53 protein-coding genes and 1 other RNA gene (2 of these 54 cut by a window edge) are annotated in these 56,365 nt (G+C 62.3%); 29 read left to right on the plus strand and 25 right to left on the minus strand.

Annotated elements, in window-relative coordinates; translation table 11 throughout:
• Together fmt and def are read right to left on the minus strand one after the other, a co-directional pair.
• Positions 1 to 372: the beginning of a methionyl-tRNA formyltransferase gene (gene fmt, locus AB8A33_RS23995; protein WP_439095038.1), read on the minus strand. It extends 561 nt beyond the left edge of the window; the window shows 372 of its 933 coding nt (coding positions 1–372); its start codon is at positions 370 to 372; its stop codon lies beyond the left edge, outside the window.
• A 39-nt stretch (positions 373 to 411) separates the two neighbouring features.
• Positions 412 to 933 (minus strand): peptide deformylase, encoded by a 522-nt coding sequence (def, locus tag AB8A33_RS24000; protein ID WP_175368577.1) that lies wholly within the window; start codon positions 931 to 933, stop codon positions 412 to 414.
• Between the two features lie 232 nt (positions 934 to 1,165).
• Here def and AB8A33_RS24005 point away from each other — a divergent pair, with 232 nt between their 5' ends.
• A complete protein-coding gene (locus AB8A33_RS24005; RefSeq protein ID WP_439095039.1) occupies positions 1,166 to 2,380 on the plus strand; it encodes a DNA recombination protein RmuC in 1,215 nt (404 codons plus the stop codon).
• Between the two features lie 40 nt (positions 2,381 to 2,420).
• The gene (locus AB8A33_RS24010; RefSeq protein ID WP_439095040.1) at positions 2,421 to 3,788 is read left to right on the plus strand and encodes an AmpG family muropeptide MFS transporter; all 1,368 of its coding nucleotides are present in this window, start codon (positions 2,421 to 2,423) and stop codon (positions 3,786 to 3,788) included.
• 11 nt (positions 3,789 to 3,799) lie between these two features.
• Here the strand turns inward: AB8A33_RS24010 and AB8A33_RS24015 are convergent, their stop codons facing one another.
• The 5 genes from AB8A33_RS24015 to ffs form a co-directional block, all read right to left on the minus strand.
• Positions 3,800 to 4,246, minus strand: a complete 447-nt coding sequence (locus AB8A33_RS24015; RefSeq protein WP_439095041.1) for a hypothetical protein — start codon at positions 4,244 to 4,246, stop codon at positions 3,800 to 3,802.
• Positions 4,247 to 4,262: 16 nt separating this feature from the next.
• A complete protein-coding gene (recR, locus tag AB8A33_RS24020; RefSeq protein ID WP_089262818.1) occupies positions 4,263 to 4,865 on the minus strand; it encodes a recombination mediator RecR in 603 nt (200 codons plus the stop codon).
• A 1-nt stretch (position 4,866) separates the two neighbouring features.
• Positions 4,867 to 5,187 (minus strand): YbaB/EbfC family nucleoid-associated protein, encoded by a 321-nt coding sequence (locus AB8A33_RS24025; RefSeq protein ID WP_089262819.1) that lies wholly within the window; start codon positions 5,185 to 5,187, stop codon positions 4,867 to 4,869.
• A 21-nt stretch (positions 5,188 to 5,208) separates the two neighbouring features.
• A complete protein-coding gene (locus AB8A33_RS24030) occupies positions 5,209 to 7,086 on the minus strand; it encodes a DNA polymerase III subunit gamma/tau (protein ID WP_439095042.1) in 1,878 nt (625 codons plus the stop codon).
• 170 nt (positions 7,087 to 7,256) lie between these two features.
• Positions 7,257 to 7,353: signal recognition particle sRNA small type (gene ffs / locus AB8A33_RS24035), an RNA gene on the minus strand.
• Between the two features lie 180 nt (positions 7,354 to 7,533).
• On the opposite strand from ffs, the gene AB8A33_RS24040 reads away from it, so the two are divergent.
• The 6 genes from AB8A33_RS24040 (at position 7,534) to AB8A33_RS24065 (ending at position 12,543) form a co-directional block, all read left to right on the plus strand.
• Complete coding sequence (locus AB8A33_RS24040; RefSeq protein WP_439095043.1) at positions 7,534 to 7,956, plus strand: HIT domain-containing protein; 423 nt, start codon at positions 7,534 to 7,536, stop codon at positions 7,954 to 7,956.
• A gap of 5 nt (positions 7,957 to 7,961) precedes the next feature.
• Positions 7,962 to 8,900, plus strand: coding sequence for an NAD(+) diphosphatase (gene nudC / locus AB8A33_RS24045; protein ID WP_439095044.1), 939 nt, complete (start codon positions 7,962 to 7,964; stop codon positions 8,898 to 8,900).
• A gap of 32 nt (positions 8,901 to 8,932) precedes the next feature.
• Positions 8,933 to 9,865 carry a sugar kinase gene (locus AB8A33_RS24050; RefSeq protein WP_439095045.1) on the plus strand — a complete coding sequence of 311 codons (933 nt, stop codon included), beginning with the start codon at positions 8,933 to 8,935 and terminating at the stop codon, positions 9,863 to 9,865.
• A 78-nt stretch (positions 9,866 to 9,943) separates the two neighbouring features.
• Positions 9,944 to 10,453: an Lrp/AsnC family transcriptional regulator gene (locus tag AB8A33_RS24055; protein ID WP_089262825.1), complete on the plus strand. Its 510-nt coding sequence runs from the start codon at positions 9,944 to 9,946 to the stop codon at positions 10,451 to 10,453.
• A 145-nt stretch (positions 10,454 to 10,598) separates the two neighbouring features.
• A complete protein-coding gene (locus AB8A33_RS24060; RefSeq protein ID WP_439095046.1) occupies positions 10,599 to 11,636 on the plus strand; it encodes a YeiH family protein in 1,038 nt (345 codons plus the stop codon).
• Between the two features lie 10 nt (positions 11,637 to 11,646).
• Positions 11,647 to 12,543, plus strand: a complete 897-nt coding sequence (locus AB8A33_RS24065; RefSeq protein ID WP_439095047.1) for a LysR substrate-binding domain-containing protein — start codon at positions 11,647 to 11,649, stop codon at positions 12,541 to 12,543.
• A 60-nt stretch (positions 12,544 to 12,603) separates the two neighbouring features.
• Here the strand turns inward: AB8A33_RS24065 and AB8A33_RS24070 are convergent, their stop codons facing one another.
• From AB8A33_RS24070 to hrpB, 3 genes are all read right to left on the minus strand, one after another.
• Positions 12,604 to 14,103, minus strand: a complete 1,500-nt coding sequence (locus AB8A33_RS24070) for a phosphomannomutase/phosphoglucomutase (protein ID WP_439095048.1) — start codon at positions 14,101 to 14,103, stop codon at positions 12,604 to 12,606.
• Positions 14,104 to 14,246: 143 nt separating this feature from the next.
• A complete protein-coding gene (locus AB8A33_RS24075) occupies positions 14,247 to 14,765 on the minus strand; it encodes a TIGR02281 family clan AA aspartic protease (protein WP_439095049.1) in 519 nt (172 codons plus the stop codon).
• A gap of 141 nt (positions 14,766 to 14,906) precedes the next feature.
• The gene (gene hrpB / locus AB8A33_RS24080; protein WP_439095050.1) at positions 14,907 to 17,513 is read right to left on the minus strand and encodes an ATP-dependent helicase HrpB; all 2,607 of its coding nucleotides are present in this window, start codon (positions 17,511 to 17,513) and stop codon (positions 14,907 to 14,909) included.
• A 202-nt stretch (positions 17,514 to 17,715) separates the two neighbouring features.
• Here hrpB and AB8A33_RS24085 point away from each other — a divergent pair, with 202 nt between their 5' ends.
• Positions 17,716 to 18,780: an acyltransferase family protein gene (locus AB8A33_RS24085; protein ID WP_439095051.1), complete on the plus strand. Its 1,065-nt coding sequence runs from the start codon at positions 17,716 to 17,718 to the stop codon at positions 18,778 to 18,780.
• Positions 18,781 to 18,783: 3 nt separating this feature from the next.
• Here AB8A33_RS24085 and AB8A33_RS24090 read toward each other — a convergent pair whose 3' ends face one another.
• A complete protein-coding gene (locus tag AB8A33_RS24090) occupies positions 18,784 to 19,389 on the minus strand; it encodes a hypothetical protein (RefSeq protein ID WP_439095052.1) in 606 nt (201 codons plus the stop codon).
• Between the two features lie 139 nt (positions 19,390 to 19,528).
• Here AB8A33_RS24090 and polA point away from each other — a divergent pair, with 139 nt between their 5' ends.
• The 3 genes from polA (at position 19,529) to AB8A33_RS24105 (ending at position 24,016) form a co-directional block, all read left to right on the plus strand.
• Positions 19,529 to 22,582, plus strand: a complete 3,054-nt coding sequence (gene polA / locus AB8A33_RS24095; protein ID WP_439095053.1) for a DNA polymerase I — start codon at positions 19,529 to 19,531, stop codon at positions 22,580 to 22,582.
• Between the two features lie 46 nt (positions 22,583 to 22,628).
• Positions 22,629 to 23,267 carry a LysE family translocator gene (locus tag AB8A33_RS24100; protein WP_439095054.1) on the plus strand — a complete coding sequence of 213 codons (639 nt, stop codon included), beginning with the start codon at positions 22,629 to 22,631 and terminating at the stop codon, positions 23,265 to 23,267.
• Between the two features lie 113 nt (positions 23,268 to 23,380).
• Positions 23,381 to 24,016 carry a LysE family translocator gene (locus AB8A33_RS24105; protein WP_439095055.1) on the plus strand — a complete coding sequence of 212 codons (636 nt, stop codon included), beginning with the start codon at positions 23,381 to 23,383 and terminating at the stop codon, positions 24,014 to 24,016.
• Positions 24,017 to 24,114: 98 nt separating this feature from the next.
• Here AB8A33_RS24105 and AB8A33_RS24110 read toward each other — a convergent pair whose 3' ends face one another.
• Positions 24,115 to 24,741, minus strand: coding sequence for a glutathione S-transferase family protein (locus AB8A33_RS24110; RefSeq protein ID WP_439095056.1), 627 nt, complete (start codon positions 24,739 to 24,741; stop codon positions 24,115 to 24,117).
• 175 nt (positions 24,742 to 24,916) lie between these two features.
• Here AB8A33_RS24110 and pyrE point away from each other — a divergent pair, with 175 nt between their 5' ends.
• The 3 genes from pyrE (at position 24,917) to AB8A33_RS24125 (ending at position 27,874) form a co-directional block, all read left to right on the plus strand.
• Positions 24,917 to 25,480 carry an orotate phosphoribosyltransferase gene (gene pyrE, locus AB8A33_RS24115; RefSeq protein WP_231078288.1) on the plus strand — a complete coding sequence of 188 codons (564 nt, stop codon included), beginning with the start codon at positions 24,917 to 24,919 and terminating at the stop codon, positions 25,478 to 25,480.
• A gap of 113 nt (positions 25,481 to 25,593) precedes the next feature.
• Positions 25,594 to 26,958, plus strand: a complete 1,365-nt coding sequence (locus tag AB8A33_RS24120) for a sodium:proton antiporter (protein WP_439095057.1) — start codon at positions 25,594 to 25,596, stop codon at positions 26,956 to 26,958.
• Positions 26,959 to 27,115: 157 nt separating this feature from the next.
• On the plus strand, positions 27,116 to 27,874 hold the full coding sequence (locus tag AB8A33_RS24125) for a DUF2865 domain-containing protein (protein WP_439096031.1): 759 nt from the start codon (positions 27,116 to 27,118) through the stop codon (positions 27,872 to 27,874).
• A gap of 1 nt (position 27,875) precedes the next feature.
• Here the strand turns inward: AB8A33_RS24125 and AB8A33_RS24130 are convergent, their stop codons facing one another.
• Positions 27,876 to 28,307, minus strand: a complete 432-nt coding sequence (locus AB8A33_RS24130) for a hypothetical protein (protein WP_089262853.1) — start codon at positions 28,305 to 28,307, stop codon at positions 27,876 to 27,878.
• Positions 28,308 to 28,537: 230 nt separating this feature from the next.
• Between AB8A33_RS24130 and AB8A33_RS24135 the strand changes: the two genes are divergently transcribed.
• Positions 28,538 to 31,069: a glycogen/starch/alpha-glucan phosphorylase gene (locus AB8A33_RS24135; RefSeq protein ID WP_439095058.1), complete on the plus strand. Its 2,532-nt coding sequence runs from the start codon at positions 28,538 to 28,540 to the stop codon at positions 31,067 to 31,069.
• A gap of 7 nt (positions 31,070 to 31,076) precedes the next feature.
• Here the strand turns inward: AB8A33_RS24135 and AB8A33_RS24140 are convergent, their stop codons facing one another.
• Both AB8A33_RS24140 and AB8A33_RS24145 read right to left on the minus strand, forming a co-directional pair.
• Positions 31,077 to 32,474 (minus strand): ATP-binding protein, encoded by a 1,398-nt coding sequence (locus tag AB8A33_RS24140; protein ID WP_439095059.1) that lies wholly within the window; start codon positions 32,472 to 32,474, stop codon positions 31,077 to 31,079.
• Positions 32,471 to 33,136: a response regulator gene (locus AB8A33_RS24145; protein WP_439095060.1), complete on the minus strand. Its 666-nt coding sequence runs from the start codon at positions 33,134 to 33,136 to the stop codon at positions 32,471 to 32,473. The genes AB8A33_RS24140 and AB8A33_RS24145 overlap by 4 nt, the downstream gene beginning before the upstream one ends.
• Before the next feature lie 133 nt (positions 33,137 to 33,269).
• On the opposite strand from AB8A33_RS24145, the gene AB8A33_RS24150 reads away from it, so the two are divergent.
• A complete protein-coding gene (locus tag AB8A33_RS24150; protein ID WP_439095061.1) occupies positions 33,270 to 33,863 on the plus strand; it encodes a hypothetical protein in 594 nt (197 codons plus the stop codon).
• Positions 33,864 to 33,941: 78 nt separating this feature from the next.
• The gene (locus AB8A33_RS24155) at positions 33,942 to 34,415 is read left to right on the plus strand and encodes a hypothetical protein (protein ID WP_439095062.1); all 474 of its coding nucleotides are present in this window, start codon (positions 33,942 to 33,944) and stop codon (positions 34,413 to 34,415) included.
• Between the two features lie 26 nt (positions 34,416 to 34,441).
• Here AB8A33_RS24155 and AB8A33_RS24160 read toward each other — a convergent pair whose 3' ends face one another.
• The 3 genes from AB8A33_RS24160 to AB8A33_RS24170 form a co-directional block, all read right to left on the minus strand.
• Positions 34,442 to 34,876, minus strand: coding sequence for an EamA family transporter (locus AB8A33_RS24160; RefSeq protein WP_439095063.1), 435 nt, complete (start codon positions 34,874 to 34,876; stop codon positions 34,442 to 34,444).
• Positions 34,877 to 35,086: 210 nt separating this feature from the next.
• Entirely contained in the window at positions 35,087 to 36,700 is a 1,614-nt protein-coding gene (locus tag AB8A33_RS24165) for a phosphoenolpyruvate carboxykinase (RefSeq protein WP_439095064.1), read from the minus strand.
• Positions 36,701 to 36,883: 183 nt separating this feature from the next.
• Positions 36,884 to 37,621 (minus strand): HugZ family protein, encoded by a 738-nt coding sequence (locus AB8A33_RS24170; protein ID WP_439096032.1) that lies wholly within the window; start codon positions 37,619 to 37,621, stop codon positions 36,884 to 36,886.
• A 215-nt stretch (positions 37,622 to 37,836) separates the two neighbouring features.
• Between AB8A33_RS24170 and AB8A33_RS24175 the strand changes: the two genes are divergently transcribed.
• The 5 genes from AB8A33_RS24175 to AB8A33_RS24195 all read left to right on the plus strand — a co-directional run bounded on the left by AB8A33_RS24175 (position 37,837) and on the right by AB8A33_RS24195 (position 41,828).
• Positions 37,837 to 38,538, plus strand: coding sequence for a response regulator transcription factor (locus tag AB8A33_RS24175; RefSeq protein ID WP_068733897.1), 702 nt, complete (start codon positions 37,837 to 37,839; stop codon positions 38,536 to 38,538).
• A 134-nt stretch (positions 38,539 to 38,672) separates the two neighbouring features.
• A complete protein-coding gene (locus tag AB8A33_RS24180; protein ID WP_439096034.1) occupies positions 38,673 to 40,475 on the plus strand; it encodes a stimulus-sensing domain-containing protein in 1,803 nt (600 codons plus the stop codon).
• Between the two features lie 56 nt (positions 40,476 to 40,531).
• Positions 40,532 to 40,996 (plus strand): HPr kinase/phosphorylase, encoded by a 465-nt coding sequence (locus AB8A33_RS24185; protein ID WP_439096035.1) that lies wholly within the window; start codon positions 40,532 to 40,534, stop codon positions 40,994 to 40,996.
• Between the two features lie 131 nt (positions 40,997 to 41,127).
• Complete coding sequence (locus AB8A33_RS24190) at positions 41,128 to 41,529, plus strand: PTS sugar transporter subunit IIA (protein WP_068733893.1); 402 nt, start codon at positions 41,128 to 41,130, stop codon at positions 41,527 to 41,529.
• Positions 41,526 to 41,828, plus strand: a complete 303-nt coding sequence (locus AB8A33_RS24195; RefSeq protein ID WP_089262865.1) for an HPr family phosphocarrier protein — start codon at positions 41,526 to 41,528, stop codon at positions 41,826 to 41,828. Before AB8A33_RS24190 ends, AB8A33_RS24195 begins: the two co-directional genes overlap by 4 nt.
• A gap of 33 nt (positions 41,829 to 41,861) precedes the next feature.
• On the opposite strand, the gene AB8A33_RS24200 is transcribed toward AB8A33_RS24195, so the two are convergent.
• The gene (locus AB8A33_RS24200; protein ID WP_439095065.1) at positions 41,862 to 43,493 is read right to left on the minus strand and encodes a glycosyltransferase family 39 protein; all 1,632 of its coding nucleotides are present in this window, start codon (positions 43,491 to 43,493) and stop codon (positions 41,862 to 41,864) included.
• Positions 43,494 to 43,619: 126 nt separating this feature from the next.
• On the opposite strand from AB8A33_RS24200, the gene lepA reads away from it, so the two are divergent.
• The 3 genes from lepA to AB8A33_RS24215 all read left to right on the plus strand — a co-directional run bounded on the left by lepA (position 43,620) and on the right by AB8A33_RS24215 (position 47,367).
• Positions 43,620 to 45,425 carry a translation elongation factor 4 gene (lepA, locus tag AB8A33_RS24205; RefSeq protein WP_439095066.1) on the plus strand — a complete coding sequence of 602 codons (1,806 nt, stop codon included), beginning with the start codon at positions 43,620 to 43,622 and terminating at the stop codon, positions 45,423 to 45,425.
• A gap of 37 nt (positions 45,426 to 45,462) precedes the next feature.
• A complete protein-coding gene (locus AB8A33_RS24210; RefSeq protein ID WP_439095067.1) occupies positions 45,463 to 45,942 on the plus strand; it encodes a DUF1801 domain-containing protein in 480 nt (159 codons plus the stop codon).
• Between the two features lie 204 nt (positions 45,943 to 46,146).
• Positions 46,147 to 47,367, plus strand: coding sequence for an ABC transporter substrate-binding protein (locus AB8A33_RS24215; protein WP_439086665.1), 1,221 nt, complete (start codon positions 46,147 to 46,149; stop codon positions 47,365 to 47,367).
• A gap of 153 nt (positions 47,368 to 47,520) precedes the next feature.
• Here AB8A33_RS24215 and AB8A33_RS24220 read toward each other — a convergent pair whose 3' ends face one another.
• From AB8A33_RS24220 to AB8A33_RS24240, 5 genes are all read right to left on the minus strand, one after another.
• The gene (locus AB8A33_RS24220) at positions 47,521 to 48,705 is read right to left on the minus strand and encodes an amino acid ABC transporter substrate-binding protein (protein WP_439095068.1); all 1,185 of its coding nucleotides are present in this window, start codon (positions 48,703 to 48,705) and stop codon (positions 47,521 to 47,523) included.
• Positions 48,706 to 48,707: 2 nt separating this feature from the next.
• A complete protein-coding gene (locus AB8A33_RS24225; RefSeq protein ID WP_439095069.1) occupies positions 48,708 to 49,355 on the minus strand; it encodes a hydrolase in 648 nt (215 codons plus the stop codon).
• A gap of 30 nt (positions 49,356 to 49,385) precedes the next feature.
• A complete protein-coding gene (locus AB8A33_RS24230) occupies positions 49,386 to 49,781 on the minus strand; it encodes a nuclear transport factor 2 family protein (protein ID WP_439095070.1) in 396 nt (131 codons plus the stop codon).
• A gap of 156 nt (positions 49,782 to 49,937) precedes the next feature.
• The gene (locus tag AB8A33_RS24235) at positions 49,938 to 50,789 is read right to left on the minus strand and encodes a helix-turn-helix transcriptional regulator (RefSeq protein ID WP_439095071.1); all 852 of its coding nucleotides are present in this window, start codon (positions 50,787 to 50,789) and stop codon (positions 49,938 to 49,940) included.
• Between the two features lie 317 nt (positions 50,790 to 51,106).
• Entirely contained in the window at positions 51,107 to 52,093 is a 987-nt protein-coding gene (locus AB8A33_RS24240) for a LysR substrate-binding domain-containing protein (RefSeq protein WP_439095072.1), read from the minus strand.
• A gap of 206 nt (positions 52,094 to 52,299) precedes the next feature.
• On the opposite strand from AB8A33_RS24240, the gene AB8A33_RS24245 reads away from it, so the two are divergent.
• From AB8A33_RS24245 to AB8A33_RS24255, 3 genes are all read left to right on the plus strand, one after another.
• Positions 52,300 to 52,686 (plus strand): cupin, encoded by a 387-nt coding sequence (locus tag AB8A33_RS24245; protein ID WP_068733870.1) that lies wholly within the window; start codon positions 52,300 to 52,302, stop codon positions 52,684 to 52,686.
• Positions 52,687 to 52,776: 90 nt separating this feature from the next.
• Positions 52,777 to 54,000 (plus strand): FAD-dependent oxidoreductase, encoded by a 1,224-nt coding sequence (locus tag AB8A33_RS24250; RefSeq protein ID WP_439095073.1) that lies wholly within the window; start codon positions 52,777 to 52,779, stop codon positions 53,998 to 54,000.
• A gap of 154 nt (positions 54,001 to 54,154) precedes the next feature.
• On the plus strand, positions 54,155 to 55,132 hold the full coding sequence (locus AB8A33_RS24255) for a Bug family tripartite tricarboxylate transporter substrate binding protein (RefSeq protein ID WP_439095074.1): 978 nt from the start codon (positions 54,155 to 54,157) through the stop codon (positions 55,130 to 55,132).
• Positions 55,133 to 55,521: 389 nt separating this feature from the next.
• Here the strand turns inward: AB8A33_RS24255 and AB8A33_RS24260 are convergent, their stop codons facing one another.
• Positions 55,522 to 56,365: the 3' portion of a putative bifunctional diguanylate cyclase/phosphodiesterase gene (locus tag AB8A33_RS24260; protein WP_439095075.1), read on the minus strand. It continues 1,391 nt past the right edge of the window; 844 of the gene's 2,235 nt are visible here — the last part of the coding sequence; its start codon lies off the right edge, out of view; its stop codon occupies positions 55,522 to 55,524.

The raw sequence follows: 56,365 nt of genomic DNA on the forward strand, positions 1-56,365 counted from the left end.
ACGGTTGATCGGTGCGGCACCGCGCCAGCGCGGCAACAGCGAGCCGTGCAGGTTGAAACAGCCGAGCGGCGGTACATCGAGAATGTTCTGCGGCAGGATCATGCCATAGGCGACGACAACCGCGGCCTCGGCCTCATGCGCACGAAACTCCGCTTCCGCCTCCGGTGTCCGCAGCGTCTTCGGCGTGAAGACGGGAATGCCGAGCCGTTCAGCCTCACGCGCCACCGGCGTCGGCTGCAGCTTCATGCCACGGCCGGCGGGCTTTGCTTCGCGGGTATAGACGGCGACGATCTCATGGCCATGAGCCACGAGTTCGAGCAGCGTCGGCACCGCGAAATCCGGCGTGCCCATGAAGATCAAACGAAGCGACATAGGTCGGAGCCGATCTGTTGCAGCGCCGGGCGGAGAAACCTACTCCGCGCGCTTGGCGAGCTTGGTAAACTTCTTCAGCACGCGGTCGCGCTTCAGCTTGGAGAGATAGTCGACGAACAGCACGCCATTGAGATGGTCGATCTCGTGCTGAATGCAGGTCGCAAACAGGCCTGAGGCCTCTTCCTCGATGGTCTTGCCGTCGAGGTCCATATAGCGGATACGCACCGTCGCCGGGCGTTCCACTTCCTCGTAATATTCCGGAATCGACAGGCAGCCCTCTTCATAGACCGAGAGCTCTTCCGAGGCCGAGATGACCTCCGGATTGATGAAGACGCGCGGCTTCTTGCCGTCCTCCTCATCGTCCTTCTTGGCGATGTCCATGGTGATCAGCCGAAGCGGAACCGCGATCTGGATCGCCGCTAGCCCGATCCCGGGTGCGTCATACATCGTCTCGAACATGTCGTCGGCGAGCTTGCGCACCTCTGACGTCACCTTCTCGACAGGTTTAGATATCAGCCGCAACTGTTTGTCCGGCAGGATAATGATTTCACGAATGGCCATGTCGGGCGATTTAATCTGCGGGCCGGTCCGGGTCAATCCGCTGGAAAAGCTGGACTTTGAAGGGCGTTAACTCCCCGCTAGCCATGAAGATTAAGGCAAGGTTAACCATGCCGGTTAAGGCCTCGCTAACCACGTTTCTTAAGGATGGGTTAACCAGGAAAGTTCATTATTCGTTAACCATGAACGTTCCCTCTTCGTTCGCGTCACGCCCCGAATCGGCTACAAGGATGGGATGAACGAGATCCTTTTCATGATCGGCGATATGCCGGTCACCGCCGGCGTGGCATTGATGGGCTTCGGCGCGCTGGCGCTGGCCTTGCTGCTCACCATCGCCATCATCATCGCTCGCTCCGGTAGCCGCGGCGCCGCCATGGCCATGGCCCACGCGATCCGCGCTGACGAACTGGAAGAACGCCTCAGCGAAGTGCTGAGGGCGCAGAACGAGGCCACCGGCCGCGTCGACGCCATGGGCCAGGCGCTGGCGGGTCGTCAGGCCGACATGGCACGCGCGGTATCTGAGCGGCTGGATTCGGTGACCCATCGCGTGGGCCAGTCGATGGAACAGACCACCCGTAACACCATGGAAAGCCTGAGCGCGCTGCATGAGCGACTGGGCATTATCGACAACGCGCACAAGAACCTCACCGACCTCACCTCGCAGGTGACGACCTTGCGTGACGTACTTGCCAACAAGCAGTCGCGTGGCGCTTTCGGTCAGGCTCGCATGGAGAGCATCGTCAGGGACGGCATGCCGAGCGGCGCCTATGCGTTCCAGCACACGCTGTCGTCCGGCAAGCGGCCGGATTGCGTGATCTTCCTGCCGGATCAGCGGCCACTCTGCATCGACGCGAAATTCCCGCTAGAGGCAGTCACGGCGCTGCATGACGCGCGCAGCGACGAGGAAAAGAAACATGCTGCGCAACGACTGCGCGCCGACGTGATGAAACATGTCACCGACATCGCCGAAAAATATCTGGTGGCCGGCGAGACGCAGGATACGGCGCTGATGTTCGTGCCGTCAGAATCCGTCTATGCGGAAATCCATGACGGCTTCGACGACATCATTCAGAAGGCCTATCGCGCCCGTGTGGTGCTGGTATCGCCGTCGCTGCTGATGCTGGCGATCCAGGTGATGCAGCAGATCCTGAAGGACGCGCGCATGCGCGACGCTGCCGACCAGATCCGCACCGAGGTACTGAATCTGGGCGACGACCTCACCCGCCTGCGCGATCGCGTGATGAAGCTGCAGACGCATTTCGGACAGGCCAATGAGGACGTCCGCCAGATCCTGATCTCCGCCGACAAGATCGAGAAGCGCGCCGGACGTATCGAGGAACTTGATTTCAGCAAGAGCGAGCCTGCCACCGAGGTCGCCCCGGTCATTGCCAAGACGGCAGCCCCCGACATGTTCGCGCCGCTGCCGCGCAAGATTCAGGCGGGGGAATAGGCCACAGGCCGCTTCCTTCCGAATCTGCTAACCCTTCCCCATGACCAGTGCGCCTGACTCGTCCGAAGCCGCCCTCACCCTGAAGCCCCGTGCCTCCTGGCGTGAGAGCATGGCGGTATACACGCAGCCGCGGGTGCTGATTGTGCTGCTGCTTGGCCTGTCGTCGGGCCTGCCGCTAGCGCTGTCCGGCTCGACGCTGCTGGTGTGGATGCGCGAATCTGGCGTCGATCTCGGTACCATCGGGTTGTTCGCGCTCGTCGGCACGCCCTACACGCTGAAGTTCCTTTGGGCGCCGCTGGTCGATGCGCTGCATGTGCCCTTCTTCACGCGGCAATTCGGTCGCCGCCGCGGCTGGCTGGTATTTTCACAACTGCTGCTGATCGGCGCGATCCTGCTGCTGGCGCTTACCGACCCCGCCCGCTCGCCACTGTTCGTCGCCCTCGGCGCGCTACTGGTCGCAGCGATGTCGTCGACACAGGACATCGTTGTCGATGCGTTTCGTGTGGAGAGCCTGCCGGAAAGCGAACAGGCGGCCGGCATGGCGTCCTATGTCGCGGCCTATCGCATCGGCATGCTGATCTCGACCGCCGGCGTGCTGTTTCTGGTCAGCGCCTTCGAGAGCACGGGCATCGCGCGCTCCACCGCATGGATGTGGGGCTATGTGGCGATGGCTGCGATGGTGCTGATCGGCACGGTCACGGCGCTCGCCGCCACCGAGCCCGAGCAATCAGCGCAGGCCGAAGCCGCGACACGCGGCGAAAGCGCCTTCACGCGCGTGCTGCAGGCCGCAATCGGCGCATTCTCTGAATTCCTGGCCCGCAAGGATGCCTGGGCAGCGCTGGGTTTCGTCGTGCTGTTCAAATTCACCGATGCGTTTTCCGGCACCATGACGGCGCCGTTCGTGATCGATCTCGGCTTCACCCGCAACGATTACGCAGCCATCGTCAAAGGCGTCGGCCTCGCTGCCACGCTGATCGGTGGTTTCGCCGGCGGCTTCGTGGCGCGGCGCTATTCGCTGGCAGCCAGCCTGTGGATCGGCGCCGTGTTGCAGGCGGTGTCCAACCTGGCGTTCTCGTGGCTCGCCATTGTCGGCGTCAATCAATGGGCGCTGGCACTGGCCATCTCGGTCGAAAATTTCACCAGCGCCATCGGCACCGTGATCTTCGTCGCTTACCTCTCTGCACTCTGCAAAAATCCGCTGCACACCGCCACGCAATATGCGTTGCTGACGGCGCTCGCTGCGGTTGGGCGGACCTATCTATCGGCGGGCGCCGGCTACGTCGCGCAAGCGACGGGATGGCCGATGTTCTTCGTCATCAGCGTGGTCGTCGCGGTGCCCAGCCTGATCCTGCTGATCTGGCTGCAGCGCCGCGGACATTTCGAAATGCTGGGGCCGGTGCGGGTTTAACCGAAGCGAACTCAGTTCGGCTTCGATACCACGCTCCACTTCGTCACCAACGCTTCGCTCATCTGGCCTGCCTGTTCGGCGCAGGACACTTCCGACACCTTGAACGCCACTTCCTTGCCGACAAGTTTCTGCAACTGCGTGGCTTGCGCTTCGCTTGCCGCCACGATCTCGAAGGTCTCGGGGCCGGTCTCGAGATTGCATAGACCGGCGGGGGCCGGCAGCCGGCGGGGCTCGCTGACCACTTGATACACGTTGGTGCGCTTGCCCTTGGCGTCGCGGCTGCGCATGGCATTGAGCTGCCCAGTCAGCACGTCGCCGATCTTCATCGTTTTTGGTGCCACCGGTGCGGCTGGCGCAGCCGGCGTTTCCGTCGCACCGCTCGCAGCCGTCGCAAACAGACCGGCCGCGCAAATTGCAACGGCCCAGGTCGGCAAAGCCTTCAAGTCGAATCGTGTCATCAATGCTCTTCCAGTCTTAAAACAGCGTCCGCTGCCGCATCGCGGCCGACAGCGTGCCTTCGTCGAGATAATCGAGTTCACCGCCAACCGGCACGCCGTGGGCCAGCCGCGTGACTTTCACATTCGCCTCTTGCAGGAGGTCAGTGATGTAATGTGCGGTGGTTTGCCCATCCACCGTCGCATTCAGCGCCAGGATGATTTCGCTTACCTCTGAATCATGCGCACGGGACACCAATGCGTCGATGGTCAGATCCTGCGGGCCGACGCCGTCGAGCGGCGACAGCGTTGCACCCAATACATGATACTTGCCCGTCGTCGCATGGGCGCGTTCGAGCGCCCACAAGTCCGCGACATCGGCGACCACGACAATTGTCGAGGGATCGCGGCGCGGGTCAGTGCAGATCGTGCAGGGATTCTGCGTGTCGATATTGCTGCAGACCTTGCAGACCTGAATACGGTCGATCGCGACCTGCAAGGCACCGGCCAGCGGCGTCATCAGCGCCTCGCGCTTCTTGATCAGATGCAGCGCGGCACGCCGGGCCGAGCGCGGGCCAAGCCCGGGCAGCCGCGCCAGCAGTTGAATCAGGCGCTCGATTTCCGGACCGGCCGTGGACGCCATATCAGGTAAGGCCCATCCCCGGCGGCAGACCGAGGCCGCCGGTCAGCGCCTGCATCTTCTCTTGCATCGCAGCTTCCGCCTTGCGGCGCGCATCACCGAGCGCTGTGACCAGCAGATCCTCAAGGATCTCAACTTCGTCGGCTTTGACCAGCGACGGATCGATCTTCACGGCCTTCACTTCGGTCTTCGCGGTCATCCGCACGGACACGAGGCCGCCGCCGGAGATGCCTTCGACCTCGACATGGTCGAGCTCGTCCTGCATCGCCTTCATCTTCGATTGCAGCTGCGCTGCCTGTTTCATCATGCCGAGAAAATCAGCCATGAGCTTTCCTTCGCAATTCGATTAATCGTCGTCGTTGAGACCGTCGGACGCATCGTCGCTGATCAGGTCACTGTCACTACCGCTAAATTCCGGCGGCTCGGGAGCGATGACACGCACCTCGACTTTCGCACGAGGGAACCGCGCCAATACTTCCTTCACCCGCGGGTCGGCTTCCGCCGCGCGCTGGCGCTCGTTCTTCTGCTCGAGCTGCTGCTCACGCAACGTCGCCTGGCCCTGTTCGTTGGACACGATCACGGCCCAGCGCCGGCCCGTCCATTGTTCAAGCTTGCGCGAGAGATCGTTGATCAGCGTGCGCGACGCGGTGCGCTCCATCGCCAACTCAAGCCGCCCGTCCTCGATCTTGATCAGGCGTACATCGGCTTCAAGCGCACCGCGCACCATCAGGTCGCGCTTCTCGCCGGCCAATGCCACAAGTTCGGGGAATGTCGAAATCTTCAGCACCTGCGCTGGCTGCGCATCCGTCATGCCGACCTGCGGCCGCGGCGATGGCTCGGCCCCGCCGCGCTGCATGGTCGGGCCACGCGATACGCCCGCTGACATCGTCGGCATGGCGGACGGCATCTGCGCTGACGGCAAGGATGCCGACGGAGGGGATGATGGCGCGGCACGGCCTCCACCATTCGTTGGAATCATCGGCGACGTCCCGCCATTCTGGTCAAGCATCCGGATCGCTTCATCCGGCGTCGGCAGATCGGCGACGTAAGCAATGCGTACCAGCACCATCTCGGCGGCAGCGGCGGGACGTGTTGCGCCCTGCACTTCAGTGATGCCCTTGAGCAGCATCTGCCACATCCGCGACAGCACCCGCATCGACAGCTTCGAGGCGAAATCGCGTGCACGCAGACGTTCGGTCTCGCCAAACGCGACATTGTCGGCGGTCGCCGGCACGATCTTCACGCGAGTGACGAAATTGACGAATTCAGCGAGATCGCTCAGCACCACGATCGGGTCGGCACCGACGTCGTACTGCTCGCGAAACTCGCGGAAGGCACTGGCGATGTCGCCGCGCGCCAGCGAATCGAACAGGTCGATCACCCGCGTACGATCGGCGAGGCCGAGCATCTGCCGGACCGCATCGGCACGGACCGTGCCTGCGGCATGCGCGATGGCCTGATCGAACAGTGACAGCGAATCGCGCACCGAGCCTTCGGCGGCGCGGGCGATAATGCCCAGCGCTTCCGGCTCGACTTCGACATTCTCTTTGCCCGCGATGTTCGAGAGGTGCTTCATCAGCACATCGGCATCTACGCGGCGCAGGTCGAAGCGCTGGCAGCGCGACAGCACCGTCACAGGGACTTTACGAATTTCGGTAGTGGCGAACACGAACTTGGCGTGTTCCGGCGGCTCTTCCAGCGTCTTCAGGAATGCGTTGAAGGCGGCGGTCGACAGCATGTGGACTTCGTCGATGATGTAGACCTTGTAGCGTGCGCTGGAGGGCGCATAGCGCACGCTGTCATTGATCTGGCGGACATCGTCGACGCCAGTGTGGCTCGCGGCGTCCATTTCAAGAATGTCGATATGCCGGCTTTCCATGATCGCCTGACAGTGGATGCCGGGTGTCGGCATGTGGATGGTCGGACCTTTCACCGATCCATCCGCCATCTCGTAATTCAACGCGCGCGCCAGAATGCGCGCCGTCGTGGTCTTACCGACCCCGCGGACGCCGGTGAGAATCCAGGCCTGCGGAATGCGGCCGGTCTCGAACGCGTTGGAGACGGTACGGACCAGCGCTTCCTGGCCGATCAGATCGTCGAAACTGCCGGGGCGATATTTTCGCGCAAGCACGCGATAAGGCGTGGCGGCTGCAGGCGCCCGGGCAACCCCCATATCGAAACCGGTCTGGTGATCATCGGGAGGGGACGTGCCAGCGTCGGTCATCGAGGAATCCGCAATGTGTTGTCTCGTAAAGCCGGCTTGCGGAACATCTGGCGCATCATAGGCGGAACGGGACACAGGTTCCGGCCTTCGATGCTGCCTCACTCATCGAACAAGGCCCCCACCGAGCAAACGACCCGTGTGCAGGACGCTGAATTTGCTCGATAAAACAAGTAGGAGACTGACGAGCGACCCGATCCGGATCTCGTTAGGGCTGCTTCCTTCCGGACCTGACCCGATTGGCGAGTGGCTCGTCCACCGCCAATCTCCCGGTGCTTATTTGGGGCCAAAATGGTCGGAAAGCAAGCGCGGCGGATGCCGCAAGTCGGCCGCAAGATTTGCGCAGGAAAGTCGCAAGAAAACGTGGTCCAGACGCGCAAAACCGGCCATGACGGAGGTTGTCTGCGCAGCCACTTCCTGCGACGCTGCGCGCCTTAATTGAGAGTCCGAATGGCCCCCTCTGATTCCTGGTCGCTGCACGAGCAGCTGCAACAAGACACCATCGATATCGGCGACCTGCCCCTCAGTCGCGTGCTGGTGGTGAAAGACGCGCACTACCCCTGGCTGATGCTGGTGCCGCGCCGCGCCGACACGACCGAGATCATCGATCTTGACGAGGTCGCGCAGGGCCAGTTGATGACCGAGATCAACCGTGTCGGCCGCGCGCTCAAAGAAATCACCAAATGCGACAAGCTTAATGTCGCGGCGCTCGGCAACATGGTGCCGCAGTTGCACGTCCACATCATCGCCCGCCGCAAGACCGATGCCGCCTGGCCGCGGCCGATCTGGGGCGTGATGCCGCCACTCGCCCATGACGCCGCCGAAGTGCAGCGCTTTATCTCAGAACTCCGCCGCAAGATCTGGCTCGGTTGACCATCATGACAAGCACCATGTTTCCGCTCGGTAATCCGGCCTTCGTCTCCAACACGCTCGATCGCGCCGCGCATCTGCGCTTCAGCGACGAGAAATTGTTCGCGCTGGAGGGCAAAAGCTCCTCGCGCGCTTATGTGATCTATCGCGACTCGCTGGTCATGAAGAAGGATGGCGATGCCCAGCGCGCGCTGCTAACCATCGACGAGGCGCTGAAATTCGGCGCTAATCCCGGCACCGTCTTTCTCGGCCTGCGTGATGGCGATGCCGTATTCGGCATGGGCATCGGCGCACCCGCAGTGGAAAAGCTGCTGACCCGCGACGATGTCGTTGTCAGCGAACTCCGCGGCATGGCCATGCAGGGCGTGGTGCCGCCGGAGCAGCTTTCGGCGGTTGCACAGGCCAAGTCGCTCGTCTCCTGGCATCAGCGCCACGGGTTTTGCGCCAATTGCGGCGCCAAGTCGTCGATGGCCGAAGGCGGCTGGAAGCGCGTCTGCCCGAGCTGCAAGACCGAGCACTTTCCACGCACCGATCCGGTCGTCATCATGCTGGTGGAGAAGGGCGACAAGTGCCTGCTCGGCCGCCAGAAGCAGTTCGCGCCGGGCATGTATTCGTGCCTCGCCGGTTTCGTCGAAGCGGCCGAGACCATCGAGGACGCGGTGAAGCGCGAGATTTTCGAGGAAGCCGGCATCCGCTGCACCGACGTCACCTATTACATGACGCAGCCCTGGCCCTACCCATCATCCCTGATGATCGGCTGCTCGGCCCGCGCCATCAGCGACGAGATTACCGTCGACAAAATGGAACTTGAGGACGCCCGGTGGTTTGACCGTGACGAGGCGATGCTGATGTGGAAACGCGAACACCCCGACGGGCTCGCGGGACCACATCCGTTCGCCATCGCGCATCATCTGCTCGGTCGCTGGCTGCATCCCGACCAAGCCTGACCTGCACGTCTGACTTTACGGGGGAGTTTCTCATGAGTGCCAAGCCTGTCCACGTATTGTGTATCGGCCTGCCGGTTCGCGACCTCACCTTTGCCGTCGAATCCGTCCCCGGGCGTGGCCAGAAATTCCCTTCCCAGCGTTTCGCCCAGATCATCGGCGGCAACGCGCTCAACGCCGCCATCGGCGTCAGCCGGCTGGGCGGCCGGGCGTCGATGACCGGACCGATGGGCGACAAGAACGAGACCGCCGACCAGTTTCTGTTCGACGATCTTGCCAAGGAAGGCATCGACTCCGCGCATCTGGTGCATATGCCGGGTCTGGTGACACCGATCTCGGCCGTCATGATCGACCCTTCGGGTGAGCGCACCATCGTCACCTTCCGCGATCCCGAACTCTGGAAGGTGAAGTTGCCCGACCACGACGTGCTGCTGAAGGACAGCAGCGCCATCCTGGTCGAGAGCCGCTGCGCGGGCTTTGCCACCGAGCTTTGCATCGAGGCGCGCCATCGCGGCATTCCCGTGGTGGTCGATATCGATAGCACGCTGTCACAGCGCGAGGGCCTGCTGACCGCTTCCTCGCACCTGATCTTCTCGGACGACGCGCTGCAATCGACCGCCGGGATCACCGACAATCTCAAGGCGCTGCAGAAGATGGCGACGCTGACCTCGTCCTTCCTCGCCGTCACCCGCGGCCCGCGCGGCACACTGTGGCTCGACGAGCAGGGACATCCGAAGGAAACCCCGGCCTTCCCCGTTCACACCGTGGACACCCTCGGCGCCGGCGACATTTTCCATGGCGCCTTCGCGCTGGAATTCGCGGGCGGCAAGTCGGTACCGGAGGCGCTGCGCTTCGCCTCCGCCGCCGCGGCCCTGAAATGCACCCGCTATGGCGGTGCTTTTGCCTGCCCGCAACGTGCTGAAGTCGAACAGCTTTTGAGGGAATCCAGGGTCGGCGCCCTTAGCTGAGGCCGCGCAGGGCTTGCTTTGGAAGAATGTTCTATATATGAGGTTACATGACCCCATAATTAGAACAAAGTTCTTCCCATGACCGATGTCGCCGACCAGCCCCTTGAATCCACCCGCCGCCTCGATGCGATCGATCGCAAGATCCTGACGGTGCTCCAGGAAGACGCCTCGCTATCGGTGGCCGAGATCGGCGACCGCGTGGGGCTTTCGTCGACACCGTGCTGGAAGCGCATCCAGCGCCTTGAGGCCGATGGCGTGATCCTCCGCCGGGTGGCGCTGGTCGATCAGAACAAGATCGGCCTGGGTATCTCGGTGTTTGTCTCGGTGGAGAGCGGCGACCATTCCGACGCCTGGCTGAAGAAATTCGCCGATGCCGTCAGCGCCATGCCGGAAGTCATGGAATTTTACCGGATGGCCGGCGACGTCGACTACATGCTGCGCGTGGTCGTGGCCGACATGCAGAGCTACGACATCTTCTACAAGAAGCTGATCAGTGCCGTGGCGCTAAAGAACGTCACCTCCCGCTTCGCCATGGAGAAAATCAAGTCGGTCACGGCGCTGCCAGTGCCACCCATGCCGGCTGCTTGAGTAATGGCGTGCTGTCGTCGCCCAGTCCGAGCGGGCGACGGCGTCGAGACAGATCAATCATATATTTCGATTGAAGCAACAATAACGATCAATTAGATTTATTGATCGAACGGCATGAGGATGTGGCCAAACCGGAGTTTGGCCCATGACCGTTCTTGCCGAAGATGCGAACCGCACCAGCCCGCTTGCTGCTCGCAACCTCCCGCTTCTTCCCGGGTTGGCGCTCACCGGCGCAATCGCCGGCGCCGCATTCGCCTTGCGTGAAATCCCCTATGTCGGCTTCGCCAGTCCGATGATCCTGGCCATCGGCATCGGTATCGCGATCCAGAACACTTCCGGCACGCCGGCTGCAGCCAAAGCCGGCATCACCTTCTCCATGCGCAGCATCCTGCGCTTCGCCATCATCCTGCTCGGCCTACAGCTCACCGCGGCGCAATTGCTGGAGGTTGGCGCCGTCGGCTTTGCGGTGATCGCGGCAACGCTCGTTGCAACCTTCGTCTTCACCACCTGGCTCGGCCGCACCATGGGCATCGACCGCCAGCTTGTCGAACTGATTGCCGCCGGCACATCGATCTGCGGCGCCTCCGCCGTGATCGCGACCAACACCGTGACCCGCGCGTCCGATGAGGATGTCGCCTACGCGGTCGCCTGCGTCACCATCTTTGGCTCGATCGCCATGTTCGTCTATCCGCTACTCGGTAGCGTGCTGCAGCTCGACCCGCATCATTTCGGGCTGTGGGCCGGCGCATCGATCCACGAGATCGCGCAGGTGGTCGCGGCCACCTTCCAGCAGAGCCGCGACGCCGGCGAATTCGGCACCGTCGCGAAACTCGCGCGCGTGATGATGCTGGCACCGGTGGTGATTACACTTGGCCTGCTGACGACACGGCGCGCACGCGCCATCGGCGCGGAATCCGGCAGCGCCAAGGTGCCGATGCCGTGGTTCGCCTTCGGCTTCGTGGCGATGGTGATCCTGAATAGCCTCGTTGACGCGCCACATGCAGCTATGAGCCTGATCATTCCGATCACGACCTTCCTGCTAACCATGGCGCTCGCCGCAATGGGGCTGGAAACCAATATCCAGAAGCTGCGCGCCAAGGGCCTGCGCCCACTGCTACTCGGCGCCGCAGCCTTCCTCTTCATTGCCAGCTTCAGCCTTGCGCTGGTCACACTCACTACCTGACGGAGATCACATGACGCTCGAACAGCTCCGGATCTTCGTCGCCGTCGCCGAACACGAGCACATGACGCGGGCTGCCGAGAGTCTGCATCTCACCCAATCCGCCACCAGCGCCGCCATTGCGGCGCTCGAGGCGCGCTATGCGACGCAACTGTTTCACCGTGTCGGCCGCCGCATCGAGTTGACCGAGATTGGCCGCGCCTTTCTGATCGAAGCTCGGGCCGTGCTGGCACGTTCCGCCGCCGCGACGACCGTGCTCACCGATATGGCCGGCATGACGCGTGGCTCCCTTGCGCTTGCCGCGAGCCAGACCGTCGGCAACTATTTTCTCCCACCAATCATGGCACGCTACCGCCAGCGCTTCCCCGGCATCGACCTCAGCCTGCGCATCGGAAATACCGAACAGGTGGCGGACTGGGTGCGCGATGGCGAGGTCGATCTCGGCATCGTTGAAGGCGCGATTGACGACCCGGCACTCGCGACCCAGCCCGTGGGCGACGACGAGCTCGTGCTGGTGGTCGGCCGATCGCATCCATGGGCGAAGCAACACACTGTCGTGCCGGGTCAGTTCGCCGAGACAGACTGGGTGCTGCGTGAAGCCGGCTCCGGCACGCGCGCCATCGCGCAATCGGTGCTGGACCAATCAGGCATCGCGCCTGACCACGTTCGCGTTGCCATGGAGCTGCCATCGAACGAAGCCGTCTGCGCGGCCGTCGTGGCTGGCGCTGGTGCGAGCATTATCTCACGCCTGGTTGCCGCCGCCTTGATCGGCAGCGGCGATCTCATCGCCATCAAGGCCTCGCTGCCGACACGGCGTTTCATCCAGCTGCGCCACAAGGAGCGCTATGTGACGCAGGCGGCAAGGGAGATGTCGGAGATGATTGCAGCGGATCAGGCAGCCAGACCGTAGCTCTGCACGATTTTCCACCAACTGTCATCGCCCGGCTTAACCGGACAATGACAGGAGAAATTAGATCGTCTGATTATACGCGCCGACTTCCGGATGCGTCCGCAGCACCACGTTCATGGCTTCGAACATGTCGTGCATCCGCGCTTCGGAGACCGGGCTTTCGACCACGACCACCAGCTCCGGCTTGTTGGACGATGCGCGCACCAGGCCCCAGCTGCCGTCCTCGCAGGTGACGCGCACGCCGTTGACGGTCACGAGATCGCGGATCGCTTGTCCGGCAACCTTGTCGCCTTTCTTCTGCGCATCCTCGAAATGCTTCACCACCGCAGCGACGACGCCATACTTGGTCTCATCCGCGCAATGGGGCGACATGGTCGGCGAGGACCAGGTTTTCGGCAGTGCTTCCTTCAGATCGGCCATGGTCTTGCCCGGGGCGCGGTCCATCATCTCGCAGATCGCAATCGCCGACACGAGGCCGTCGTCATAACCGCGGCCCACCGGCGCATTGAAGAAGAAGTGACCGGACTTTTCAAAGCCGGCGAGCGCCTTCAGCTCATTGGTGCGGCGCTTCATGTAGGAATGGCCGGTTTTCCAATAGGTCGTCTTGGCATTCTGCTTCTGCAGCACCGGATCGGTCACGAACAGGCCAGTCGATTTCACATCGACCACGAAAGTCGCATCCTTGTGAACCGCGGACATATCGCGCGCGAGCATCACGCCGACCTTGTCGGCGAAGATTTCCTCGCCGGTGTTGTCGACGACGCCGCAGCGATCGCCATCACCATCGAAACCGAGACCGACATCGGCCTTGTGTTCGAGCACCGCATCGCGGATCGCGTGCAGCATCTCCATGTCTTCCGGATTCGGATTGTATTTCGGGAAGGTGTGATCGAGCTCGGTATCGAGCGGGATCACCTCGCAGCCGATCGCTTCCATCACTTGCGGCGCGAAAGCACCAGCGGTGCCGTTGCCGCAGGCCACGACGACCTTCAGCTTGCGCTTCAGCTTCGGACGGTTGGTGAGATCGGCGATATAGCGCGCCGGATAATTCTCGTGGAATTGATAGGAGCCGCCAGCCTTGTTCTTGAACTCGGCATTGAGCACGATTTCCCTCAGCCGGGTCATCTCGTCCGGACCGAAGGTCAGCGGCTTGCTGGCGCCCATCTTCACACCGGTCCAGCCATTGTCGTTATGCGAGGCCGTCACCATGGCGACACAGGGCACATCGAGATCGAACTGCGCGAAATAGGCCATCGGCGTTACCGCAAGACCGATATCATGGACCTTACAGCCGGCGGCCATCAGGCCCGTCATCAGCGCGTATTTGATCGAGGCGGAGTAACCGCGGAAATCGTGTCCGGTGACGATTTCCTGCTTCTGGCCGAGTTCTGCAATCAGCGCACCGAGCCCCATGCCCAGCGCCTGAATGCCCATCAGGTTGATTTCCTTGCCGAACAGCCAGCGCGCGTCATATTCGCGAAAACCCGTGGCCTTTACCATCGGCTCGGATTCGTAAGCGTAGGTATTCGGCACGAGCAAGGGCTTCGGCTTCGGAAACATCACGGGACCTCGCATCTATTGGGATCAATCTCGAATGCGCAGGCTTAGCCTTTGCGCACGTCTGTGGGAAGACGTGCGGGCATTCAAGGATGCGAGTTTGTTTAGAATTGGGCTGCGGCGTAAATGCCGTGGGATATGAGGTACTACTGTTCGAGTACCATCCGGCCATTTGCATATTCGAAGCGTTTCAACTTCGAGAGAAACGACAGGCCGAGCAGATTCTCGGAAAGTGCCTCATCGGGCAGCACCATCGCATCGACATCACGCACGGTGAGTTCACCGACCTGCACCATGGCGATTCGCGCGCGTGCTGCCTTCAGCGTTCCATTCGCCGTTGTCACCGTGGCGTTATAATCGGCACGCGAGGGACGCAGGCCAAATCGCGCCGCCGACTTTTCATTCAATGCGATGACGGACGCGCCAGTATCGACCATGAAGCCGATGCGCTGGCCATCGATATTAGCTTCAGTCTGGAAGTGACCGCGCGCATCGCGCGCAATCGACAGGCTGCGGACACCGGCCTTTGCATTGCCCTGTGTGGTGGGTGCGGCGGATGACGCCTTCGCCATGGCCGGCGTCGTCGCCGTCATCTTGTCGGCCATCTGCGCCATCACGGTGCCCAGACCGATCAGGATCGCCGCGAAGAACATGATACTACGCATACGCAACCTCACTGAACGCAATCAGGGGAACCGCGAGTTCATCACACGGGCTCACCACCGTCCGTTCAGGACGGTCTTACAGACTGCTATTTTCGCGAAAAGGATGAGCGAAGCGTTAATGAGCGGCACTTTGCCTGATGATCACGTCCCGCGCGGCTTCACGCGGCGCGTCGGCAGCGCATTGGCGGGATCTTCCGGCCAGGGATGGCGCGGATAGCGGCCGCGCAGGTCCGAGCGCACATCGAGGTAGCTGCCCCGCCAGAAGCCCGGCAGATCGCGCGTAACCTGCACCGGCCGCTGCGCCGGCGACAGCAATTCCAGCACCAGCGGTACCTTGCCCTTGGCGACCGACGGATGGGTGTTGAGCCCGAACAATTCCTGCAGACGGACGGCAATGGTCGGCCCCTGCTCGGCTTCATAGTCGATCGCCAGTACCGTCCCCGTCGGCGCCTCGAAATGCGTCGGCGCTTCCTTGTCGAGCCGCGCGCGCAGATCCCAGGGCAGCAGACCCATCACGGCATCGGACAGATCGCCGGCCGAAAAATCCTTCAGCGAGGTCTTGTCGAACAATGCCGGCATCAGCCAGCTCTCGCGCGCCGCGGCGAGCGCAGTGTCGGACAGATCGGGCCATGTGTCGCCTTCCGACGCACGCAGGAACATCACACGTCCGCGCCACTGCTGCAGCGCCTTCGACCATGGCAGGCGATCGATGCCCGCGGCCACAAGACCATCGGCGAAGACGCGCGCGGTGTCTTCGGACGGCTTCAGCGTGAACGGCGCTTCCGACAGCGTGATCGCATGCAGCACGCGCTTGCGGCGCCCGCGCAGTGACATCGACGCACGATCGAACGTGATCTCATCCGTATTTTCAATCTGATCAGCGAAACGCGCCTCGATATCAGCCTGCGCGATCGGCGCCGCCAGCAGGATGCGGCCATTGGCGGCGGTGCCGGTGAGTTCGGCGACGGCGATGTAAGGCGCGCGTGCGAGTGCCGCGCTCTGTTCGATCGACGCACCGCGTCCATTGGCAAGTACGAAACTGCCGTTGCCGCGATTTCTGGCCACACGATCGGGGAAGGCGAAAGCGAGCATGGTGCCGGTGGTGAGATCGATATCGCTATTGGTCTTGGCTCCGACCGTGCGCTCCCCTCCCCCTTGCGGGGAGGGGCCGGGGGTGGGGGTGCCACGAACTCCGACCTCGCTTGTGGACCCCCCTCCCCGACCCTCCCCCGCAAGGGGGGAGGGAGCAGCAGCCGCCTTCGTGTTGCCTTCAACCTGCCCCGCCCAGCGCTCCGCGAGCTGCCGCGCGCTGCCGGCGCGCTGCGAGCGGTCGCGGCGGAATTGATCAAGGCGGTGGTCGAGATCGACGCTGTCGCCACCAAGACCACGTTCAGTGAGAATGGCGGCGATCTCGGCGGCCTCCTCGCCATAACCAAACCGCGCCGAATCCACGATCATGCGCGCCAGCCGCGGCGGCAGGGCTAGCGCGCGCAGCGCGTGACCTTCCTCGGTGATGCGGCCATTACCATCCAGCGCGCCGAGTTCGCCGAGCAGGCCGCGCGCTTCCTTCAGCGCTGGCGCGGGCGGCGGATCGAGGAAAGTCAATTGCGCGGGATCGCTGACGCCCCATTGCGCGAGATCGAGCACCAGCGTCGACAGATCGGCGCTGAGAATTTCCGGCTGTGTGTAGGCCGGCAGCGACGCCGTCTGCGGCTCGTCCCATAGCCGATAACAGATGCCGGGCTCCGTACGTCCGGCGCGGCCGCGGCGCTGGTCAACGGCGGCGCGCGAGGCGCGCACGGTTTCCAGCCGCGTCAGCCCGATGTCCGGCTCATAGCGCGGCACGCGCGCGACGCCGGAATCCACCACGATCCGCACGCCTTCGATGGTCAGCGAGGTCTCGGCAATCGAGGTCGCCAGCACCACCTTGCGCTGCCCCTTGGGCGCGGGCTGGATGGCACGGTCCTGCACGCCGGCATCGAGCGCGCCGAACAGCGGCACGATCTCGATGGACGCGTCCTGCACGCGCTCGGCGAGAAAATTCTGCGTGCGGCGAATTTCTGCAGCGCCCGGCAGGAACGCCAGCACCGAGCCGGGATCGGCGCGCAAGGCGGTCGCGATGGCGTCGGCCATCTGCCGCTCGAGCTGGATGTCGGGCTTGCGGCCGAGATAGCGCGTTTCCACGGGATAGGCGCGACCCTCGCTGGCGATGACCGGTGCATCGCCAAGCAGTTTTGCAATGCGCGCGCCGTCGATGGTCGCCGACATCACCAGGATGCGCATGTCCTCGCGCAATCCGATCTGCGCATCGCGCGCCAGCGCGAGGCCCATATCGGCATCGAGCGAGCGCTCGTGAAATTCGTCGAACAGCACCGCGCCGATATTTTTCAACTCGGGATCATCGAGGATCTGCCGCGAGAAGATGCCTTCGGTGACCACCTCGATGCGGGTATTGCGCGAGATCTTCGAGCCGAAGCGGACGCGATAGCCCACGGTTTCGCCGACGCGCTCGCCCAGCGTTTTCGCCATCCGCTCGGCGCTGGCGCGGGCTGCGATGCGCCGCGGCTCCAGCATGATGATCTTCCTGCCCTGCAGCCACGGTGCATCGAGCAGCGCCAACGGCACGCGCGTAGTCTTGCCGGCGCCCGGCGGCGCGACAAGCACCGCGGCGTTGCCGGCGTCCAGCGCGCGCGACAGGTCGTCGAGCACAGCATCGATGGGTAGGGATGTATCGAAGGTTCGGGTCAAATCAGGCTCTGCAATGGTCCCGGCTGTCATACGCGGCAGCGAAGCGGCGGACCATCCCACATTCCTTAACCTGCGTTAACCACCCCGCCAAACTCGCACTGCCGCAACCATTTGCGGGGCATATTTGGGGTTCAGGGAAAGGCAATTGAAACCGATCTCGTCTCATGATCCTGCCAAAAGAAGCGCCGAACAGGGGATACCGATGACCACCAGTGGCACCTTCGCCGTCGCCGATCGCGCGGCGCTGTCAGGGACAGAGCGAATCGACTGGGTCGATTACGCCAAGGGCATCTGCATCGTCATGGTGGTGATGATGCATTCAGTGCTGGGTGTCGAACTGGCCGCCGGCCAGACCGGCTACATGCATCTGCTGGTGGCCTTCGCGAAGCCGTTCCGGATGCCGGATTTCTTCCTGATCTCCGGGCTATTTCTGGCTGTCGTCATCGACCGCGACTGGCGGACCTATCTCGACCGCAAGGTCGTCCACTTCCTGTATTTCTACGTGCTGTGGGTGACCATCCAGTTCGGCTTCAAGGCGCCCGGCTTCGCCGCCGAACATGGCTGGGCCTATGTCGCCAACCTCTATCTGATCTCCTATATCGAGCCGTTCGGCACGCTGTGGTTCATCTATATGTTGCCGGTGTTCTTCGTCGTCACCAAGCTGGCGCGGCGCGTGCCGCCGCTGCTGATCTGGGGCATCGCTGCCGCCCTGGAGATGGCGCATGTCACCACCGGCTGGACGATGATCGACGAATTCTGCTCGCGCTTCGTCTACTTCTATTCCGGTTATCTGTTCGCAACGCAGGTCTTCGCGCTGTCCGATCGGGCGCGGGCCAGACCAGTGATGGCGCTGGTCGGCCTCGCGGCCTGGGCACTGGTCAATGCCGCTCTCGTCTATGACGGCTGCAGCGAATGGCCGGTGATCTCGCTGATGCTCGGCTTTGCCGGCGCGGTCGCGATCATCGTGATGGGCACGCTGCTGGCAAAGATGCAGTGGCTCGGCTTCATCCGCTTCTTCGGCGAGCATTCCATCGTGATCTATCTCGCCTTCTTCCTGCCGATGGCGACATCCCGCGCGCTATTGTTGAAGTTCAGCCCGTTCGACATCGGCACGATCTCGCTGCTGGTGACGCTCTGCGGCGTCATCGGCGCGCTGGTGATCTGGAGGCTCGCACTGATGGTCCGTGCGAACTTCCTGTTCGAACGCCCGGCAGCGTTCTGGATTGCGCCGAAGAAGAAAAGCGCGACGCTGCAGGCGGCGGAGTAAAACTCACACCACCTTGGGCGGCGTGCCGTCATTGAGCTTCACACCATCCTTCATGTTCTCGATCCGGCTGCGGAAGCCTTCCGCGTCGCCAAAATCCGCGAAGCCGACATAATGCGGATGCGGGCCGAGCACGCGGCGCGCATGCTTGATCGGGCACCAATAGACTTCGGTGCGGGCGGCGACTTCGCGCACAAAGGCAGCGACGCCGTTGCAATACGAGCAATAGGCGCAGTTCACCTTCTCGATGATGTTGAGATAGGCAAGGTGATGCCGGTCGAACACCAGATAGTCACGGCGCCGCACCTTGGGGATACCGTAGATCGGAAAGCAGATCGCCTGATAGGCCATCACCCAGAGATCAATCAGCACGAAGGGGATGATCAGCGAGTAAATCACCGGGGCGGACAACACGATGAGCGGGTTGGCGTTGAAGAGGTATTTTGAGGCCTTGACCTTGATGGCGCGCTGCAGATCCTCGATGTCCTGCTCGAACGCGATCTTGCGCCGCTCGAAGCGAAACCGCAGCTCCTCCCGCCGCCGGGTCAGTTCGGCCTCGATCTCGGCCTCCACGCTCTTCATTTTGTCCATCAGTTCGGCGAGGTCGGGCATGGATGGTCCTTCGATTGGCAATGACCGGCGCAAGGGCACATGTAACAGGGCGCGACGCAAGCCGGACCACATGACAAAAACCGGCGGGATGACCGGCTGACAGACTGTCATTTCCGGTGAAAATCCTTAAGTTGCGGCCATGCCGAAAACCTCAGAAACAGCCGCCGCCAAGCCCGCCACCCTCAAGGCCCTCGCGAAGGGCGACCACGTCTTTCTGGTCGACGGCTCGTCCTATATTTTTCGCGCCTATCACGCACTGCCCCCGCTGAACCGCAAGTCCGACGGGCTGCAGGTCAATGCGGTGCTGGGCTTCTGCAACATGCTGTGGAAGCTGATCCGCGACATGCCGCCGGACAACCGGCCGACGCATCTGGCGATCATCTTCGACAAGTCCGAAGTCACCTTCCGCAACAAGCTCTACCCCGAATACAAGGCGCACCGGCCGCCCGCGCCAGACGACCTGATCCCGCAATTCGCGCTGATCCGCGACGCGGTCCGCGCCTTCGACCTGCCGAGCATCGAACAGGGCGGCTTCGAGGCCGACGACCTGATTGCGACCTATGTCCGCGAAGCCGGTGAACGCGGCGCCACCGCCACCATCGTGTCGTCGGACAAGGATCTGATGCAGCTCGTGACCGAGCAGGTCACCATGTACGATACCATGAAGGATCGCCGCCTCGGCATTGCCGAGGTGATCGAGAAATTCGGCGTGCCGCCAAACAAGGTTGTCGAAGTGCAGGCACTGGCCGGCGACAGCGTCGACAACGTGCCGGGCGTCCCCGGCATCGGCATCAAGACCGCCGCGCAACTCATCACCGAATATGGCGACCTCGAAACCCTGCTCAATCGCGCTGGCGAAATCAAGCAACCGAAGCGGAGAGAATCGCTGATCGAGCACGCCGAAAAAGCGCGCATCTCGCGGAAACTGGTGCTGCTCGACGACAAGGTCGCGCTCGACGTGCCCCTCGATGATCTCGCCGTGCACGAGCCCGACGCGCGCAAGCTGATCGCGTTCCTGAAGGCGATGGAATTTTCGACGCTGACGCGCCGCGTCGCTGAATATGCCGAGATCGATCCGGCGGATGTGGATGCGGCAGGGATCAGCGGCGGCGCTTCTGCTCCCTCCCCCCTTGCGGGGGAGGGCCGGGGTGGGGGGTCCACAGGCGAGAGCGACCTGTTTGGCTCACCCCTCTCCCTAACCCTCCCCCGCAAGGGGGGAGGGAATGTCTCAAGTCCGACGAGCAGCGCGCATATCGAAGCGCCTGTTCACGCCAACCGTTCTGCACTGACGCCCGTCTCTCTCGCCGCCGCCCGCGCCGCAGCCGCGCGAAAACTGCCGGTCAAGCGCGACGACTACCGGACCGTGCGCACGCTCGCCGAGCTCGACGCATGGATTGCGCGGATCCTCGATACCGGCCACGTCGCGTTCGAGTGCAAGGCGTCGTCGATCGATCCGATGCAGGCCGACATGGTCGGCATCGCGCTGTCGCTCGGTCCGAATGATGCCTGCTATGTGCCGCTGGCACATCGCCAGTCCGGCGACGGTTCAGGCCTGTTCGCCGCCGACCTCGAGCCCGATCAGATCAAGGCTGCCGATGCGCTTGAAGCGCTGAAACCGATGCTGGAATCCGCGGGCCTGCTGAAGATCGGCTTCAACATCAAGTTCACCGCGGTACTGCTGGCACAGCACGGCATCACCCTGCGCAACACCGACGACGTGCAGCTCATGTCCTATGCGCTCGATGCCGGGCGCAATGCCCATGGGCTCGATGCGCTCGCCGAGATCTGGCTCGGCCACGCCATGCTGACCTTTGGCGAACTGATCGGCTCTGGCAAAGGCAAGCTGACTTTCGAGCAGGTCAAGATCGACCGCGCCACGGCCTACGCCGCCGAAGACGCCGACGTGCTGCTGCGGCTGTGGAATGTGCTGAAGCCGCGCCTTGCGGCCGAGCACATGACCACCGTCTATGAGACGCTGGAGCGACCGCTGATTTCCGTGCTCGCCCGCATGGAGCGCCGCGGCATCTCCATCGACCGCCAAGTGCTCTCGAAACTGTCGGCGGACTTCGCGCAGACCGCTGCCCGCATCGAGGCGGAGATCCGCGAGATCGCCGGCGAGGAGGTCAATATCGGCAGCCCCAAACAATTGGGCGATATCCTGTTCGGCAAGATGGGTCTGCCGGGCGGCAGCAAGACCAAGACCGGTGCATGGTCAACCTCCGCGCAGGTGCTCGATGACCTCGCCGAACAGGGCCACGAATTCCCGCGGAAAATCCTCGACTGGCGCCAGGTGTCGAAACTGCGCTCGACCTATACCGACGCGCTGCCGAACTACGTGCATCCGCAGACCCACCGCGTTCACACCACTTACGCGCTGGCTGCGACGACCACGGGACGCCTATCGTCCAACGAACCGAATTTGCAGAACATCCCTGTTCGTACCGAGGATGGCCGCAAGATCCGCCGTGCCTTCATCGCCGCGCCCGGACACAAGCTGGTGTCGGCCGACTACTCGCAGATCGAATTGCGACTGCTGGCGGAGATCGCCGATATCCCCGTGCTGAAACAGGCCTTCCAGGACGGGCTCGACATTCACGCCATGACGGCGTCGGAAATGTTCGGCGTGCCGGTCAAGGACATGCCGGCGGAAATCCGTCGCCGCGCCAAGGCGATCAATTTCGGCATCATCTACGGCATCTCGGCCTTCGGCCTCGCCAATCAGCTCAGCATCCCCCGCGAGGAAGCCGGCGCCTATATCAAGAAGTACTTCGAGCGCTTCCCCGGCATCCGCGCTTACATGGATCAGACGCGCGATTTCTGCAGGGAGCACGGCTATGTGCAGACTCTGTTCGGCCGCAAGTGCCACTACCCGGACATCAAGGCGAGCAACGCCTCGATCCGCGCCTTCAACGAACGCGCCGCCATCAATGCCCGCCTGCAGGGCACCGCGGCCGACATCATCCGCCGCGCCATGACGCGGATGGAAGATGCGCTGGCAGAGAAGAAGCTCTCAGCAAAAATGCTGCTGCAGGTGCATGACGAACTGATCTTCGAGGTCCCCGACGACGAAGTCGCGGCGACGCTGCCTATCGTGCAGCACACCATGCAGGACGCGCCATTCCCGGCGGTGCTGCTGTCGGTGCCGCTGCACGTGGATGCGCGCGCGGCGGATAACTGGGAAGAGGCGCATTAAGCAGCAGCCTTTCCCCGCGTCCGATTGAAACGTCGCGAGGGGCCACATGAGTTTCACCGGCATCAATCCACTGCTGGCCTTCGCGCTGACCGCAACGATCATCGAGATCACGCCTGGGCCCAACATGGCCTATCTCGCGTCCCTGTCGCTATCGCACGGGCTGCGGGTCGGCTTCGCTGCGGTCGCCGGTATCGCCTTGGGCCTGATGACCTATGGTATTGCTGCGGCGCTCGGACTTGCCGCAGTGATCGACAATTCGGGCTGGCTCTATGAGATGCTGCGATGGGCCGGCGTGGCCTATCTGGTGTGGCTCGCCTGGGACGCATGGGCGAGCGAAAGCGAAACCGCTGAAGCGGTCGAAGGCGAGGACAGCCAGCCATGGCGTGCATTCCGGCGCGGACTGGTGACCAATCTGCTCAATCCCAAGGCTGCGGTCTTCTACGTCGCAGTGCTGCCGGAATTCGTGCGGATCGATGGCGGCCCGGTTATGGCGCAGACGCTGATGCTGAGCGTTATCTATGTCAGCATCGCCACGGCGATCCATATGGCCATCGTCACGCTCGCCGGAAGCCTGCAAACAACCATTGCGACACCCGATCGTCGCCACAAGATACGCCGCTGCCTGGCCGTAGTCCTGCTCGGCATCGCTGTCTGGTTCGCCTTCACCAGCGGCCGCACACATTGATCGACAAGCTGGCGTCCCCCGGCTGAAATATTTGATCGCCGCGGGTGTATTTTACGCAATGGCGCCAGATTACGTTGCCCGATAATATGTCCGCAACCCACCGGAACGTCAGAATGCCCCATCTCACATCCCTGCTCGGTTTCGCCCTCGTCTCGCTCGGCATGGTGCTCACGCCGGGACCGAACATGATCTATCTGATCTCGCGCTCGATCACGCAGGGGCCTGCGGCCGGCATGGTGTCGCTCGGCGGCGTGGCGCTGGGCTTCATCTTCTACATGCTCTGCGCGGCCTTCGGCATCACGGCGCTGCTGTTCGCAGTGCCCTATGCCTATGACGCGCTGCGTCTTGCCAGCACGGCCTATCTGCTGTGGCTGGCCTGGCAGGCGCTGAAGCCGAACGGCCGCTCGCCGTTCCAGGTCAAGAAGCTCGCTATCGACAGCCCGCGCAAATTGTTCGTCATGGGCTTCGTCACCAATCTGCTCAATCCGAAGATCGCGATGCTGTATCTGGCGCTGCTGCCGCAGTTCATCGATCCCACGGCGGGGAGCGTGCTGACACAGTCGCTGGTGCTCGGATCGACCCAGACGATCATCAGCGTCGGCGTCAACGGGCTGATCGCGCTCGGCGCCGGATCGATCGCGCTGTTTCTCGGCGAGCGACCGACCTGGCTCAAGCTGCAGCGCTGGCTGATGGGCACGGTGCTCGCCGGCCTCGCGGTGCGGATGGCGCTGGAGACTAAGCGGGCCTAGAGCCTCGGTTCTGCTAGAAGCAGAACCGAGGCTCTAGCTTTTTTTGTTTTGACGCGTTTTCTTGATGCGAACCGGTACCCACTTCGCTCGAAAACGCTCTAATCCAGCTTCGCCTCCATGCCGCGCTTCACGCCCGGACGCGCCATCAGCGTGTCGTACCAGCGCCCGACATTCGGGAAATCGGCGAATGACACCTTGTGGCGTTCGTGGCGCCAGGCCCAGCCGAGGATGGCGAAATCGGCCACCGACAGCGCGCCGGCAACGAATTCATGGTCGGCCAGGCGACGATCTAGCACGCCATAGAGCCGGCGCGTCTCGTCGGAATAGCGCTTCAGCCCATAGACACGCTGGGTCTCGTCCTCCAGCGCGATGAAATGATGCACCTGGCCGGGCATCGGACCGAAGCCCCCCATCTGCCACATCAGCCATTCCAGCACCGAAATTCGGTCGCCGAGGGATTTTGGCAGAAACTGGCCGGTCTTCTCGCCGAGATAGAGCAGGATGGCGCCGGATTCGAACACGCTGACCGACTTGCCGTCCGGCCCGTCGGGATCGACGATGGCCGGGATCTTGTTGTTCGGGCTGATTTTCAGGAATTCGGGCTTCATCTGCTCGCCCTTGCCGATATGAACCGGGAAGACCTTGTAAGGCAGGCCCATTTCCTCCAGCGCGACGGAGATCTTGCGGCCGTTCGGCGTATTCCAGGTGTGCAACTCGATAGTCATGCGTTTCCTCTTCCGGTCTTGCCCGATCTTGTTGCCCGGTCTGTAGCATCGTCCCGACGGGCGGTAAAACGACCCGAGAGTGTTGACGACACCCGCGCCAGTCTGGAATGTGCCGGAAAGCGCCGATAGATTGCGCCCGGTTCAGCACAGAGACCGTTTCAGCAGAGACATGCCATTGACCAAATCAGCCGCCCGCGCCCGCCTGTTCGAGATCATCCGCGACCGTTCGTTCGGTTACGGCGAGATCACGCTGGCTTCTGGCCGCAAGAGCAATTTCTATTTCAACCTGAAACCCACGATGTGCCACCCGGAAGGTGCGGCCCTGCTGGCCGAGCTGACCTATGACGCGCTGCGCGACGACAATCTCGATTATGTTGGCGGGCTTGAGATGGGCGCCGTGCCGCTGGCCGGCGCTCTCGCACAGCTCTCCTGGCTAAAGAACCATCCGATCGCGGCCTTCTTTGTCCGCAAGAAGCCGAAAGAACACGGCGCGCGTCTCGCTGTCGAAGGTCTCGCCAAGGGCGAGACGCTGGAAGGCAAGCGCATTGTCATCGTCGAAGACGTCACCACCACTGGCGGCTCTGCTGTGAAGGCACTCGAAGCCGTGCGCGAGGCCGGCGGCGAAGTGGTGCTGGTCTTCACGATGGTTGACCGCGATGAAGGCGCAGCCGAGACCTTCGCCAAGGCCGGCGTGGCGTTTCGCTCGCTTTACAAGGCCGGGGAATTTCTGAAGGGTTGAGCCTTCATCGGCTCCACTTGCGCATCACGCGCGAGGACGCAGTGAAAGGCCGGCTTTTGTCTCGCTTCATCGTCCTGGCCGCTGTCGCCCTTTTTATGACTCTTGCGCCCGACATGGCACATGCTGCCGAAGGCGGCCTCGATGGCACCAAGCTGTCGCTGCTGTGGGCATTGCCATTTGCCGGCATCCTGCTGTGCATCGCCACCGGACCGGTGCTCTATCATCATCTGTGGGAGCATCATTACGGCAAGTTCGCTGCCTTCTGGGCTGCGCTGGTGATCGTGCCGCTGTTCTTCGTGACTGATGCAACGACCGTAGTGCACACGCTCTCCCACACCGTGCTGCTCGAATACATGCCCTTCATTCTGCTGCTGCTGGCGCTGTTCACCGTGGCCGGCGGAATTTATGTCGAAGGCAACCTGCATGACAGCGTCTTCACCAATACGGCGCTGCTGGGATTCGGCACGCTGATCGCCAGCGTCGTCGGCACCACGGGCGCGTCGATGATCCTGATCCGGCCGCTGATTCGCGCCAATGACGATCGTCGCACTAACGTCCACGTGGTGGTGTTCTTCATCTTCCTCGTCTCCAATATCGGCGGCTCGCTCTCGCCGCTCGGCGATCCCCCGCTGTTTCTCGGCTTCCTCCGCGGCGTCGATTTCTTCTGGACCACGGAGCACATTTTCCCGGAAACGCTGTTCGCGGCTGGCATCGTGCTCGCCATCTTCATGGTGCTCGATGTCTGGCTGCATCACCGCGAAGGCAACTTGCCTGCGAAGAAAGATCCGACGCCGGATTCGCCGTTGCATCTGCACGGGAAGATCAACCTGCTGCTGCTGGTCGTGATCATCGGAGCGATCCTGATGAGCGCGAGCTGGAAGCCCGGCATCACTTTCACCGTGCTCGGCACGCCACTCGCATTGCAGGATCTGCTGCGCGACGCGATCTTCGTGCTGGTGACATTTGCGTCGCTGTGGCTGACAAAGACCGAGCACCGCAAGGCCAACGATTTCAAATGGGGCCCGATCGAGGAAGTCGCGCTGTTGTTCGCGGGCATCTTCATCTGCATCGTGCCTGTGATGGCGATGCTGCAGGCCGGCGCGCAGGGGCCGTTTGCACCGCTGGTTGCCCTTGTCAGCCATGCCGACGGTACGCCGAACAACGCGGCCTATTTCTGGCTCACTGGTATCCTGTCGTCGTTCCTCGACAACGCCCCGACCTATCTGGTGTTCTTCGAACTGACCGGCGGCGACGCCAGGACGCTTATGACGACAGGCGCTGCGACACTTGCTGCAATTTCAGCCGGCGCGGTGTTCATGGGCGCCAACACCTATATCGGCAACGCGCCGAACTTCATGGTCTATGCCATTGCCCGCGACGCCGGCGTGAAGATGCCGAGCTTCTTCGGCTATCTGCTGTGGTCCGGCGCCGTTCTGATCCCGGTGTTCCTGCTCATGACATGGGTGTTTTTCATCTAGGCAGCACGCTCGGTTACTTCTCGTTTACCATAACGCCCTACCGTGACACTGCACCGGAGCGTGTTCGCTCCGGCACTGACATGCGGTCGCGGAGCTGGCGTTGCGTCACAATCGAACATCGTGGCTTCCCGTGCGTCCCCTGGTGCTGCTGACGGCCATGAGCCTCTGCGCGCTGACCCCGCAGATGGCGTCTGCGCAGAATTTCTTCGATTTCCTGTTCGGCGGCAGCCAGCCGCAGAAGCAGCAACAACGTCGTGGCGCGCCGCCGGCCGAGAGCAATTTCTTCTCGGATCCATTCGGCCTCAACACGCCAGCTGAAGCACCTCCACCCCAGCGCAGCTCATCCATCGGTGGCTCCGGCCCCGCCTTCTGCGTGCGCACCTGCGACGGCAAGTATTTTCCGCTCGGTCGCGGCATGAGCCCGGCACAAATGTGCCAGGCGTTCTGCCCGGCGGCGACCACCAAAGTGTTGTTCGGCAGCAGCATCGAAAGCGCCTCGTCGAGCACCGGCGAGCGCTACAACGATCTCGAAAACGCTTTCGCCTATCGCAAGGCGCTGAAGGCCGACTGCACCTGCAACGGCCGCGATCCTTCCGGTCTCGCGCCGGTCGATCTCACGCTCGATACATCGCTGCGTCCCGGCGATGTGATTGCCACCACAAACGGCCTTGTCGCCTTCTCGGGCGTCCGCACCGGCAACACCCAGACCGCAGAGTTCACGCCGGTTGCGAATTATCCCGGCCTGACCTCGGATGTCCGTGCCCGGCTCGGCGAGATGAAGGTGGCACCGGTCTCTGCAGAAATGATTACCGACGAAGCGCCCATGTCAGAAGCCGCGCGCGATGCAGCGCCAGCAACGACCGTCGTGCCGAAGAACGCCCCGGCCCCTCGCGCCAAGCGCGCCGAGCTTCAGTAGATCATCGCCCGACGATGACGCCGATCACGTTCGGCGCCGAAAGATACTTCTCCTCGATCTCGGCACGCGCCGCCGCGCGATTCTCCGGAGTCAGCAATCCGCGCTTCTCGGCGAGGATCATCCAGCAATAACCCCACCAGTCTGTGAGCATGCCGTGGTCGTCGACGAGGTCGTAGCCCTGCTCGGCCGCAAAGATCCGCGCATGCGCCTCGTCGAGCTGGTCGAGCCAGGCGTGATCTTCCAGCGAGAACAGGTCATCGCTGATGTCGTCCGTCGTATAGCCCCAGACCGAGAGGCAAACAGTGTTGAACTCGCGATCGATCTGATCGTCGTCGATCGGATGCCGACGCGCCATCAAATGCAGCCGCGACAGCGACCGCGCGAAGTCGGCTATGCGGGTGAGAGCAAACTGATCGAAGGCAATAGTGGACATCTAGTCCTCGCAAGCTTGAACAGACCATAGATATTGTAGGCGATCGAAACGAATCACCTCGGAATATCAATAGCTTACTAATTTGTTCTTAATTTGTTTCAGTTTTTATAAATCCGGTTCTCGCGCGCCTGCTCAAATCCCAGGCAGCTCCATGGCAAAAGCTCGCCACCCCTACGGGTTCCGAGAGCAGCCAAATGCGCGTATGATTTTGGTCAGCGACACAGCTCAGGATGGCCGGTTTGTCAGATCAATCAGTCCCAGCGAAATTCCAGCCGGAGAATACGCCTGTCGATGAACTGGCGCTTGCGGACATCAAGAGCGCCATTCTCGTCAAGCTGCGGCTGGCGATCGGCAAGGAAGCTGCCTTCGCCACCAAGCACGACTGGTACAAGGCCGCCGCCCTGACGCTGCGCGACCGCATGGTGCATCGCTGGCTGACCTCGGACAAAGAGAGCTACGACGCCGGCCGCAAGCGGGTCTATTACCTCTCGCTGGAATTCCTGATCGGCCGCCTGTTCACCGACGCGCTGAACAATATGGGCCTGCTGCCGCTGTTCGAGGCGGCGCTCGGCGACCTCGGCGTCGGCCTCGACGAACTCCGCAAATGCGAGCCCGATGCAGCACTCGGCAATGGCGGCCTCGGCCGCCTCGCCGCCTGTTTCATGGAGAGCATGGCGACGCTCGGCATTCCCGCTTTCGGCTATGGCATCCGCTATGACTTCGGCCTGTTCCGTCAGGTCATCTCGCACGGCGTGCAGCAGGAATATCCCGACGAGTGGCTTGGCTTTGGCAATCCGTGGGAACTACCGCGGCGGGAAGTCACGTATAACGTCTATTTCGGTGGCAGCATCGAGACCGTCGAGGACGGCAAGGGCCGCAAGCAGGTGATCTGGCACCCCGGCGAGACCGTCGAGGCTGTTGCCTATGACACCCCGATCGTCGGCTGGCGCGGCCAGCATGTAAACGCGCTGCGGCTGTGGTCGGCGCGCGCGCCGGATCCGCTGCGGCTCGACGTGTTCAACACCGGCGACTATGTCAGCGCCAGCGCCGAACAGGCACGCGCCGAGGCCATCTGCAAATTCCTCTATCCGAACGACGAGAGCGCCGCGGGCCGCGAACTGCGTTTGCGCCAGGAATACTTCTTCGTCTCCGCCTCGCTGCAGGATCTGGTGAAGCGTCACCTCCATTCCGACGGCAATCTGCGCGGCCTCGCCAACAAGGCGGCGGTGCAGATGAACGACACGCATCCGAGCCTCGCCATTGCGGAGCTGATGCGTATCCTGGTCGATCAGCACAACATGCGCTGGGATGCCGCCTGGCAGATCACCAACGCGACCTTGTCCTACACCAACCACACGCTGCTGCCCGAAGCGCTGGAGACCTGGCCGGTCGAACTGTTCCAGCGTCTGCTGCCACGGCATCTCGAAATCATCTACCGCATCAACGAAGCGCATCTGGATCGCGCCGATGCCACGCGTCCGGGCGACACCGCCTATCGCGCTTCGGTCTCGATTATCGACGAAACCTCAGGCCGCCGCGTGCGCATGGGCAATCTCGCCTTCATCGGCTCGCACCGCATCAATGGCGTCTCTGCGATGCATTCGGAGCTGATGAAAGAGACCGTGTTTCACGATCTCACCCAGCTCTATCCCGGCCGCATCACCAACAAGACCAACGGCATTACTTTCCGCCGCTGGCTGATGCTGGCCAATCCGAAGCTCACCGACCTCTTGCGCGCCACCTGCGGCGAAGCCGTGCTCGATGATCCCACGCGGCTCATCAAGCTCGAAGCCTTTGCCGGCGACGCCGCGTTTCAGCAGGAGTTCCGCAAGGTCAAGCATCAGAACAAGCTCGCGCTCGCGCGCGTGATTGGCGAGAAGCTCGGCGTGCAGGCCGATCCGTCGGCGCTGTTCGACGTGCAGATCAAGCGCATCCACGAATACAAGCGGCAGCTGCTCAATCTGGTCGAGACCGTCGCGCTGTATCAGGCGATCAAGGACGAGCCCAATAAGGACTGGGTGCCGCGCGTCAAGATTTTCGCTGGTAAGGCGGCAGCGAGCTATCGCTATGCCAAGCTGATCATCCGCTTGATCAATGACGTCGCCGAGGTCGTGAACAACGACACCACGATCGGCGGCAAGCTGAAGGTCGCGTTCCTTCCGGACTACAATGTCAGCCTCGCGGAAATCATCATTCCCGCGGCCGATTTGTCCGAACAGATCTCGACCGCTGGCATGGAAGCCTCCGGCACCGGCAACATGAAGCTGTCGCTGAACGGCGCGCTGACCATCGGCACGCTGGACGGCGCCAATATCGAAATTCGCGACAATGTCGGCCCGGAGAACATCGCGATCTTCGGTATGACCGCTGCCGAAGTGGTTGAACGTCGCGCCAAAGGTCTCGACGCCTCCGACGTGATCAACAAGTCGCCCAATCTCGGTCGCGCCATCCAGGCCATCGAGACCGGCGCGTTCTCGCCGGATGATCCCGGCCGTTATGCTTCCGTCGGACACGCGTTGCGCCACCTCGATCACTATATGGTCTCGGCCGACTTCGACTCCTATTACGAAGCCCAGCGCGGCATCGACACCCGGTGGAGGGCCGGCTCAGCCTGGAGCCGCGCTGCTATTCTCAACACTGCCCGGATGGGCTGGTTCTCGTCGGACCGCACCATCCGCGAATATGCTGACGATATCTGGGGCGTACCGGTTGCGGGCGATCTGCCGGGCACACCGAGTCTGCAGGCGCGAAAGGCGACGTGAGCGCGGCCTATCGGCTCTCGGCGCCGCCTGCCGCTGGGAGACGCAGCGTCACGCACAAGCCACCCAGTGACGACGTGCCCAGTGCGATGTCACCACCGTAAAGCTCAGCCAGTTCGCTGGTGATCGACAGTCCGAAGCCGAACCCCGGCGCGCCTTCGTCGAGCCGCTCGCCGGGCCGCAGCACCTGCGCACGTTCGTCGGCGGACAGTCCGCTGCCGTCGTCCTCGACGCTCAATTCGACCAGCGAATCTTGCCTCACGCCGCGTATCGACACCTTCCCGCGTGCCCATTTGAATGCGTTGTCGAGCAGATTGCCCGCCATCTCGTCAAAGTCCTGCTGCTCGCAGGCAACCATCAGATCGGCCGACACGTTCATCGAAAATATCACGGGTTTGTCGCCGTTGATCTTGCCGAGTGCGTCTCCAAGATCCTGCAGTCGCGGCGCGATCAAGGTCTGTGCGCGGACGGGGCCATTCAATACGGCCGTCCGCGCACGCCCGAGGTGATGGCGAATACGGCGCTCCATCTGCGCGACCAGCCGTTGAAGCGTCGCGGGATCTCGGCCGCCGTCAGCCGATGCCGCAATCGCTAGCGTGGCCAGCGGCGTCTTCAGGCCATGCGCGAGATTGGCGACGTGGCGACGGGCCCGCTCGAGACTACTGGCATTCTGATCGAGCAGGCCATTGAGCTCTTCCACCAGCGGCTGAATTTCCTGCGGTTGTCGCGACGGCACATGATCGAGGCGCCCACTACGCACATCCGCCACCGCCCGGCGCAATCTTTCGAGGGGGCGCAATCCCAGCCTCACCTGCAGCATGATCGCGAGAACAAGCGCCAGCCCGAGCACGGCCAGCGAAATGCCAAGTGTCGTCATTGCCTCGCGCAATGGTCCGAGCACCGCCGCACGCGGCGCCGATGTGGTGATGGTGACATCGAGCCCGGCGACTTTCGCAGGCTTGATGCGGTAATGCAGATAATCGTCATCCGGCCCAACGCCATCGGCAGGACGCGGGCGCTCCTCGCGCGCATCACGGTCTTTCCTGGGCGGCACAGGCGGACGGTCCTCGCGCGCCGCGAGCAGGGGTGCATCAAGATCCGCGCCGTCCAGCGAGGCCGAGCGCAACACATTCTTGGGACCCGTCACCTGCCAGTACCAGCCGCGGCGCCTGCGCTCGAAGGGCGGCCCATCTGCGTTGCCCGCAAGGCTGATCCGGCCGGCACCGTCGGCGCGCAGCATCGACGAGAGAAACACGATCTGGGTATCGAGCCGCTGATCGATCTGTCCCTGCACGAACCGGTGCAGCACGAAGCCAATCAGGACGGTCGCAATGATCAGCGCCAGTGCGATGAATGCACCGGCAGCGGTCAGCAGCCGACGGCTCAGCGACGCTTCGTGCCGCATCATGCGGGCCCTGCCGTCAAGCGATAGCCACGTCCACGCACGGTCTCGATCATGTCATGACCGATCTTGCGCCGCAGCCTCGCCACGATCACTTCCAGCGAATTGGAATCCGTGCCGGCATCGCCTTCATAGACTTTTTCCATCAGCTCGAGCCGATCGAACACCATATCCTTGCGCATGATCAGCGACTGCAGCACGCGCCATTCCAGCGCCGTGAGCTTCAGCGGCAAACCATCGAGTTCGAACACCCCCGTCGGCGCATCGAAAGTCAGCGCCCCGCAGGAAATCTCCGGTGCGGCATGACCGGCCGAGCGCCGCACCAGCGCGCGCAGCCGCATGATCAGTTCTTCAACGCGAAAAGGCTTGGTCAGATAGTCGTCGGCGCCGGCCTTGAAGCCATCGACCTTTTCGGTCCAGCCGTCGCGTGCCGTGAGGATCAGAACAGGCAGCCGCCGCCCGCCCTTGCGCCAAGCGCGCAAAACATTGGCGCCGGGCATTTTCGGCAGGCCAAGATCGAGCACGGCAGCGTCATAGGATTCCGTATCCCCGAGATGATGACCTTCCTCACCATCGGCTGCAATATCGACGGCGAAATTCTCCCGGCGCAAAGCCGAAGCAATCTCGCTGGCGAGCAGCGTGTCGTCCTCGACCAGCAATATCTTCATGGATGTTCTCGTCTGAATCTTTGCCACGACTAGGCGGCGTAGCTTAACTCAGCCTGAACGGTTCGGTTCAGGGTGGATTGGGCGGCGAGCGCTACGGTCCTGACATCGGCAACGATGACAGGGAAACCAGACCATGACTGACACGAATAATACCTCCGAACCGAAAGCACCACCGCCGCCCCAGCGGCGTCTGCGGATGTCGCGCAGCACCATCGCCACGGGCACGGTTGCTACGCTGCTGATCGCAGGAGCGGCCCTCGGCGCCGGCGGCACGCGGCTCGCGCAGAACTGGCAGCCGCAAAGCGTCATGCTCTTGCAACCCGCATCCATCGACAAGATGACCGAGCGGAGCCCGGTCGCCATCAAGGGCGATGTGGTCGAGATCTTCGGCAACAAGTTTATTGTGCAGGATGCCAGCGGTCGCGCGCTGGTCGATACCGGCCCCCGCGGCGAGGATCGCGCCATCGTCGCCAAAGGCGAGACGGTCACCGTGCAGGGCCGTTTCGACGACGGTATCGTACGTGCCGACGTGCTCGCGCATGCCGACGGCCGTAATGAGTCGTTCGGCCCTCCCGGCGGCCCGAAAGGTCCGAAAGGACCCAAGGGGCCGAAGGGACCGAAGGCAGGACCGGGAGAGCGCGCCGACCGTGGTCCGCCTCCCCCGCCGCCTCCCGGCGGTCCGGAGGATGACGATGCGCCACCACCCCCGCCACCGCGCCCCCGATAACGCGTCACGCAACTTCGCGGGCCTGAGCGATCAAACCCGCTTTCTTCCAGCCAAATATATCAATCACAGGAATTCAGGATGCCCGATCACCATACCGCAGCCGTCAGCGGCAAGATTACACATGTTTTTGGCCACCGCTTCGTGGTCGAGACCGGCCAAGGTGCCGTGCTCGCCGACATCACGCCGAAGGGCCTCGACCAACACGCCTTGCGCGTTGGCGACGAGGTAAGTCTCTCAGGCGAGATGAAGCCATCCGAACTGAAAGTGTCGCGCCTAATCTCCGGCAACACCACGATCGCCATCGAACACAAGAAGAAGCCGCATGAGCATCATGCCGATGGCGAACCGCGCGATGCATTGAAGGCGGCGCGTGCCGCCGGCTACGAGACCGTGGGCGAACCGCGCCGCAAGCCAAAGCATTTTGAAGTACTCGGCCGGCGCGACAGGCAGCTCATCGAATTGCATATCGAACTCGATGGCCACATCCGCAAAACGAAGCCGGTGGAAAGCCACGATCCGAAATGGAGCGAGACGCTGCAGCAGGCAGTCTAAGCAAAAACGTGGAACCGTGCTCGTCGTCACCGATAGGCGACGAGCACGGCCCCACAGGCGATCAGAACCACGCCCAGCCAGTTCGGCAGCGACAATTTCTCGCCGAGGAACAACACAGCAAACACTGCCACAAACACTACGCTGAGCTTGTCGATCGGCGCCACCTGCGCGGCATTGCCAAGCTTGAGCGCGCGGAAATAGCAGATCCACGACGCGCCGGTCGCCAATCCCGACAGCACGAGAAACAACCACGTCTTCGATGAGACCGCCGACGGCGATTGCCAGTTGCCCGTGGCATAAACCATCATGCCTGCGGCAAAGAGAATGACGATGGTGCGGATGAACGTCGCGAAATCCGAATTGACGTTCTCGATGCCGATCTTGGCGAAGATCGCCGTCAGCGCCGCAAAGGCCGCGGACAGAAGCGCCCAGAACGGCCAGGTGAGCATGACGTTTTTCATTTGAAGTGTCCCTACCTGTCAGCCGTCATTGCTAGGAGCCCTTGCGACGAAGCAATCCAGTCCTGGCGTTCTAACTGGTCGTGCATCGCATTCCGACTAACGGTTTCGTCATGGCCGGGACAAACCCCGCCATGACGGCTGTAGGTTCCGCGTGAAATGAAAAAAGGCGGCCTTACGGCCGCCCTTTCGCATTCAATCCTGAGCAGCGCCTTATTCCGCCGCCAGCTTCACATCCGGCGCGGCGGCGCGGACGTCCGCATCGACCTGCGCTTCGAACTTGGCGAAGTTCTTCTGGAACATGCCAACCAGCTTGCGCGCGGTGGCATCGAACTCGGCCTTGTCCTTCCAGGTGTTGACGGGATCAAGGATCTCCGACGGCACACCATCCAGCGCGGTCGGGACTGCGAAGCCGAAATACTTGTCGGTGCGGAATTCCACGTTGCGGAGCGAGCCGTTCAGCGCGGCGGTCAGCAGCGCGCGGGTCACCTTGATCGGCATGCGCGAACCGACCCCATACTTGCCACCGGTCCAGCCGGTATTGACCAGCCAGCAGTCGACATTGTGCTTGGCGATCAGGTCGCGCAGCATGTTGCCGTAAACCGACGGATCGAGCGGCAGGAACGGCGAGCCGAAGCAGGTCGAGAATTCCGGCTCGGGATCGTTGCCGAGGCCGCGCTCGGTGCCGGCGACCTTGGCGGTGTAGCCGGATAGGAAGTGATACATGGCCTGCGCCGGCGTCAGCTTGGCGATCGGCGGCAGTACGCCGAACGCGTCGGCAGCGAGCATCACCACGTTCTTCGGCTGCGGCGCGCGGCCGGTGCGCGAGGCGTTCGGGATGAAGTCGAGCGGATAGGCCGAACGGGTGTTCTCGGTCTTCGAGCCATCGTCGAAATCCGGCAGGCGGGTATTGGCGTCGAGCACGACGTTTTCCAGCACCGCACCGAAGCGCTTGCTCGCGGCATAGATCGCGGGCTCGGCTTCTTCGGAGAGCTTGATGGTCTTGGCGTAGCAGCCGCCTTCGAAATTGAAGATGCCGTCCTTGCCCCAGCCATGCTCGTCATCGCCAATCAGCGTGCGCTTCGGATCGGCGGAGAGCGTGGTCTTGCCGGTGCCGGACAGGCCGAAGAAGATCGCGCTGTCGCCGTCGGGGCCGACATTGGCCGAGCAATGCATCGGCAACACGCCCTTGGCAGGCAGATAGTAGTTCAGCGTGGTGAAGACCGACTTCTTCATCTCGCCGGCATAATAAGACCCGCCGATCAGGACGATCTTGCGGGCGAAATCGATGGCCACGACGTTTTCCGAGCGGCAGCCGTGACGTTTAGGGTCGGCCTTGAAGCTCGGCAGGTCGATGATGGTCAGTTCAGGCACGAAGTCCTTCAACGCAGCGGCTTCCGGGCGGATCAACAGCGTGCGGATGAACAGCGAATGCCATGCGAGTTCGGTGAACACGCGGGTCTTGATCTGGAAACTCGGATCGGCACCGCCATAAAGGTCCTGCGCGAACAGGGTCATGCCTTCGGCGTGCTTCTTGAAATCGATATAGAGCGCTTCGAACTGCTCCGGCGTGATCGCCTGATTGCCAGCCCACCACATCTGTTCGGTGGAAGCGTCCTTGACGGTGAACTTGTCCTTCGGGCTGCGGCCAGTGAATTCACCCGTGTCAGCACAGAGCGCGCCATCGGACGACAATTCGGCTTCGCCGTTGCGCAGCGAATATTCGTAAAGCTGCGGCGCGCCGAGATTCCAGTTCACCGCTTTGAGATTTTTCAGTCCGAATTTCTCGGCGCCATAGGCACCGTTGCGTACGCCCGTCTCTTGCACGGAATATTCCTCCTTGAGTCCGCATATCCGACCTGTGCGACTGTCTTCAATCGCACGTCAGCAGCGGTAGCCGTCATTATAACCACCGAGGCCGTAACCCGGCGATCTAATAGTGACGAAGATGTGAAATGCCAAGCTGCTGCCCGCATATTTGGTTTATTCCAGCACGGCACTTGATACCGCTCAATTATTCAAAGCGCGGGCCTGCTCTGCGAGTTCCTTCAGGACTTGCCGCAATGCACCCGGAGTGACAATCCGCCGCGGAAAGTCCAGCCGGATCATCGTCGCGCCGTTCTGCAGGTCCATGCCATCCGGATCGCATCCGGTGCAGCGCCAGTCGCCTGCAGCCGCGTGGAGAAGCTTTGTTGCATAGAGATTGAGCGCGTCGAGATGATCGGCGTTCATATGGGCAACGGCGCCCTCCTCGGCCTCCAGCATGCCTTCGGCATCGGTGAGATCGGTCAGGAATCGCTCCGGCTTCAGGTCGTTGATGCGGCCAAAGCCGGCCACCAGATGGGCACTCTTCGGCTTGATCCGGAAGAACGAGAAATCCTTAAAATCCACAAAGGCTTGCGCGGATGGATGGACGCTGAGATAGCGCCGGCGCAGCAGCGGTTTTTCACTGTCGCTGGCCTCCTGCGCGATACCTCCGAGCATGATGCGTGAGCCCTCCAGGGAGTCCCCGGGCGCCCGCTCATCCAGCATCAGCGAGACGCGGGCATCGGCCAGGATATTGCGGGTATGGAGCGCCAGCCGGGAAATCAGGAGAATCGGCGACCCGTCCGGGTGGCTGGCGACATTGGCCAGCGCACAATAAGGATCGCCGGAACCGACAGCCAGGGTGGCCAGCGCCCCCTGCCGACTGCGCCGCAACAGCGACCGGGTGACGCGCGAGGGGTCGAAATCAGGGGTCGGTTGCATCGTTAAATCCCGTATTTCATTGCAAAAAGTAGCTTCTTCTTCTTTGGCGGGAGGTCTATACATCTATGGAACCCACGCGTCATTCAAGCGTTCAGGGAACTCGGCCACACTTCAGCCCAGCTTGCATTGCTCGTTGACTGTGTTCTTAAGGCCACCTCATACGGCGGATTGTCGAATTCTGCCGGATAGCCCATCCCGCTTCGGAAAGTAGGCTCATGCCAACTATCGCACTGGTCGACGACGACCGTAACATTCTCACATCCGTATCGATCGCGCTGGAAGCCGAGGGCTACCGCATCATGACCTATACGGATGGTGCTTCCGCACTCGATGGCTTCCGCACGAGCCAGCCGGACCTCGCAATCCTCGATATCAAGATGCCCCGCATGGACGGCATGGAGACACTGCGCCGTCTACGCCAAAAGTCCGATCTGCCGGTGATCTTCCTGACGTCGAAGGACGAGGAGATCGACGAGCTGTTCGGCCTGAAGATGGGCGCGGACGATTTCATCCGCAAACCGTTTTCGCAGCGTCTGCTGGTCGAGCGCGTCAAGGCCGTGCTGCGCCGCGCCGCGCCGAAGGACCCGACTGCCGCTCCGAAGGAGACCGACGCCAAAGCGCTTGATCGCGGTTTGCTGCGGATGGATCCGGAACGTCACACCTGCACCTGGAAGAACGAGCCGGTCACGCTGACCGTTACCGAATTCCTGATCCTGCAGGCGCTGGCGACGCGCCCCGGCGTGGTGAAGAGCCGCAACGCGCTGATGGATGCCGCCTATGACGATCAGGTCTATGTGGACGATCGCACCATCGACAGCCACATCAAGCGGCTGCGCAAGAAGTTTAAGGTCGTCGACGACGACTTCGAGATGATCGAGACGCTGTATGGCGTCGGTTATCGCTTCAAGGAAACCTGATCTGTAGAGGTTCCCGTGGCACGGTTGGGGCCTGACGGCTCAGCCGTGCTGCGCTAGAATGCGCATCCGCATACGCAACAATGAGCGCGGCGTGGCGCATCGCAGATATCGACAACAACCGGGCAGTTTTGGCATTGCTGGATCGTACGCAGCCTGATGAAAGCCTGGACGCCGACGGCACGTCGCCGCATGCGGCAGGCAGCGATGATCGCGAACGTCGCGGCTGGCAGCGGCCGCTCGACTGGCTGCGCCGCGCCCGGCAGTTCTTCGTTGCACTGACTTTTTCGAGTCTGACGCGCCGTATCGTCTCGCTCAACCTCGCCGGCCTCTGTGCCTTGGTCGCCAGCATCCTCTATCTCTCGCAGTTTCGCGCCGGCCTGATCGACGCGCGTGCGCAGAGCTTGCTGGTGCAGGCCGAAATCATCGCCAGCGCCATTGCCGCTTCGGCTACCGTCGAAACCAATACGATCACGATCGATCCCGACCGGTTGCTCGACCTCAAGCCTGGCGAGACCTATGGCGTGCCGGACGAACTCTCCGGCCTCGATTTCCCGATCAATCCCGAACGCGTTGCACCGGTGTTGCGGCGGTTGATCTCCCCGACCAAGACGCGTGCGCGCATCTACGACCGCGACGGCGTGCTGATCCTCGACAGCCGCAGCCTTTATGGCCGCGGCGATGTGCTTCGTTTCGAACTGCCGCCGCCGACCACCGAAAAGCCCGGCTTTGCCGAACGCACAATGATCGCGGTCCGAACCTGGCTCAATCGCGGCGATCTGCCGTTGTATCGCGAACTCGGCCCGGAAAACGGCAACGGCTATCAGGAGGTGCAGCAGTCGCTCGACGGCCTGAAGAGCAGCATGGTGCGCATCAATGAACGGGGCGAAGTCATCGTCTCGGTCGCGGTACCCGTGCAGCGCTTCCGCGCCGTGCATGGTTCGCTGATGCTGTCCACGCAAGGCGACGACATCGACCAGATGGTGACCGCCGAGCGCCTCGCCATTCTGAAGGTCTTTGCAGTCGCGGCTGTGGTGATGATCGTGCTGTCACTGCTGCTCGCTTCGACGATCGCAGGTCCGGTGCGTCGGCTGGCCGACAGCGCCGAGCGCGTGCGCCGCCGTATCCGCACCCGCGTCGAAATTCCCGACTTCACCCGCCGCCGCGACGAGATCGGCCATTTGTCCGGGGCGCTGCGCGACATGACCGATGCGCTTTATAACCGCATCGAGGCGATCGAAATGTTCGCCGCCGACGTCTCGCACGAGCTGAAGAATCCGCTGACGTCGCTGCGCTCCGCCGTGGAGACACTGCCGCTGGCGAAGAACGACAACAGCCGCGGCCGCCTGCTCGCCGTCATCGAACATGACGTGCGGCGACTTGATCGATTGATCTCGGATATTTCCGACGCCAGCCGTCTCGACGCCGAACTGCAGCGCAACGATACCGCCCCCGTCGACCTCCGGCGGTTGCTGACCACGCTGACCTCGGTCGCCAACGAAACCAAGCTCGGTCATGACGTCGGCGTTGAAGTCCGCTTCGAAGGCCCCGCCAGTGATGCGTTTTCGGTGCCCGGCCACGACTCGCGCCTCGGTCAGGTCGTTACCAATCTCGTCACCAATGCGCAGTCGTTCTCGACGCCGGGCGGCAAGGTGCGCATCGTCTGCCGTCGCCTGAAAGGCAAGATCGAGATCGTCGTCGATGATGATGGCCCCGGCATCGGACCCGACGCCATCGAGCGGATCTTCGAACGCTTTTACACCGACCGCCCGCATCAGGGCTTTGGTCAGAATTCCGGCCTGGGCCTGTCGATCTCCAAGCAAATCGTCGAAGCCCATAGCGGCACGATCTGGGCGGAGAACCGCATCGGCCCGGCCAACGCCGATGGCGAGATCCCGGTGCTGGGTGCGCGCTTCGTGGTACGGTTGCCGGCCACATGAGCGCGGATGGTAAAAGCATCCATGCCTCCGCCGTACTGGTCGATGACCGCGCGGTCCTGATCCGGGGGCCGTCCGGCTCGGGAAAATCGCGGCTGGTATTCGATCTGATCCTCGCCGGTCAGAGTGGGCAGGTTCCGGAGGCCATGCTGGTCGGCGACGACCGGGTGCATCTGGATGTCAGGGACGGAAAACTGTGGGTACGGCCGGCGCCCGAACTGGTCGGGCTGCTTGAGATCAGGGGGCTCGGAATCCGGCGTCTGGACTGCGCCACCGGCGCCATTGTCGGGCTGGTGGTCGATCTCGACGCCACCGACGCCGCGCGCCTGCCAGAGCCGGAAGCGCTCAGAATCACACTGGAGGGCGTCGAATTGCCCCGAATTCCGGTCGGGGCAGGCTTTTCGCCACTACCATTGGTCGTAGCTACACTTACAACAATCGACGGTTTAGCCGCAGTGCGACCTTTGGACGATTGCTCGAAGGGAATTGGTAACCATATTAGTCCCACTATCGCCACCGAATAGACCCGCGCTACTTCCCGCCGCATCCGTGCAATTTAAGGGAGATTCGCGAAGAGCCCTCTTGCATAGGGGCTCTGGATGGTCAAAGTGGCCCTTTCGTGCGGTGCACCAAAAGCACCCACGAGGAGTTTCCGATGATTGGTCTAGTACTTGTGACCCATGGGCGCCTTGCCGACGAGTTTAAGGCGGCGCTTGAACATGTAATGGGTCCGCAAAAACAAATTGAAGCCGTGACGATCGGCGCCGAAGACGATTCCGATTTGTGTCGCAGCGACATTATCGAAGCGGTCAATCGCGTCGACAGTGGCGATGGTGTTGCCATCCTCACTGATATGTTCGGCGGCACGCCATCGAATCTGGCGATCTCCTGCATGAGCCGGCCGAAGGTCGAGGTTCTCGCCGGTATCAATCTGCCCATGCTGGTCAAGCTCGCAAAGGTGCGCGAAGAGCGCACACTGCCCGATGCGATCGCCATGGCACAGGAAGCAGGCCGCAAATACGTCACCATCGCCAGCCGCGTTCTCGCCGGCAAATGAGCGACAGCCCCGACGATACGACGGTGTCCGGCAGCGTCTCCCGCGAGATTCCGATTACCAACAAGCGTGGCCTTCATGCGCGCGCCTCTGCCAAATTCGTACAGATGGTCGAACGCTTCAATGCCGACGTCACTGTGACACGCAATGGCGAGACCGTTGGCGGTACATCCATCATGGGCCTGATGATGCTGTCCGCCGGCCCCGGGACCAGCATCATGGTCACTGCCAAAGGCGCCGAAGCTCAGGCGGCGCTGGATGCGATCACCGAGCTTGTGACCAACAAGTTCGGCGAAGAGTAGCGGTTCGCCGAAAGCTGCTTTGTCAGCGAACGGCTATTTCATCGCGCCAGGCGCCACCACATAGACATTCCACCGCGTGGTCGTGCCGACATTGCCCTTGAAGAAGCGCCGCGTCGACATCACGATGCGTTCGGCATTCGGCAGATTGTCCTTCATCCACGCTTCGCAGCGATCGAATTTCCAGTCACCCACCAGGCAGATTCCGATGAAGCCGTTGCGCTTCGCTTCCTCCATCGACGTCACGCCTGACGGCCATGGCTCATAGGGTGTCAGCGGCAGCGGATGATCCGGACTGTAGAACGTCATCTGCTCGGCGACATCGACGAAGCCCACCACGTTACTCCAGCGCGTGTGGAAGCGCTTGTGCCAGACCTCGGTGAGTTCACGCGCGAGCTGCGAATAGGAGATATGGGCGAAATTGCCATTGGCATCGCGCGGCAGTGACGCGATGGCGATCTGCGGTGCGGCGGCGAGCGTGACCAGCGACAGGACCAGCCAGATCGCCGCGAGCCGTACCAGCGCGACCCGCGGCACCTTCAGCGATGGAATCGCGATCACGGCCAGCGGCACCAGGAAGAACAGCGAGATGCCCCAATCGGTCTTGATATAGATGTCGAACAACAGCGCGCCGATGGGCGGGCCGACGGCGACAATGGCCTGGATCAGCCAGATATTCAGGGCCTGATCCCTGCGGACACCGGGATTGGTCGTCAGTGACCACGGCCGCTTGACGAATGCGCGGGGATCGCGCGCCACAGACGCCCACCAGCGCGGGCTCCAGGCCAGCACCGCAGCGGCCAGACCCAGCGGCAACAGCAGCAGCGCGACGTTGTGGCCGACATAGCCCCATGCCAATTGCAGGCTCTCCCAGCGCGACGAGATCTTGTAGGTATCGCCGGCGTAGCGAAATGGCGCGTATTCCACCTGCCGCACCCAGTCGAGATGCGGAATCATCGCCGCCACCATCGTCGCGATGGCGATCCACGGCGCTGGCGAGCGCAGGAACAGCATCCGCTGGGGATGGATCAGCGCGGCCAGACCAATCGCGCCGATCATCGTCACCACCCAGTATTTGGTCATCAGCGCCAGCGCAGCAGCGAGGCCAAGCAGGAAGCCCGAGCGGATCGAGCGCTTCTCGAACGCGTGCAGATAGGCCAGCACCACCAGCGGCAAAGTTACCAGCTGCAGCAGGTCCGGATTGTATTTGAAGCCCTTGAAATTGAAGATCGGATAGATCGCGACCATCAGCAGCACGAAAAAGGCGCGGCGACGATCGACCACGCGCAACGCGATCGCCCAGCAAAGGACCATGCCAATGCCGACCGTGACCATGGCAAGCAGATAGGTCGCCCAGTCCACCGGCGGGAAAAATTTGAACCAGACACCCGAAATCCAGCCCGACAGCGGCGGATGCTTGCCGTAGCCCATCAGGAACTTCTGCCCCCAGGCGTAGCCCTCGGAAACGTCGAAATGGATGTCCTGCGCCGCTTTCACCTGGGTCAGGATCGCGGTCCACAGCACCACATGGGCGATCGTGAAGCCAAGCACCAGCAGGACGCTCAATTGCGGATCACACGCCCAGGCAACGAGCCGCGCAGCGCCGCGGCGGCCGATCGACAGCAAGCCCCGGCGTTTGGCGGGGGTGGAGGAAGCGATTGTACTCATGGGGCCCTGCCTAGCGTGTTTCGGGCCGGAGTAAAATCAGGATGCCGTGACGGAAACAGGGCCAGGAATCAGGCCGAAACCCGCATTAAGGTTGCCGCATCGGGGCCTGAATGCTATCCCGCGCGCATGACAACCTCCCCGATTTCGAACGTCCGCAACTTCTCCATCGTTGCCCATATCGACCATGGCAAATCGACGCTGGCCGACCGCCTGATCCAGATCACCGGCGGGTTGCAGGCGCGCGAGATGAAGGAGCAGGTGCTCGATTCGATGGATATCGAGCGCGAGCGCGGTATCACCATCAAGGCGCAGACCGTCCGCCTGCATTACAAGGCCAAGGACGGCAAGGATTACATCTTCAACCTGATGGACACGCCCGGCCACGTCGACTTCGCCTACGAGGTCTCGCGGTCGCTGGCGGCCTGCGAAGGCGCGCTGCTGGTGGTCGACGCCTCGCAGGGCGTGGAAGCCCAGACACTAGCCAACGTCTATCACGCGCTCGACGCCAATCTCGAAATCGTGCCGATCCTCAACAAGGTCGATCTGCCCGCGGCAGAACCCGAGCAGGTGAAGAAGCAGATCGAGGACGTCATCGGCATCGACGCCTCAGACGCGTTGATGATCTCGGCCAAGACAGGTCTGGGCGTGCCTGATGTGCTGGAAGCCATCGTGCACCGGCTGCCTCCACCGACGGGCGACCGTGACGCCACGCTGAAGGCGCTGCTGGTCGATAGCTGGTACGACGTCTATCTCGGCGTCGTCGTGCTCATCCGCGTCGTCGACGGCGTCATGAAGAAGGGCCAGCGCGTCCGCATGATGGGCACCAGCGCCGCCTATGATGTCGAGCGCGTCGGCTACTTCACGCCAAAGATGGTCAATGTGGACGAACTCGGCCCCGGCGAGATCGGCTTCATTACAGCCGCCATCAAGGAAGTCGCAGACACCCGCGTCGGCGATACCATCACCGACGACCGCAAGCCGGTCACCGAGATGCTGCCGGGCTTCAAGCCCGCGATCCCCGTGGTGTTCTGCGGCCTGTTCCCGGTCGATGCCGACGACTTCGAGACGCTGCGCGCCGCGATGGGTAAGCTGCGGCTGAACGACGCGTCGTTCTCGTTCGAAATGGAAACCTCGGCTGCATTGGGCTTCGGCTTCCGCTGCGGCTTCCTCGGCCTGCTGCATCTGGAAATCATCCAGGAGCGCCTGAGCCGCGAATTCGATCTCAACCTGATCGCGACCGCGCCAAGCGTGATCTACAAGATGCACCTTACCGATGGCGAGGAGATCGAGATCCACAATCCGATCGACATGCCGGACGTGGTGAAGATCGCCGAGATCCAGGAGCCTTGGATCGAAGCCACGATCCTGACGCCAGACGAATATCTCGGCAGCGTGCTGAAGCTCTGCCAGGAACGCCGCGGCAATCAGAAAGAACTCACTTACGTCGGCGCCCGCGCGATGGTGAAATACGAGCTGCCGCTCAACGAAGTGGTGTTCGATTTCTACGATCGCCTGAAGTCGATCTCGAAAGGCTACGCCTCGTTCGACTATCACCTGACCGACTACAAAGCCGCCGATCTCGTCAAGATGCAGATCCTGGTCAATGCCGAGCCGGTCGACGCGCTGTCGATGCTCGTGCATCGCACCCGCGCCGAAGGCCGCGGCCGCGCCATGGTCGAGAAGATGAAAGAACTGATTCCGCCGCACATGTTCGTCATTCCGATCCAGGCGGCGATCGGCGGCAAGGTCATTGCTCGCGAAACCGTCCGCGCGCTGCGCAAGGACGTGACCGCGAAGTGCTATGGCGGCGACATCAGCCGCAAGCGCAAACTTCTGGAGAAGCAGAAGGAAGGCAAGAAGAAGATGCGGCAGTTCGGCAAGGTCGACATCCCGCAGGAAGCGTTCATTGCCGCGCTGAAGGTGGATAGCTGAGGGTCAACCGCCCGCCGTTCTGACCAGAGGTACCGCAATGACCGCGATACGGGATGCGAACAGAACGGCGAAACGACCTCCCCAAGGCTTTTCAGATCCAGCTGTCAAAGCAGCATTCGACCAACATCCGCCGGCGATCAAGGCCCCGCTCTTGGCGCTTCGCCAACTGATCCTCGAGACCGCAGCCGGCATCGAGGGCGTTGGTCCGCTGCAAGAAACCCTCAAGTGGAATCAGCCCAGCTATCTGACAAGCGAGACGAAAAGCGGCAGCACTATCCGGTTGGACCGCATAGGAACCACAGCGCAGTATGCGCTGTTCTTTCACTGCCAGACCGATCTGGTTGCGACCTTCCGTGAATTGTATCCGGCGGAGCTGAGCTTCGAAGGCAACCGCAGCATCGTGCTGCACGTCGATGATCCCGTGCCGGAACAAGCCCTGAGTCACTGCGTCGGACTTGCGCTGACCTATCATCTCCGCAAGCGCAGGCCTTCAGCGAGGCCATCTCAGGCTGGATGAGCACGGCGACAACTGGCCGTCGCCCCGGGAACGAACAGCGCTGTGGACGAACGGATTCCGCCGGTCCAATTTTCCGTCCGGCGCAACGCAGCAGATTTCTGCGACCAAACATCCCTCACGCCGCCCTTGCCTCCCCGCCCTTCGCCCCTCATGCTGCCGCCACGACGCCGAAAACGGCGCGTATGAAAATTTGGGGAGGATTGAATGATCGCGCACCGCACGGTTGCGGCTACGACGTTTGCTGTTTCGCTGCTTTTCGGCGCTTCCGCACTGGCCCAACAGGCCAACACACTTCCGCTCAAGATCGGCGTGCTTGCTGACTTCGCCTCGGTCTATGCCGATATCGGCGGCCAGGGCAATGTCGAGGCAGCCAAGATCGCCATCGAGGAATTCGGCGGCAAGATGTTCGACAAGCCGATCGAGCTGGTCACCGCCGATGCGCTCAACAAGGCCGACGTCGCCGCCACCATCTCGCGCAAATGGTATGAGGCCGAGAATGTCGACATGATCATCGACATGCCGACATCGGCCACCGCGCTGGCCGGCATGGAAATGTCGAAGCAGTTCGAGAAGATCATGATCGTCACGGACGCCGCGTCGTCGGACATCACCGGAAAGTCCTGCTCGCCCTATACCGCGCACTGGACCTACGACACCTATGGTAATGCGCAGACCGTCGGCAGCGCCATCGTCAAACAGGGCGGCGACTCGTGGTTCTTCATTACCGCCGATTATCTCTTCGGCCATTCCATCGAGCGCGACACCGGCGACGTGATCCGTAAGGCCGGTGGCAAGGTGGTCGGCAGTGCCAAGCACCCGCTCAACACCGCGGACTTCTCGTCCTTCCTGCTGCAGGCACAATCGTCCAAGGCCAAGATCATCGGCATGGCCAATGGCGGCGGCGACACCATCAATACCATCAAGCAGGCGTCCGAGTTCGGCATCGTCGCCGGCGGCCAGAAGCTTGCGGGCATCGTGATGTTCATCTCCGACATCCACTCGCTCGGCCTCAAGATGGCGCAGGGCCTGATCATCACCGAGGCCTATTACTGGGATCTCAACGATCGCACCCGCGCCTTCGGCAAGAAGTTCTTCGACAAAATGAAGCGGATGCCGACCATGAACCAGGCCGCCACCTACAGCGCCACGCTGCACTATCTCAAATCCGTGCAGGCGGCAGGCACCCGCGCCACCAAGCCGGTGCTGGCGAAGATGCGCGAGATGCCCGTGCGCGACGCCTTCACCGATAACGGCGTCCTGCGCGAGGACGGCCGCATGGTGCACAGCATGTTCCTGCTCGAGGTCAAGAAGCCGGAAGAATCCAAGGCGCCGTGGGATTATTACAAGGTGCTCGCGGAAGTCCCTGGCGATCAGGTGTTCCGCCCGATGAAGGACGGCGGGTGCCAGTATGTGAAGAAGGACTGAGTCCTAACATCCGACTTTGCATCAAGCAAACTGGATCGCCCGCTTTCGCGGGTAGTGACAGCTCTTGGCGCAGAGCGGACTTTGCTTGCCTCGCTTCAGAGGCCTACGGAATCGCGGCCGTTCACGGCCTATCCAATCCTGGTGCCGAGACGTTCAAAGCGCGTCGGCATACGGAAAGATCAGTTTTCCTGATGCCAGCCCGTGCGGTGTCACCACCGCCTGCTTCGATCCGTCCTTGAACTGTTTAGTCTCGTGACCATCGATGCCCTGGAATTGAACCTGCAGGACGCGCGGATGCGCCCATTCGCCGTTCTTGCCGAATATGACGTCGCCCATGACCGTATTGAACGTCGCTGTCCTCGCGAAGGTGGACAGCAGGGCGTCATCAAGGCTGCCGACGGCCGCGACAGCCTGAGCAACGACCTGCATCTGGGCATATGCCAGCGGCGCCATGTAGTGCCCGAGCAGATCGACGTCGGCCTCAGCGGCGCGCGCTTGATAGGTATCGAGAAAGTCACGCACGCCCGGGAGCATCATCGCAGGGACCGGCGCCCAGTATTCGTAGTTCACGAAGCCGTTGAGCAGCGGGCCGAGTGTAGTTTTCACAACCGTGTTCTGCGGACCGATCATTCCGGCACCGACCATCTTCGGGCGGAAGGGATGCGCGTGGATGGCGCGCACGAGATCGACCGAGTCCTGTAGATAGGAGCACAGAAACAGCAGATCGCAGTCGCTTGTGGCGACGGCGTCAAGGACCGGCGTGAAGTCGGTGGTCGTCAGCGGATAGGTGGCTTCGTGGACGATGCTGAAACCGTATTTATCGGCGTTGGCCTTGGCGCCGAGAATGGGATTGCGGGAGAATTCTGCATCAGCCGAGAGCAACGCCACGGTCAAAGGCCGAGGCGTCTGCGCAGCGGCCAGCTCGAAAAATCCTTCGGTGAGTGCAGCGTTCGGATCCGGTCCGGTCGGGATCATGGCGAAGTAGTTGGGATAGGCGAGCGCGTTGTTGACGCCAAGGCCCATCAGCCCGACGAAAAAACGCTGCCGCTCCATGATTAGCGGCATCGCCGGCAACACAGTGTTGGTGCCGTAACCGCCGATGACGAGATCGACCTTGTCGTCGTCCATCAGCCGTCGATAGAGACCGGGAACGCGCGACGCATCCGCATGGTCGTCGTAGCAGACGAGTTCGACAGGGCGGCCGAGCAGGCCACCTTGTCTATTGACGTCTTCCCGCCAAATGTCGTGGGCGAGCCGCGCCGACAGGCTATTGCCGGCCAATGGACCGGTCAGCGAAAGACAGTACCCGATACGGATGGGCGCGGGCACCGTGGGCATGATCAGGCGCCTGCTTTGGCGTGGCTGGCCAGAAGCTGCAGTTCCCAGGCCAGGGCCACGCCGCTCGCCCCGCCATGTTCGAGAACGACGCCTGCAACGCCGGCTGCTGTTTTCTCGCGCGCCCAGTCGCGCTGCCATTCGCCGAGCACCGCCATCCAGGTGATCGGCACTGCGCCGGCGGCGACCATGCGGCGCACGGCCATGTCATGGGCTTCCAGCGTGACACCGCCAGACGCGTCGGTGACGATGAAGACGTCATAACCTTCGGCGAGGGCCTGGATCGCCGGCATCGCGAGACAGATCTCGGTGTAGAGCGCGGCCAGCACGAGTTGCTTGCGTCCGCTCTTCTTGACGATGTCGGTGACCTTCGGATCTTCCCAGGTGTTGATGAAGGTGCGGTTGATCGGTTTCTGCTCCGGGAAGACGTCCTGAAGACCCTTGATGATGTAGCCGCCGCGTTCCTCGATCACTGTGGTCAGGATCGTCGGCACGTTGAAGACTTTGGCCGTCTTGGCGAGCCCGATGACGTTGTTGACGATCGTCGCCGGCTCGTGGCTGTTCAGGTTGGTGAACTGGTAGGGCTGGTGATCGATCAGCACGAGGATGCTGTCTTCAGGACGAAGCAGGGCTTCGAGACCGGTCTTGGGCATGGGATCTCCTTGGGATGCGCAGGCAGCGGCTCAGGCGCCGGTGGGATCGATGAAGACGTGGAGGGTTTGGATGTGGCCGCCTGCGAACTGGGCGACGTCGATTCCGGTCACGGCCACAGGACCGTTGGGCGGACCGGCCTGCCAGCGCAGCCGTCCCATACCATGATGCCCGACGGCAGGGCCGATCGCGGTGAAGGCGAAGTTTGGCGGCAGGTGCGACAAGAGTTCTTCCACCGCTTGGTTGATGGCGGCATAACCCGTTGCTGAGGAATCCGGTGGTTCATACAGGACCGCATCGTCCGCATAGAGCTCGCGAATAGCCGCGATGCGTTTGTCCGCGTCGCGCTCACCAAACACGCGCGTGAGATTGCTTCGCATCCGGCCGTCATAGTCGACAGAAGCTTCGGACTTGTTTTGATTGGTCATCATTCATCCTCTCAGACCAGGAAGTCCGAGAGGTCGGGGTCGTGTGACACGCAATCCGATTACTCTCGCCTGGCCGGCCGAGAGATTATGGTTGCTCCTTGCGGAGAGCACTGTTCGATCCTGCTGTTTCCTGTCCGAAACCGCTGCGCCATGGCGTCAGCTTGTCCGGTCGCGCCGCCACGACGCTGGGGTCGCACCGGTCAGCTTGCGGAACGTGCGCCCGAAATGCATCGCGTCGGCAAAGCCCGTGGCCTCGGCCACCTCCGCGAGCGAAATGCGGCTGTCGATCAGCATGGCCTGAGCGCGCCGTATGCGGGTGTCGAGTTGCCATTGGTAGGGCGCCATCCCGGTCGACGCCTTGAATGCCCGGCTGAAGTGGGATTGCGACAAACCTGCCAGCGCCGCCAGATCCGCAAGCTCGACGTGGTCGGGGAGACTGGCTTCCAGATGCTCGATGACACGCCGCAGTTGCCATGGAGCAAGTCCCTTGCCGGCCTCGGAGGCTTCCGGCGGCGACGCGAACAGCCGCGCGGCAATGGCGGCAGTCAATCCATCGCCGTAAAGCTGCATCGAGGGATCGGGGTCGTCCATCACCTCGGCAAGCATCTTGACGAGCGTCCAGATGCGATCGTCCGAAAAGCGAAGCCGCGGCACGATTGGCGCATCGGCGTCGAAAGTCGTTGCCATCCGCTCGCTCAGCGCCGCGAGATCGAACGTCAGGATCGCGTCCTTTACGAAGCGGACATCGGCACTGTAGCCCCACATCTCCATGTCGGCGGGCGCGAAGTCCATGTGCCTGGGGCGGTAGCCGGTGGCGCAAGGTTTATTGGCGCGGAGACGCGGCTCGCAAGGGCTGCCGACTTCTTCGAGCAAAGCGACGAGGCGCGGTTCGCTCTCATACGGAAATTGGTGGGACACCGCGCCGGCGCCATGCCATTCGGTGACGTTGACACCCACGCCGTTCCAGGTTCGCCTCGACACCGAGAGGTTGAAGACATTGTCGGGCAACTGTGTTGCTGCGTCGGAACGGACGGTTGTCGTAGAAGCACGCCTTGCTTCAGAAGCGCTCAAGTTTCCGCTCACTTTCGAAGAAATCGCTCTCATCACAACCGTCCCGCATTGGCCTTAGCTTACCGGACTCTTCTGAGCGGCAGGAGCCCCGTTTATGCGACTATCTGAGCTCGATGACTTGAATAATAGTACGTTACCGGCGAATGCCGCGCGCAGCCGATCCAGGCATCAGAACGGCCTACCACCGCGTAAAGGCGACATTGGTAGCAGTGTCAGCTAATCTTGACTTGAATCAGCCTTGGAGCCCGCGATCATCATCCTTTGCCGCCTGCGGTCGTTGTGCTGCGTCGGTCCGCGAGGCGACCTGTCTCTTTTGCTTTTGGCAAAGCCCTTGGCGAGGAGCCGGGATGCGCAGACGCCTGGGCTTGCGACAGCAACCATGCCCGGAAGGACAGCAGCAAAGGATTCCCGGCTTTCTCCTCCGGACAGGCGAAATAGTACGAGCCGACGCTTTTCAAGGTCAGGCTCGACAGCACCTTCAATTTGCCCGACCTGAGTTGATCGGAGATCAGGAATTCGGGAAGCAGAGCGACGCCAAGGCCGGAGCTTGCTGCGCTAATCAAAGTGGACTGGATATCGAAGCGCGGCCCGCGGATCACATTCGTGCCGCCGAGCTCCGCGGCATCGAACCAGCGACGCCATGCATCGGCGCGTGTGACCAGATGCAGAAGCCGCAGTTCGGCGACCTCGCTCGGCGGCAATTCGCCGCGCCTGCCGATCAGCGCCGGAGATCCGACCGGCAGCAGAATTTCGTCGAACAGATAGTCGGCCTGCGTGCCGGGCCAGTCCGGCTCGCCGAAGTACAGCGCGCCATCGAGCGCGGTTTCGCTGAAGAAGAAGCGCGTGTTGCGCGCACTGACATTGACGGCGACGCCGGGATGACGCGCATAGAAATCCGGCAGGCGCGGAATGAGCCACTGGGCGCCGACGGTGGGCAGCGCCGCGACGTCCAGAACCATGCCATCGGCCTCGTAGCCCATGATCTCGAGCGCATCGCGCTCGATCCGCTCGATCGTCTGTGCCACGCGGGTGCTGTAGGCCGCCCCTGCCCGCGTTAACGTGATCCGCTTCTTGATGCGATGAAAGAGCTTCACGCCGAGCTGCGTCTCCAGCTGCGCAATCTGGCGCGACACCGCGCTCTCGGTCAGCGCGAGTTCGCTGGCGGCGCGGGTGACGCTGAGGTGCTTGGCAGCCGCGCTGAACGCCATCAGCGCGCCGAGGCTGGGTATTCTGCGGCGCATAGTTCATTCCAAAAACGCAAGACGTCCGCAGATTAAATTGTTTGCACGCCTAAGCACAAGGCAACAATCTTCCCGCAGCTGACAAAAGTCATGGCGGGCAACGACCTCTGGCGAGGTCGCGCACCCGGCAATGGCCTCAAGACATGCAGACTGCAGCGCGGTGCCCCGTGCAGGTGCTTCGGTCATCAACTTCAAGGAGCACATCAGTGGCAGTCAACAAATTGCATGACGAATTCCACACGCTCGACATGGAGAGCGGCTGGCAATTGCCCGAGGGCTACGATCCCGCGTCGGGCGCGCTGGAGAAGATCCTGTCCGGATCGCTCGATACCGCGAACAAACGCGGCAGCCGGACGCGATTGCTGAAATTTCCGCCGGGCCTCTTCACCACACAGCAGATCGTTCACGACCACTGGGAAGAAGTCTTTCTCGTCTCCGGCGACCTGATCGTCGGCAACGACGAGAACGGACAAGGCGGCACGCCATTCGCTGGCTATACCTATGCCGTCAGACCGCCGGGTGCCTGGCATGGTCCGTTCAAATCCGAGGGCGGCTGCCTGCTTCTCGAAATGCACTACTACGATCCCGCCTGACAGCGACAGAGACGATGACGGCAGCCCCTGTCGAGGGGCGGCCGATCAGAGCCGATGCTCCCTGAAATCCCCGCAAGAGGTCTTGATAGAATGAGTAATGCGAAGCTTCCCGTCATCATCGCTGGCGCAGGGCCGGTCGGCATGGTGGCTGCCGCAGATCTGGTGCGACAGAACATTCCGGTTCTGGTGCTCGAGAAGAACGACGCGCTGAGCAGAGAGTCGCGCGCATCGACATTCCATCCGCCCACACTGGACATGCTCGACGATCTCGGTTTCGCCTGCACGTTGATTGCACAGGGACTGAAGGCGCCGACAGTCCAGTACAGCTCGTCCGAGGACGGTGTGCTCGGCACATTCGATTTCGCGGCGATCTCCGATCTGGTGCGGCACCCGTTCCGCCTCCAGGCCGAACAGTTCAAGCTCACGCGCATCATTCTCGACGCCCTGTCCGGCAATCCGCTGTTCTCGATCGCATTCGGCAGCGAGGTCAAATCGGTTGAGCAGACCAGCAATACCGTCAAGGTGGTGGTCACGGCCAACGGCCACGACACGACTCATGAATGCGCCTGGCTGATCGGCGCCGATGGAGCGAACAGCATCGTTCGCCGCAGCCAGGACATGGAATTCGAGGGCTTCACCTGGCCCGAGCGCTTCCTCGTGATGACGACACCAGTAGACTTCACCGCGCTTCGCCCGGGCGTCTCGTCGGTCAGCTATGTCGCCGACCCCGAACGCTGGTACTTCCTTCTGCGTATCCTCGGCGCATGGCGCGTGATGATGCCGGTGGCCGCAGAAACATCCGATGAGGAAGCACTCTCCGAAGCCTATGTGACGGCGTCGATCCGGCGGATCGTTCCCGCAGAGCTGGAGGCCCCCATCCTCCACACGACGCTCTATCGTGTGCACCAGCGCGTCGCCGCGAATTTCCAGAAAGGCCGCACGTTTCTGGCCGGTGACGCCGCCCATATCAACAATCCGCTCGGCGGCATGGGCATGAATGGCGGCATTCATGATGCATTGAACCTGACCGCGAAGCTGGGTCCGGTCATCAATGGTAAGGCCGACGAAAGCATTCTCACAGACTACGATCTGCAGCGCCGCACGGTCACGATGCAGGCCATTCAGGGCGACACCATCCGCAACAAGAAGAACCTCGAAGCGAAAGACGAAGCCGATCGCGCGCGTTTCCGCGACGACATTCGCGCAGCAGCCACCGATCCGGAAAAGGGACGAGCGCTATTGCGCCGGATCGCGATGCTCGACTCGCTCGAGCGGGCCGGTGCGTTGCATGTCGCTGAGCACCGCCCGGGGTGATCAGCAACTCTCTCTGAGACGATGTCGACGGCAACCGGCCACTCGGCTGGATAAGAACCGCGGCAGTGGAAGCGCCAGTAAGCCTGGAGGAGCCAACACCATGGTTCCCACGATGTCATGCAGGAGTTTCAGAATGCCAAGCAAGGATTTACGGATGAAGTGGACGACGTTTCTTTTGGCGGCGCTGGTAGCGCCTGTCGCCTTGGGGGTGCCCGGCGCGACAGCGGCCGGCTTTCCGGAAAAAATGATCACGATCGTGGTCCCTTATCCGGCTGGAAGCACGGCGGACGCGATTCCACGACTGGTGGCTCCGCTGATGTCGAAGTCGCTCGGCGTCACCGTGATCATCGAGAACCGCGGCGGCGCCAACGGCTCGATTGGGGCGGCTCGCGTCGCCGCTTCGCCGGCGGATGGCTATACGATCCTGCTCGCGACGACCGGCATGATGGCAATCAATCCGTGGATCTACGAGAAGCCCGCCTATAATTCGGAAAAGGATTTCGCGCCGATCACCAATGGTGCCTCGACGCCAAACATCCTGGTCGTCAATCCGTCGGTCAAGGCAAACTCCCTGAAAGAACTGGTGGCGCTGGCCAAGGCCGAGCCGGGCAAGCTGACATTTGCGTCAGCCGGTATAGGCAGCACGAGCCATCTGTGCGGCGAGACGCTGAAGGTGCTCGAAGGCGTCGATGCCGTCCACATCCCTTATCAGGGCGCAGCTCCGGCGCTTCAGGATGTCATCGGTGGTCAGGTATCCATGATGTGCGACAACCTGTCGAATACGGTCCAGCAGGTGCAAAGCGGAGCATTGAGGCCCATCGTCGTGACGGCTGCTGAACCAAGCAAGCAGTTGCCCAATGTGCCGACGTCACCGCAGGCAGGATCTCCCGATCTCCTCGCAGGCAACTGGTACGGTTTTGTCGCTCCGTCGGCGACCCCCAAGGACGTGATCGAGAAGCTCAACACATCGATCGTGGAGGCGTTGCGAGATTCAACTGTTTCGGCGCGCCTGGAAGGCCTTGGTTTGACCGTGATCGCGGACAAGCCCGATCAGTTCGGAGCGGTTATCGCAAAGGATTCTGCGCGGATGGAAAACATCGTGAAGCGCTCGAAAGCGAAGATTTCCAACTAGGGACTTTCGGCACCCTGCGAGATTCAACCAATCTTGACTTTAGTCCTAGATTGAGCTATCTCGACTCCAGCCTGATCGATTGCTGCGTGCTCATGACACACAGCATCGATCAGACTGCAGCGGCGGCCCCGGTCATCCGGGCAGTTGCTGGTGGAGCGCCGGGAGGCGCAGCGTTCGCTCGGCGGGCTTCGCACCCCCACCGTGTCGTAACGCGTGCGTCTTCCCTGCGGGACTCGCAATCCCGCCGGTGCTGACGTGCAGGCCGGCCCTCGCAAGGCCAGCCTCAAGGGGTCTCGCAAACCCCTGGCGCCTCCCGGCGCTCCATTCTCGCAATGGGAAACGGGATGAAGGGTTGTCCGCACCCTCCGAAGCGGAGATCGGCGCGTGCCTTATGCGACCTGCGCGCGGACGGACAGTTCCGCGTCCGGCGCAGCCACGGCCTGAGCGCGCAGCAACTCTATGATCTCCTCATTCGGCCGCGCCCGGCTGAACAGGAAGCCCTGACCTTCATGACAGCCTTCGCTGCGCAGGCAGGCGAGTTCGGATTCGGTCTCGACGCCTTCCGCCGTGATGGTGACACCGAGGCCCATGCCGAGGCTGATGATCGAACGCACGATGGCCTGCGCATCGCGATTGGAGCCGAGATCGCGTACGAAGGACTGATCGATCTTGATCTTGTCGAACGGAAAGCTTCTGAGATAGCTCAGCGACGAATAGCCGGTGCCGAAATCATCCATCGATATGCGCACGCCGAGCGTGCGCAGCGCGTGCAAGGTCGCCAGCACCTGATTGCTCTTTTCCAGCAGTAGCGTCTCGGTGATTTCAAGCTCAAGCCGCCGCGGCGGCAATCCCGAATACTTCAGCGCATCCATCACCACCGAGAGCAGATTGCCGACGCGGAACTGCAGCGGCGACAGATTGACTGCGACGCGCACTTCATCGGGCCAGCGCGCAGCCTCGTTGCAGGCACGGCGCAGAATCTGCGTGCCGAGCGCATTGATCAGGCCGGTGTCTTCCGCAACGGGGATGAAATCCGCCGGCGAAATCATGCCGCGCTCCGCATGCGGCCAGCGCACCAGCGCCTCGCAGCCGGTGATGCGGCCGGTCTTGAGATCGATCAGCGGCTGGTAGAAGGGCCGGAGCTGATCGTCCTGAATGGCGGAGCGCAGATCGATTTCGATCTTGCGACGCGCCTGCGCGCGAGCGTCCATGCCGGATTCGAAGAAGCTGAAG

It is taken from the genome of Tardiphaga sp. 813_E8_N1_3 (genome assembly GCF_051811025.1).
Taxonomy (GTDB): Bacteria; Pseudomonadota; Alphaproteobacteria; order Rhizobiales; family Xanthobacteraceae; genus Tardiphaga.

What these genes read in the sequence shown, in the direction of transcription:
- lepA (WP_439095066.1), top strand. Translation starts at nt 43,620, where the DNA reads ATGACAACCTCCCCGATTTCGAACGTCCGCAACTTCTCCATCGTTGCC.
- AB8A33_RS24030 (WP_439095042.1), bottom strand. Translation starts at nt 7,086, where the DNA reads ATGACCGACGCTGGCACGTCCCCTCCCGATGATCACCAGACCGGTTTC.
- AB8A33_RS24085 (WP_439095051.1), top strand. Translation starts at nt 17,716, where the DNA reads ATGACCACCAGTGGCACCTTCGCCGTCGCCGATCGCGCGGCGCTGTCA.
- AB8A33_RS24200 (WP_439095065.1), bottom strand. Translation starts at nt 43,493, where the DNA reads ATGAGTACAATCGCTTCCTCCACCCCCGCCAAACGCCGGGGCTTGCTG.
- AB8A33_RS24220 (WP_439095068.1), bottom strand. Translation starts at nt 48,705, where the DNA reads ATGCCCACGGTGCCCGCGCCCATCCGTATCGGGTACTGTCTTTCGCTG.
- AB8A33_RS24210 (WP_439095067.1), top strand. Translation starts at nt 45,463, where the DNA reads ATGACCGCGATACGGGATGCGAACAGAACGGCGAAACGACCTCCCCAA.
- AB8A33_RS24025 (WP_089262819.1), bottom strand. Translation starts at nt 5,187, where the DNA reads ATGGCTGATTTTCTCGGCATGATGAAACAGGCAGCGCAGCTGCAATCG.
- AB8A33_RS24040 (WP_439095043.1), top strand. Translation starts at nt 7,534, where the DNA reads ATGGCCCCCTCTGATTCCTGGTCGCTGCACGAGCAGCTGCAACAAGAC.
- def (WP_175368577.1), bottom strand. Translation starts at nt 933, where the DNA reads ATGGCCATTCGTGAAATCATTATCCTGCCGGACAAACAGTTGCGGCTG.
- AB8A33_RS24130 (WP_089262853.1), bottom strand. Translation starts at nt 28,307, where the DNA reads ATGTCCACTATTGCCTTCGATCAGTTTGCTCTCACCCGCATAGCCGAC.
- AB8A33_RS24125 (WP_439096031.1), top strand. Translation starts at nt 27,116, where the DNA reads ATGAGCCTCTGCGCGCTGACCCCGCAGATGGCGTCTGCGCAGAATTTC.
- AB8A33_RS24065 (WP_439095047.1), top strand. Translation starts at nt 11,647, where the DNA reads ATGACGCTCGAACAGCTCCGGATCTTCGTCGCCGTCGCCGAACACGAG.
- AB8A33_RS24055 (WP_089262825.1), top strand. Translation starts at nt 9,944, where the DNA reads ATGACCGATGTCGCCGACCAGCCCCTTGAATCCACCCGCCGCCTCGAT.
- AB8A33_RS24100 (WP_439095054.1), top strand. Translation starts at nt 22,629, where the DNA reads ATGAGTTTCACCGGCATCAATCCACTGCTGGCCTTCGCGCTGACCGCA.
- nudC (WP_439095044.1), top strand. Translation starts at nt 7,962, where the DNA reads ATGACAAGCACCATGTTTCCGCTCGGTAATCCGGCCTTCGTCTCCAAC.
- AB8A33_RS24050 (WP_439095045.1), top strand. Translation starts at nt 8,933, where the DNA reads ATGAGTGCCAAGCCTGTCCACGTATTGTGTATCGGCCTGCCGGTTCGC.
- AB8A33_RS24170 (WP_439096032.1), bottom strand. Translation starts at nt 37,621, where the DNA reads ATGCAACCGACCCCTGATTTCGACCCCTCGCGCGTCACCCGGTCGCTG.
- AB8A33_RS24010 (WP_439095040.1), top strand. Translation starts at nt 2,421, where the DNA reads ATGACCAGTGCGCCTGACTCGTCCGAAGCCGCCCTCACCCTGAAGCCC.
- AB8A33_RS24195 (WP_089262865.1), top strand. Translation starts at nt 41,526, where the DNA reads ATGAGCGACAGCCCCGACGATACGACGGTGTCCGGCAGCGTCTCCCGC.
- AB8A33_RS24090 (WP_439095052.1), bottom strand. Translation starts at nt 19,389, where the DNA reads ATGCCCGACCTCGCCGAACTGATGGACAAAATGAAGAGCGTGGAGGCC.
- AB8A33_RS24250 (WP_439095073.1), top strand. Translation starts at nt 52,777, where the DNA reads ATGAGTAATGCGAAGCTTCCCGTCATCATCGCTGGCGCAGGGCCGGTC.
- AB8A33_RS24190 (WP_068733893.1), top strand. Translation starts at nt 41,128, where the DNA reads ATGATTGGTCTAGTACTTGTGACCCATGGGCGCCTTGCCGACGAGTTT.
- AB8A33_RS24175 (WP_068733897.1), top strand. Translation starts at nt 37,837, where the DNA reads ATGCCAACTATCGCACTGGTCGACGACGACCGTAACATTCTCACATCC.
- AB8A33_RS24155 (WP_439095062.1), top strand. Translation starts at nt 33,942, where the DNA reads ATGCCCGATCACCATACCGCAGCCGTCAGCGGCAAGATTACACATGTT.
- AB8A33_RS24015 (WP_439095041.1), bottom strand. Translation starts at nt 4,246, where the DNA reads ATGACACGATTCGACTTGAAGGCTTTGCCGACCTGGGCCGTTGCAATT.
- AB8A33_RS24070 (WP_439095048.1), bottom strand. Translation starts at nt 14,103, where the DNA reads ATGTTTCCGAAGCCGAAGCCCTTGCTCGTGCCGAATACCTACGCTTAC.
- AB8A33_RS24150 (WP_439095061.1), top strand. Translation starts at nt 33,270, where the DNA reads ATGACTGACACGAATAATACCTCCGAACCGAAAGCACCACCGCCGCCC.
- AB8A33_RS24240 (WP_439095072.1), bottom strand. Translation starts at nt 52,093, where the DNA reads ATGCGCCGCAGAATACCCAGCCTCGGCGCGCTGATGGCGTTCAGCGCG.
- AB8A33_RS24225 (WP_439095069.1), bottom strand. Translation starts at nt 49,355, where the DNA reads ATGCCCAAGACCGGTCTCGAAGCCCTGCTTCGTCCTGAAGACAGCATC.
- AB8A33_RS24005 (WP_439095039.1), top strand. Translation starts at nt 1,166, where the DNA reads ATGAACGAGATCCTTTTCATGATCGGCGATATGCCGGTCACCGCCGGC.
- AB8A33_RS24160 (WP_439095063.1), bottom strand. Translation starts at nt 34,876, where the DNA reads ATGAAAAACGTCATGCTCACCTGGCCGTTCTGGGCGCTTCTGTCCGCG.
- AB8A33_RS24110 (WP_439095056.1), bottom strand. Translation starts at nt 24,741, where the DNA reads ATGACTATCGAGTTGCACACCTGGAATACGCCGAACGGCCGCAAGATC.
- AB8A33_RS24215 (WP_439086665.1), top strand. Translation starts at nt 46,147, where the DNA reads ATGATCGCGCACCGCACGGTTGCGGCTACGACGTTTGCTGTTTCGCTG.
- AB8A33_RS24105 (WP_439095055.1), top strand. Translation starts at nt 23,381, where the DNA reads ATGCCCCATCTCACATCCCTGCTCGGTTTCGCCCTCGTCTCGCTCGGC.
- AB8A33_RS24145 (WP_439095060.1), bottom strand. Translation starts at nt 33,136, where the DNA reads ATGAAGATATTGCTGGTCGAGGACGACACGCTGCTCGCCAGCGAGATT.
- AB8A33_RS24075 (WP_439095049.1), bottom strand. Translation starts at nt 14,765, where the DNA reads ATGCGTAGTATCATGTTCTTCGCGGCGATCCTGATCGGTCTGGGCACC.
- AB8A33_RS24120 (WP_439095057.1), top strand. Translation starts at nt 25,594, where the DNA reads ATGGCACATGCTGCCGAAGGCGGCCTCGATGGCACCAAGCTGTCGCTG.
- AB8A33_RS24060 (WP_439095046.1), top strand. Translation starts at nt 10,599, where the DNA reads ATGACCGTTCTTGCCGAAGATGCGAACCGCACCAGCCCGCTTGCTGCT.
- AB8A33_RS24135 (WP_439095058.1), top strand. Translation starts at nt 28,538, where the DNA reads ATGGCCGGTTTGTCAGATCAATCAGTCCCAGCGAAATTCCAGCCGGAG.
- AB8A33_RS24140 (WP_439095059.1), bottom strand. Translation starts at nt 32,474, where the DNA reads ATGATGCGGCACGAAGCGTCGCTGAGCCGTCGGCTGCTGACCGCTGCC.
- polA (WP_439095053.1), top strand. Translation starts at nt 19,529, where the DNA reads ATGCCGAAAACCTCAGAAACAGCCGCCGCCAAGCCCGCCACCCTCAAG.
- AB8A33_RS24255 (WP_439095074.1), top strand. Translation starts at nt 54,155, where the DNA reads ATGAAGTGGACGACGTTTCTTTTGGCGGCGCTGGTAGCGCCTGTCGCC.
- AB8A33_RS24230 (WP_439095070.1), bottom strand. Translation starts at nt 49,781, where the DNA reads ATGACCAATCAAAACAAGTCCGAAGCTTCTGTCGACTATGACGGCCGG.
- recR (WP_089262818.1), bottom strand. Translation starts at nt 4,865, where the DNA reads ATGGCGTCCACGGCCGGTCCGGAAATCGAGCGCCTGATTCAACTGCTG.